Here is a 56,365-nt window from a genome sequence, read left to right as displayed (position 1 = left end):
TCTCCTTCAGGACGTATCCCCGGGCTCCGGCGAGTACGGCACCGCGCAGGGCCTGCTCATCGTCGAAGCTCGTCAGTATCAGGCAGTTGAGGTTCGGATCCACGGACCGGACGTCCCGGCAGACTTCGATGCCCGTTCCATCCGGAAGGCGGGCATCGAGCACGCTGACGTCGGGATGCAGGGCAGGAATGCGACGGGTTGCCTCGACAGCGGAACCTGAGCTGCCCACGACCTGGAAACCCTCGCCTTCCAGAAGCTCCTGGAGCCCCCGCCTGACAAGTTCGTGATCGTCGAGGATGAACACACGGATGAGGCCGCTGTTCATGTCCGGCGCGGAGGGACCTAGGTCTGCCCGAGGAATCATGGTCCTCCTGTCCGGCGGCCGGAGCTGCCATAATCGGTCCGCAACCGGCTTGCCGGAGCGGTGCAGATCCCATTATCTCTGTCCGGACCCGGTTTCCGGCATCCGGCTCTGCAATTCTCGTTGACGGTGCTAAGTGCAGCAAGGGTCCTTGGACCCACAGCGGCCATGACTTTAGGCCCTAGCGACGGCGGGTTCCGGCACACATCCTTGAATGACACCTGCCTGTCCGCCGGGGCCCTCCCGCGATATCCGCCCTCGAAAGGGGAAGACATGAATGAGGCCAAGGACGTCCGGACGATCATTGTTGGAGTCGATGGCTCAGAGGCCTCAGTGGAGGCCCTGAAACAGGGACACGGGCTTGCGGACAAGCTTGGAGCACAGCTCGTCGCGATGGCATGCTGGGATTACCCGCCCGTGTACGACGGCTACGTGGCCATGGGAATCAACGACTTCGACGTGCGTGCCGGGGAGATCCTTCAGGAAACAGTGGCCAAGGCGTTCGGGACGGAAACACCGCCGAACGTCGAAACCAAGCTGGTGCAGGGACGCCCAAGGAATACCCTCATTGACGCGAGCCGGGATGCCGACATGCTCATAGTCGGAAGGCGGGGCCATGGCGGCTTCGGCGGCCTGCTGCTGGGCTCGGTGAGTTCTGCCTGTGTGGCCCACGCGCATTGCCCGGTACTGGTTGTGCACACCCCAGAGAAGCGCTGAGGTTCTTTAGCGAAGCGGGCTACTCGAACGCGGCGCGACGGGGATCGGACAGCCGCGTGTTCCACATGTCCGGCTTCTTGACCTTGAACCGTCGGCCGGTGAGTGCCTTGGGCGCCAGCCGTACGTAGTAGTCCTTGTCGCCCGGCTGCCATGGCTCCAGGAACAGGGCGTCCACTTCGTCTTTTTCGTCCTGGGTTTCGATTAGCTCGGCTTCGCCGCGGGCAACCACGCTCCAGGCCATCTCTTCATGAGCGTCGTAGCCGTCAATCTCAAAAGCCACGGGCTTGGCCGTCATGGCTGCCCACAGCTTGGTCCCGCCGGCCGTCCGGAAGACGACAGTGCGGCGCTGGAGCACGAAATTAACCGGGAAGATTTCCGGGTGGCCGTCGACAATGAGCGCGATCCTCCCGACCACCTCGGTGTCGAGCATTACCCAGCACTGGTCAATGGACAACTGGCCCTCGGGCGGCGTCATGATGTTCATGTAAACCCACGTTACGGTCCCTCCGGCACGCCCATTAGGGCCATAGGGCCCCTAGCGGCACCCCGGCAGCCTCTGCTAGCGGCCGGGAAGCGCCGACTACCAGGGGCTGGGCTTGTAGTCCTTGAGGAAGACGCCGTACTGGTCTTCACCGTTTTCGCCCATGACGATCGGATCGTAGACCCGCGCTGCACCGTCCACGAGGTCCAGCGGAGCATGGAAGCCTTCCTCCATGAGCCTGACCTTGGTATAGTGCGGACGCTCATCAGTGATCCATCCGGTATCCACGGCGGTCATCAGGATGCCGTCGGAATCGAGCATTTCCTGCGCGCTGGTGCGGGTCATCATGTTCAGCGCCGCTTTGGCCATGTTGGTGTGGGGGTGGCCCGGACCCTTGTAAGCGCGTGAGAACTGCCCTTCCATGGCAGAAACGTTCACGATGTACTTCCGATGCGAGGTGGAACGCTTCATTGCGGCACGCAGACGGCTCACCAGCAGGAAGGGCGCTGTCACGTTGCAGAGCTGCACTTCAAGCATTTCCAGCGGATCCACTTCATCCACCACCTGGGTCCAGCTGTTGATGGCGGCCAGGTCAGGAACCAGTCCGCCGGCGTCGATGGCCGTACCGGTGGCTATCCGTTCCAGCGAAGCCGAACCCGTAGAAAGTGCCAGGGATGTGATGGCGTCGCCGGCCAGGACCGGGTGTTCCATGACGCTGCTGGCAAGGGCCAGCGGGTGCTTGTCATGGGCGTGGCCGAAGGTCACCAGTTCCGGTCCGCCGTTGGCAACGTCGAGGGCGGCGGGAAGGGGCTCGTCCTCTGCATCGACCAGCGGCTTGTAAGCGTTGCCCGAGCGGCGGACAGTCTGGGCCGCGTTGTTGATGATGATGTCCAGCGGGCCCGCGGCGTCGAGGGAATCGGTCAGGGCCATCACTTGGGAGGGATCACGTAGGTCGATGCCCACGATCCTGAGCCGGTGGAGCCACTCACCGCTGTCTTCCATCGCGGCGAAGCGGCGTGCCGCATCTTTCGGGAACCGCGTGGTGATGGTGGTGTGGGCACCGTCCCGGAGCAGCCGCAAGGCGATGTACATGCCGATTTTGGCGCGTCCTCCCGTGAGGAGCGCACGGCGGCCGGTGAGGTCCGTGCGGGCGTCGCGCTTGCTGTGGCTGAACGCAGCACACTCAGGGCACAACTGGTGATAGAAAGCATCCACCTGGGTGTAGTGATTCTTGCAGATGTAGCACGGGCGGGACCTGATGAGGTGTCCGGCCACCTTGCCGGTCGCAGAAGGTTCCAGCTTGTTCCCGCGGGTTTCATCATCGATCCGGTCGGGAGCTGCCGTGGCCGTCTGCGCGATTACTGCGCGATCGGACTCGGCGATCAGGTCGCGCTTGGTGACCCGGCGGTGGCGTTTGACAGCCTTGAACATCTTGCCGGTGGCGCGCCGAACCGAGACATAGTCCGGGTGCTCCTCGTCATAGGCGTGGATGGTGTTAAGAACCTTGAGGCAGGCCTGGATGTCCTCAGGCGTCAAATCGGAGGAGTTCATTGGTCCAATTTTACAGCCTGGGAATCCCTCGGCCTGCCGTCAAGGTTCAGCGGTAGCGGCGTGGGCGCCTAGTCGGCGGTGGATACTCCCACGGCCGCAGCGTGGGCTTCCCCTACTTTGGCCGCCGAGTCCCGGGCAGACGGGTAGTTCTCCGTTGCCGCCTTGATCGCGTTGGGCACCAGGTGGAGGTTGGCGGCTGACAGCGCGCGTTCGGCCTCGTCCGGTTCCGGAACTGCCTGCCCCTTGGACAGCACCGTGATGCCCGAGTCCGTGACCTTGAAACCGCGGGCGCGGTCGCGCTCCGGATCCAGGCCGATCGCTGCGCCGGCGGGCACCTTGACGTTCTTGTCAATGATGGCGCGGTTGACCACGGCACCCTCGCCGATCTGGACCTTGTCCATCAGGACTGAATCCACCACGCGGCTCGCCGTGCCCACATAAACGTCATTGGACAGGACCGACCCTTCCACGATGCCGCCGGAAATCACCACACCGCTGGCCACGATCGAGTCCAGGGCCGTACCCACGGTGTTGCCCTGGCCGCGCACAAACTTTGCCGGCGGGGAGATGCTCTGCCGCGTGTAGATGGGCCATTCCGAGTTATACAGGTTGAAAACCGGCATGGGGGAAATAAGGTCCATGTGGGCGTCGTAGAAGGAATCTATGGTGCCGACATCGCGCCAATAAGTACGGTCCCGTTCGGTGGAGCCGGGAATGTCATTCAGCGTGAAGTCATAAACGCCCGCTTCGCCCTTATTGACGAAGTAAGGGATGATGTCGCCGCCCATATCGTGCTTGGTGTCAAGGCGCTCGGCATCCACGTGCAGGGCGTCCACCAGGGCATCGGCATCGAAAACGTAATTTCCCATGGATGCCAGGAACTGGGTGGGATCTGCTGCCAGCCCGGGGGTTGAGGATGGCTTTTCCACGAAGGCGGCAATCTTCTGGGGATTCTCCTGGTCCACCTCGATGACGCCGAACTGGTCGGCCATGTTCAGCGGCTGGCGGACTGCGGCCACTGTGGCCTTGGCGCCGCTGGCGACATGCTGCTCAACCATCTGCGCGAAGTCCATGCGGTAGACGTGATCGGCGCCCACCACAACCACGATGTCGGGGTTGGCGTCATGGATCAGGTTCAGGGACTGGTAGATCGCGTTGGCACTGCCGAGGAACCAGCTCTTGCCCACGCGCTGCTGCGCCGGGACGGAGGCAATGTAGTTTCCCAGCTGCGTGGACATTCTCCATGTTTCGGAAATATGCCGGTCCAGGCTGTGGGATTTGTATTGCGTGAGCACCACAATCTGCAGATAGCGGGAGTTCACGAGGTTGGACAGCGCGAAGTCGATGAGCCGGTAGCTGCCGGCAAAGGGCACGCCGGGTTTGGCCCTGTCAGCCGTCAGCGGCATGAGCCGGTTGCCCTCGCCGCCTGCGAGGACAATAGCCAGGACTTTCTTATTCAACGGCATGGTGGTCGCTCCTGTACGCCTTCGTAACTTCCCCAAAAAGTCCGGCACGCCCGGACTCCTTCACACTAGAACAGATACGCCGTAAGGACTACCTTGGGTATCGTGCGAATAGACATTGTGACTAAAGAGTTCCCGCCCGAGATTTACGGTGGCGCCGGGGTCCATGTGGCTGAATTAAGCCGCGTGCTGGCCAAGCATGTGGATTTGCAGGTGCGGGCCTTCGGGGCGCCCCGGGATCCCGACTACCACGGGGCGAAGGTGACGTCCTATTCGGTCCCGGAGGATCTGGGCGCCGCCAACGCCGCCGTGCAGACGCTCGGGGTGGATCTGCGCATCGTGCCGGATATTGCGGGAGCTGACCTTGTGCATTCGCACACCTGGTATGCCAATATGGCGGGCCACCTGGCATCGCTGCTTCACGGCATCCCGCACGTGCTGAGCGCCCACAGCCTCGAGCCGCTGCGGCCCTGGAAGGCTGAACAGCTCGGCGGCGGCTACGCCTTGTCCTCCTGGGTGGAAAAGACCGCCTACGAGGCCGCGGCCGCCATCATCGCCGTGTCCGAAGGGATGCGTCAGGACATCCTCCGCAGCTACCCGGACGTCGATCCGGCCAAGGTCCGCGTGGTCCACAACGGCATCGACGTCGAACTCTGGAACCGTGATGAGGGCGAGGACGCCGTCCGCGCCCTCGGCATCGACCCTGAACTGCCCAGCGTGGTTTTCGTCGGTCGCAACACCCGCCAGAAAGGCGTTCCGTACCTGCTCCGTGCCGCGGCCAAGCTGCCCGCGGATGTCCAGCTTGTGCTGTGCCTTGGCGCGGCGGACACCCCGGAACTCGCAGCGGAAACCGCCCGCCTGATCGAGGAGCTGCAGAGCCAGCGCAGCGGAGTCGTCCTCATTGAGCGCATGCTTCCCCGCCACGAGCTGATCCAGGTGCTCAGCCACGCAACCGCTTTTGCCTGCCCGTCCATCTACGAACCGCTGGGGATCGTCAACCTCGAAGCCATGGCATGCGGTGCAGCAGTCGTGGCCAGCGCCACCGGCGGCATCCCGGAGGTTGTTCAGCACGGCGAAACCGGCCTGTTGGTGGAGCTGGAACAGGTCACTGACGGCACCGGGACCCCGCTGGACCCGGAGAAGTTCGTCAACGAATTCGCAGCTGCCCTCACCGAGGTTGTGTCCGACCCGGTGCGTGCCCGCGCCATGGGACAGGCCGGCCGCCGCCGCGCGGAGGAGCACTTCTCCTGGGACTCCATTACGCAAACCACCCTTGAGGTTTACCGCTCGGTCCTTGCCTAAACAGGAATCGACGACGGCGCCGCTCCCTCCCAGGGTGCGGCGCCGTCGTTGTTTTCGTTATGCCCGGGCGGTACGCCGGGGCTAGCGGCGGGGAGCCTTCGTATCCCGGGCCTGGCGGGCGAGGAGGACCTTTTCGTCCACCGGGGCTTTACCGTCGGCGCGCTGGTTCCGGAAGAACGCACGGGCTTCGTCCTGGCGGGTCTTTTCTGCGCCGGTGGCAATTGCCGCGCGGAGATGCTCCGGGCCGTAGCCGAAGGCGTCCACTAGGTCCAGGGCGTGCGGGCGGATCTTGACCAGCAGGCGGTTGATGTAGTCGCCCACAGTGCGGGCGCGCTGCATCGACAGGCGGCCGTTCATGAGGTACCAGGACAGGTTCTTCTCGATGAGCGAGAGTCCGAACAGATCCCGGAGCCAGGTCAGCACCCGCTTGGTGCCCGGGTCCTTCACATCGGCAAGGGCTTCCGTGAAGGCTTCCCACTGCAGCAGCTCCGCGTGGGCCTGCGCCGCCTCAATCAATTCGTGCTGGTGCTGGTTGAAAGCCGCAGCGGCCTTCTGCTGCGGCAGCTTGTTGGTTCCCTTGAGTGCTGCTCCGGCCTCGGCAACCATGGTCTGTACCCTGTCCGTCAGCAGCAGCCGCTGGGTGTCCTCATCGCGGAGGGCAATGGCGGCCTTCTGCACCGAGCCCGTGTCGGCCATGAACTGGGCAACCTGGCGAAGTCCGGTCCGGTGTACCGCGGCGCCGGCGGCCTGGCTCACCACGTAGCGTGCCAGCACGCCGACGTCGACGTTGCGGAATTCCTTGGCGTAGTCCGCGAGGAGCCGCTTGGCCACCAGCTGGAGGAGCACGGTGTTGTCGCCTTCAAACGTGACGTAGACGTCCAGGTCCGCACGGAGGGAGGCGAAACGGTTCTCAATCAGGAAGCCTGCGCCGCCGCAGGCTTCGCGGCACTCCTGCAAAGTGTCCAGGGCGTGCCATGTGCTGAGCGGCTTGAGTGCGGCGGCCAGTGTCTCAAGGTCCTGGCGGTCCTCGTCGGTGTCATGTGCACCCGAGAAAACGTCGTCGAATTTCTGCAGCAGCTGTTCATGGGCGAAGCCTGCGGCATAGGTGGTGGCGAGCCGGGTAAACAGCCGCCGCTGATGGCGCTGGTAGTCGAGCAGCACTTCTTCGTCAGTGTGCGAGGAGGCGTTGAACTGGCGGCGCTCAGTGGCGTACTGGATGGCGGTCTTGAGGGCCAGCTTGCTGGCTGCCACCGCGGCACCGTCCAGGGAGACGCGGCCCTGGACGAGGGTGCCCAGCATGGTGAAGAAGCGTCGGCCCGGGCTGGCAATGGGAGAGGTGTATGCCCCGTCCGCGTCAACGTTGCCGTACCGGTTGAGCAGGTTGGCCCGCGGGACACGGACGTTGCTGAAGTGCAGCCGGCCGTTGTCGATGCCGTTCAGCCCGCCCTTGACGCCGTCGTCTTCACCGCCGATGCCCGGCAGGAACTCCTTGGTGTTCGGATCCCGCAAGTCCACGTAGAACGCGTGGACCCCGTGGTTTACGCCGCGGGTCACCAGCTGGGCGAACACCACGGCGCCGAGACCGTCGATGGCGGCATTGCCTATGTAGTCCTTCCAGGCGGCACGGAAGGGCGTGTTGATGACGAATTCCTGCGTGGCCGGGTCAAAGGTCGCCGTGGTGGCAATGCTGGCGACGTCGGAGCCGTGCCCGGTTTCCGTCATCGCGAAACAGCCGGGAATGTCCATGTTCATAATGCCGGGCAGCCACTTGGCGTGGTGCTCCTCGGTGCCGAGGTGCATCACAGCCGAACCGAACAGCCCCCACTGGACGCCAGCCTTGATCTGCAGCGACGGATCGGCTGTGACGAGTTCCTCGAACCCTGCGATGTTCCCGCCGTGATCGTCCGAACCACCCAGTGATGCGGGAAAAGCGCGATGAACGGCACCGTTCTCCACCAGGTACTGGAGCTGGCCGAACGTGCGCTTCCGGTGCTCGGTGTGCGTGAGGCCCTCGGTCTTGTGCAGTTCGGGACGGCCTGAAAGCTCGCGCGAATGCCGGCGAATGTGGGCCCACTTGCCCAGGAGCTGCTCGCCCAGCGCAGCGACGTCGACGGCGGGCGCCGCGTCGGCCTGGTGGTGTGCGCTTCCGGCGGGGCGGCGCGCCTGGCCGGCGGCGCGGTCAACTACGTCAGTCATGTCGATTCCTTCTTTGGTTCTGACAATTCACTAAGGGTTTGGATTGTGAGGGTCCAGGTTCTCCAGCTCCGGGGCAATCCCGACGCACAGCCAGGCGGTGATCTGGCGTGCCATGGTTTCCTGGTCCGGTTTGCCGGGCGACTCCGGCGTGGCTAGCCACTGTTCACCGGCGTTCCTTACGAGCCCGATCGCCGCGGTGGGCCAGTAGCCGATCACGGCTTCCTTGCCGGTGCCCAGGTGTGCGCGCATGGGCCGGGCGATCATGTCACGGACCTCTTCGAAGAAATGGCCGAGCGCGCCCGTCGCCGCCATGCCCCCGGTGGTTGTTGCGGGTTCTCCTGCCGAGTACGCGGTGACGAATGTGTAGACGTTGGGGCTGGTCTCCGCCATTTGAAGGTAGGCGGACACCATGGCCAGAAGCCCCTCCCGTGGCGTCTGGGCGCCCTGGGCGGCCTCCTGGATGCGGCGTTGCATCTGGCTTATGACCACCTCGCCGACAGCCTGCTGCAGCCCGGCCTTGTCGCCGAAGTAGCGGTAGAACACGGACTTGGACGTGCCGGCGGCGGCAGCGATGTCCTCCATGGAAGCGTCGCTGCCCAGTGCATGGACCGCCTTCCGCGCGGACTTGATGAGTTCGCGACGGCGTTCTTCCCTGTGCGACTGCCAGCGGGCGGCGCGCCCGTCGATGGCGGAGCCGCTTGCGGCGGAAGTGTCCGGAATGCCGCGGCCAGGGGAGTTGCCGCCGCTGGAAACGTCAGGGTCAGCAGGAAGGATGTTCACGATACCCAGCGTATCAGGTACGCTGGGTATCGGTAATCAGCGTTGAGCAAAAGGAGACAGCACATGTCCTTTGACGGACAGTCCGCCACCGGACCAGAGGAATCATCCACAGACCCGGTAGCCACACCCGGCGTAGGCTCGCTGCGCAAGGCCGTGGTGGTGGGCGGAAACCGGATTCCGTTTGCGCGGACCGGCGGCGCGTATACCAAGTCCTCCAACCAGGACATGCTGACCGCTGCGTTGGACGGCCTGATTGCGCGTTTCGGCCTGGCGGATGAACGGATCGGCGAGGTTGCCGCCGGCGCCGTCCTTAAACACTCGCGTGACTTCAACCTCACCCGCGAGGCAGTGCTGGGCTCGGCCCTATCCGCGGAAACCCCCGCCTACGACCTCCAGCAGGCGTGTGCCACGGGACTGGAGACGGTCCTTGGCCTTGCCAACAAGATCAAGCTGGGACAGATTGACTCGGCCATTGCCGGTGGAGTCGACTCCGCGTCCGATGCGCCCATCGCTGTGAGTGAGGGCCTGCGCGAGGTCCTGCTGGACCTCAACCGCGCCAAGACCCTGCCCCAGCGCCTTAAGGTCCTGGGCCGCCTTCGCCCCAAGGACCTCGCACCCGACGCACCCAATACGGGCGAGCCCCGGACGGGCCTTTCCATGGGTGAACACCAGGCCCTCACCACGGCGCAGTGGAAGATTACCCGTGAGGCCCAGGATGAGTTGGCCTACAACAGCCACCGCAACCTCGCGGCCGCTTATGATGCCGGCTTCTTCGACGACCTGCTCACGCCGTACCGCGGACTGAACCGGGACTCGAATCTGCGCGCCGACACAACACTTGAAAAACTGTCCACGCTCAAGCCCGTCTTCGGAAAGAACCTGGGCGCCGAGGCAACCATGACAGCCGGCAACTCCACCCCGCTCACTGACGGCGCGTCCACCGTGCTGCTCGCGTCGGAGGAGTGGGCGGACGCCCACGAACTTCCCAAGCTCGCGACGGTCGTGGACGGCGAGGCGGCCGCCGTCGACTTCGTCCACGGGAAGGACGGACTGCTGATGGCGCCGGCTTTCGCAGTGCCCCGCCTGCTGGCCCGCAACGGACTGACCCTGGATGACATCGACTTCTTCGAGATCCATGAAGCATTTGCCGGCACAGTCCTCAGCACCCTGGCCGCCTGGGAAGACGAAGAATTCGGCCGGACACGCCTTGGCCTGGACGGCGCGCTGGGCAGCATCGACCGGTCCAAGCTGAACGTGAACGGTTCCTCGCTGGCAGCGGGGCACCCCTTTGCCGCGACCGGAGGGAGGATCGTGGCCACACTGGCCAAGATGCTTCACGACAAGGGCCCGGTGGACGGCCGACCGGCCCGCGGCCTGATTTCCATTTGCGCTGCCGGCGGCCAAGGGGTCGTCGCCATTCTTGAAGCATCCTAGGGAGGCCGGAGTGACGGACAAGTACACACAACTCGTATCCCGTGGCATCGGTAAGGACCTTGCCAGGAAGCTTGGCTTGCCGCAGCCGGTGGTGCTCAGGCGCTACCAGCCGGGGCAGCCCCTTGTTACGGGGCCGATCCTGGTCCAGGGCTCCAGCGACGGCGCTGACGAACTCGCGGCCGCCCTCCTTTCCTGGGACCTCGACGTCCGGAGGCATGCGGTGCCCCGGGAAAAGCTGGGTGCCATCATCCTGGTGCTGGATGAGCTGGCCCACCCTGAAGAACTTGAAAGGCCGGTCCTCTCGGCGGCAGCGTCCGTCCGGGATCTGGCACCAAATGCCCGCGTCGTAACGGTGTCACGCACACCGGGGAGTGCGCCGGGGCCCGCTTCCGCAGCAGCGCGCCAGGGAGTTGACGGCCTGCTGCGATCCCTGGCCAAGGAACTGCGTGCCGGCGCCACCGCCAACGGCATCGTTCTGGCAGACGGGGTGGCCACCACGAGTCCCAGCTCCCTCGGAGCCCTGCGCTTCTTCCTGTCCGGCCGGTCAGCCTTTGTCGACGGCCAGTCCCTCACCGTCACCTCCGGGGAAGGGCAGCTTCCCGCCGACCCCGAAAAGCCGCTTGCCGGTAAGGTGGCCGTCGTGACCGGGGCCGCACGCGGCATCGGGGCGGCCATCGCCCGCACGCTCCACCGTGACGGTGCCACCCTGGTGGTCGTCGACATCCCCGCAGCCGGAGACCACCTCGCCGCCGTAGCAAACGCGGTCCGCGGGACGGCGCTGCAGCTGGACATCAGCCGGGAGGACGCCGGGCAGCGGATCATCGAGCATGCGATGGGCAGGCACGGGCGCCTGGACATCGTGATCCATAACGCGGGAATCACCCGGGACAAGCTCCTCGCCAACATGGACCAGGGCCGCTGGAGTTCGGTCCTTGCGGTGAACATCGCAGCCCAGTTGCGCATCAATGAGGCACTGCTGGCGTCCGAGCACTTCCGCGACTCCCCGCGGATCGTGTCAGTCGCCTCCACCAGCGGTATTGCCGGCAACCGCGGCCAAACGAATTATGCGGCGTCCAAGGGCGGCGTCATTGGAATGGTGCGCGCCACGGCACCCCTCCTCGCGGAACACCATGGATCCATCAACGCCGTGGCGCCTGGCTTCATTGAAACCGAGATGACGGCCCGGATCCCCTTCGCAACGCGGGAGGTAGCCCGGCGCTTGAACTCCCTTCAGCAGGGAGGGCAACCCGGCGATGTTGCAGAAGCCATCGCCTTCCTTGCCAGCGACGCCGCGGGCGGCATCACCGGCGAGGTGCTGCGGGTGTGCGGCCAGAACCTGGTGGGCGCATGACCGGTGCCCAGCCCGTAATACTCGGGGACATGCCGTCGCTGTCCAAGCTCTACGTCAACGCCGCGGCCACCGCAGCCAGGCGCCGGGTGCTCGGTACCGACACGGGTATCTCGCTTCCGCCCTGCGGTCACGAGGTCAGGGGAGTGGTGGCCGAGGTGGACAACCTCACCGCTTTCCAGCACCTGGTGGGTGAGACTGCCAGCGATACCCTGCCTGCCGGCTTCATTCACGCTCTGGCCTTTCCGGTATCGATGAGTGTGATGAACCGTGACGATTTCCCACTGCCGCTGCTGGGAATGGTGCACCTGAAAAACAAGGTGGAACAGCACGGAACCATCCTGTTCACTGAGGCGCTGGACATCACCTCCTGGGCCGAGAACCTGCGCGGCCACCGCGCCGGCACGCAGGTTGACATCGTCGCGGAGGTCCGGCGGACCGGGAACTCCAGGGTCATCTGGAAGGGAACGTCCACGTATCTGGCCAAAGGTGTCTTCCTGCCGGGCATCGACAAGCCTTCGGCCCCGGCCCCGCCGGCAACGTTCTCGGCGCCAGACCCTACGGCACTGTGGCAGCTGGGTGTTGACACTGGCAGGGCTTATGCAGCCGTATCCGGCGACTTCAACCCGATTCACCTCAGCGTCCTCTCGGCGAAAGCCTTGGGCATGCGGCGTTCCATAGCGCACGGCATGTACCTCGCCTCGCGGGCGCTGGCGGATGTGGGCGCTGTGAAGGGGGATGCCTTCAGCTGGGAGGTTGCCTTCGAAGCGCCGGTGTTCCTGCCGGCGCGCGTGGCGCTGGACATCAGTTCGGTCCATTCCCCTTCGGGGACCTGGCAGCACTCCGACTACGCCGCGTGGAATCCGCGGTCCGGCCGGAGGCACTTCAGCGGGAGCGTAACGGCGCTCTAGCCGCGCCAAGCAAAGTAACGGAAATCACGACGCCGGAGGTTACCTCCCGGGGTGCTCCGGCGTCGTGGCTTCTTCCGGTCCGGGTCGGGCTCGGGTCAGGACTGACCGGCCGTGACCACCCTGAGAATGCGGTGCAGGTTCAGCACGATTGATTCAGCGGCGCTCGGAGCATCCGGGTTGACGTCATCGGACGCCATCCGGTCAGCCAAGGCGTCCACGGCAGCAGTTGCGGCCGCGATCAGTTCGTTTTGCCGGTCAGGGTGCTCGTCTTCCATGGACCTGAGGACCTCGCTGACCGCGGCCAACGCATCAGCCAGCGGCTCGCTGTAGGGAAGCGGAATGACGAAGGGAACGTCCTTGTCCCAAATGACATCTGCCAGCACTTCTGTCATGTCCTGGATATGGAAAGTCACCCTCTCGAGGCCCCTGAGGTCCTTGAAGTCCCGGTCCAGATCGTGCGGGTGGAGCCGGCGCCGCGGATTGACCTGCCTGCTCGCGTCGGCTTTCTGGACGGCGGCCCGGACGGCACGGGCCGATTTCGCGAGCTCTTCCGATCGCACGGCCCAGTCCTCGTGCTCGGGCGGCCAGGTTTCCCTCATCGCCTCGCCCATGTCCGAGAGTTGCTTGGCGAGCGCCCACCGGAGTTCGGCGAGGCTGAGGGCGGCGGCCTTGAAATGCAGGGGCGGGAAAACCAGCATGTTGACGGTGATTCCCACCACGACTCCTACGCCCATCTGCAGGAGGTAGCCGAAGGAGAAGTCGTCCGGGTTGTTGCCACCCACCAGGAGGACCAGGAGCGCCGCCGTCGGAATCCAGTCACGCCCGGCTCCAAGCCGCGGCAGCCCTGCGAGCAGGACACCCAACCCCATGACGATCGCCACCGTCACCGGCGAAGGGTCGGTGACGCTCACCAGCAGGAAGGCCAGGCCAATGCCGATCCCGAGCCCCACAAGCGTCTGCACGCCTTGCTTCATGGAGCCCGACACGTTCTCGTACATCGCCACGAGGGCACCGAGCGGGGCGTAGTAGGGATACTGGGCTGCGACACCCGGCATCAGGGGTGCAATAAGAAAGGCCAGGCCTGCGGCGAGTCCTGCCTTGGCGGCCAACTGCAGGCGGGGACCCGCAACTGCTACGGCCACGCTGTCCGTCACGGACTGCCGTATCTTTCCTACCCGCGACGGGGCGGCCTCGTCCTGCTGTTTTGTATTTGCCATTTGGCCCCACCATAAAGGTGCATGCCACATGCTACAAATGGACAAACCTACTCACGGGTAACGCCGGCCGGCAATGCCTGCGCGCTGGAAGCTGCAGCCTGCCGAGCCGCGTGTGCCAGCCGGTGGGCGCGGCCGGGGGTTCTGCCTTCCTCCTGCGTCCCCGGAATGTAGCCGAAAGCGAGGTCGTAGCCGGGGTCCGCGAAGCCCAACGCGGCATTGGCACCCTCGTGGCCGAACGCCCGATGGCTGCCAAAGTTCCGGCTGGGGTGCGGCTTCATGAAGACCACCGCGAAGGCGTTGTCGAGTCCGGAGGTGCGGTCCAGTCCCCATACCTGCTCTTCGGACATGGTCCGGATGGTTTCCGGTGACAGGAACGCCGGACCGCCGTCAACGCCAGTAGTGGCTGCGGCATACAGCCGGGCGAGGCCTTCTGCTGATCCCACACCTCCGGCGCTGCTCATGCCGTGCTTGCGAATGACACGGTGGTTGGGAAGTTCCATGACTGTGCTCACCGCAGCGTTACCGTTGAGCCCCTCGAGTCCCAGCGGGTCCAGCCACGGCTGGCCGGCATCGACGGCGTACAGCACGTCCCGGTAGCGGGACTCCTGGTCCTCGGGCAGCCCCAGGAAGAAATCGATGCCGAACGGCCGCCGGATGCGGGAACCGTACAAGTCCTGCAGGGCGTTACCGGAGACGCGGCGGCAGAGTTCCTCCATGATGATGCCGATGGTGAGGGCGTGGTACCCGAACGTGGCTCCGGGCCGCCACAGCGGTGCCGTGGCGGCGAGCTTCCGCGCTGCGTCCGCCGTCGTAAATTCACTGAGTGCCAGGCCGCCTTCCACACCCAGCAGCCCTGCGCGGTGGGAGAGCGCCTGCCGTACGGTGATCTCCCCTTTTCCGTTGGCGGCGAACTCCGGCCAGTAGTGAGCCACGGTACGGTCAAGGTTCAGCAATCCGTCCTGGACCAGGAGGGCGATGACGAAGGCAGCCACGCCTTTGGAGCAGGAGTAGGCGCCCGTGATCGAATCCTTTGCCAAGTGCGGGCCTCCGCTAAGGTCCACCACCTTCGTGCCCGAACGGTAGACGGAGACCTGGGCGCTGTACTGCGCGTCGTTCCTGAGGAACGAATCAAACAGGTCCCTGACCGCTTGGAATTCGGGCACGGTAAAACCGGACGAAAGTGGCATGGGACAAGACTAACGGCGTGCGGTTGACGGCGGCGATCAGCCTGCGCCGTGTCCCGCGGTAACTTCCTCGCCGCTGCGGACGGGACCGGGTGCGGTGCCGTCTCCGAAGGGGCGGCCCCCCAGTGACTCACGGCCGTGCGCGGTCAGCCAACCGGAGAGGTCCGGCCCCTGCGGAACGATCCCGGTGGGGTTGATGTCCTCGTGGACGATGTAGTAGTGCTGCTTGATCTGCACGAAATCGATGGTGTCGCCGAAGCCGGGCGTCTGGAAAAGATCCCGGGCATAGGCCCACAGCGCGGGCATCTCGCTCAATTTTTGCCGGTTGCACTTGAAATGGCCGTGGTAGACGGCGTCGAACCGGACCAGCGTGGTGAACAGCCGCACGTCGGCTTCCGTAATGGTGTCTCCCACGAGGTACCGCTGGCCGGTGAGGCGCTCCTCAAGCCAGTCCAGGGCGGTCCAGAGGCGGGTGTACGCAGCGTTGTAGGCGTCCTGTGAACCGGCGAAACCGCAGCGGTAGACACCGTTGTTCACTTCGGTAAACACCCTTTTGTTTACTTCGTTGATCTCCTCCCGGAGGTGGGCAGGATAGAGCTCAGGAGCACCGGGCCGGTGGAACGCCGTCCACTCCGTCGAGAAGTCCAGCGTGATCTGCGGGAAATTGTTGGTGACCACGCCGCCTGACCGTATGTCGACGATCAAAGGTACGGTGATTCCCCGGGGATAGCCGGGGAACCTCCGGAAATATGCGTCCCGGATCCGTTCGATGCCGAGGACCGGGTCAACACCGCCCGGGTCCAGGTCGAAGGTCCAGGACCGGGCGTCATGGGTGGGCCCGGGCTGCCCAAGGGATATGGCATCCTCAAGACCCAGCAGTCTGCGGACGATGACAGTCCTGTTGGCCCAGGGGCAGGCGCGGGCGGCGATGAGGCGGTAACGTCCCGCCTCCGCCGGCCAGCCGGGTTCCCCATTGCGGCCCGGCTCGCCGTCTCTCGTGATCCGGTCCTCGATGTAGTTGGTGTCCCGGGTGAATTCCTCACCTCCGGTCACGTAGGACCCCCTGGTGCTGAACCCTGGATCGGAGGAATGGTCGGCGGCGGGGCGGGAATCGGAAGTCATGGATACACCCTATTGGCTGCCGCCCGGTGCCAGCACGTGTGCCATGGGCTGCCAGGCCACCCACCAGGAACCGCAAACGACGGCCGCGAAGAGGAGGATCCAGATGACGGCGGGCACCGAGGTGGCCCGGTAGAGGAGATGTGCGTCCGATGTGGACAGCCTGTCCCGACGCCGCAAGTGGACATTCGAGAGCTTCGCCAGATCACGTACGGCAGCGACCAGCAGCGCGAGGCCCAGTGCAATGACCACGTGGCCGGTGAACCGGGGCGGGACGAAGAGAACAAGGAGTGAGCAGCCCAGGACCGCTGCAAAGGTGATGAGCAACCCCATGGCGTTGCGGATGAAGAGGAACGAGCCCAGCAGGATCAGCGTGCCGACGGACATGGCAGCCGGTCCCCAGCCGGTGAATCCGGACCACACCATGGCGGCTCCTACAACGCCCGGCACGGGGTAGCCCCAGAACGTGGACCAGACTGCCGGGAAGCGGCCCCTGCTGTACGTGGTGGTGGTCCCGGAATGGTCCAGGCTCAGCCTGATGCCGCCAAGGCGCTGTCCGGTCATGAGGGCAGCAAATGCATGCCCCAGCTCGTGGGTGACGGTGGCCAGCAGCCCGAAATAGCGCCAGGAAGCCCGGGGGAGGGACAGTGCTGTTGCGAGCACGATGACTATCAGCAGTTCGGTCGCCGTCACCTCAGGGGCCGGCGACTGCGAGAATCCCGAAACAATCCTTTGCCACAGCGAGCCTGCAACATCTGTCATGGCTTTGTCCCGGTCTTGCCACGTGCGTGATTGATGCAATACGGCGTCCAGGGGCGGGCTTCCAGCCTGCCTTCGGCAATGGGCTCGCGGCAGATTTCACAGTATCCGTAACTGCCGTCCGCGATCCGGGCCAGAGCCGCCTCGACCTGCACCAGGGTGGCACTGCTCTGCTGCAGCAACGCGGCAGCCTGTGAGAGCTCAAAAGCGATAGTCGAACCTTCGGGATCATGTTCATCGTCAACATTAGAGTTTTGGCGAGCGGCGTTCGCGGAGGTGATGTCCTCGCGAAGGGCCGGCAGCAATAGCGCTTTCCGGGCGCGCTCCGATTCCAGCAGGATCCTGAACCTCTCGACGTCGACCATAGTTTCCAAGGCTAGCCCGCCACAGGAGCCGAGCCTAAAGAGTGGCAGGGCCCAAAGACCCGTTGCCGCCGGCCCGGGCGGCCGTAGAGTGAAAGTGCGTTTAGCCAGTCCATGCCCGGTGTGGGGCCGCCCGCCGGACAGCGGGCGCGCAAAGAGCAAGGGAGGCACCATGAACCATGTGTCGAAGAAGAACCCCGCCGCGGAGGCCGAAGCCATGGAAGCGGTGGAACGTCATCACGCGAACATGCTCAGACGCCTCACGGCGCTCGCAGATGCGGTGACGGGTTCCGTGGAGAAGCATGACGCCTCCGCGGAGCATGACGCACACGAAGTGCTGCTGGAATGGTGCGAGAACGAACTGGTGCCCCATGCGCTCGCCGAAGAAGGCCCCTTGTACAGCGGGCCGCGGAATTCAGCCGAGGGTAGGCTCCTGGTTGAGGGCATGCTGGCAGAGCACCAGGTGATCGTCGCCCTGGTGGAGGAGCTTCGTGGCGCGCGGGGCGTGGCCGCCGCTGTAGCCGCCGGCGCCATTCAACGCATCTTTGCCCTGCAGCTGGACAAAGAGAACCGGCTTCTCATGCCGTTTGTGGCGGCGTCGCCCGGGCTGTCGCTGGCCGAAGCCGTGTCCGGGCTGCACGAACTGGTGGGCGACGGGCACACACATCCGGGGGGAAGCGCACATGGCCACCACGCCTGACGAGGGTTGGGAAGAAAACGGGTGCGGCTGCTGCCGGTGCCGTAGCCCGGTGACCCCATAGAGTAGGGCCATGGCGGATGGAACGGAACAGGACCACACAGGAACAACAGACGAGCTGCTCCGCAAGCTGGCGGCAGTCCGCGGCGTAAGCACGTCTTTCCGCGGCTGGGACGGCATGGAACATCCCGTCGCGGCCGGCACGCTGCACAGCGTGCTGGCCGCGCTGGGGGACCGGACCGGGACACCGGAGGAGCTCCAAAACGCCCTTCGCGATGCGGAACTGGCGCCGTGGCGGAGGCTGCTGCCGCCGTCGGTCGTTTCCAGGGAGGGCCGGGAAATCCACGTTGCCGTCCATGTCCCGCACGGGACGCCGGTCAGTGTGTGGGCAGTGACGGAGGACGGCAACCGCGTGGACGCCGAGCAGCGCGACAACTGGGAAGATCCGCAGGAGGTGAACGGAGTCCTCACAGGCCGGGCGGCTTTCGCCCTTGGCGGCGATTTGCCCCTGGGCTGGCATACGCTCTACGCCGACGCTGCCGGGGAAGTAGGGGAATGTGCGCTGATCGTTACACCGGAGCGTCTGGGGACCAGCCGACGTCTGGAGTCCGAGCGCCACTGGGGCCTCACGGCCCAGCTGTATTCAGTCCGCTCGTCCCGTTCATGGGGCATCGGGGATTTCTCCGACCTCGTAGACCTGGCCGCGATTGCAGGAAAGGACGGTGCGGGTTTCGTCCTCGTGAACCCCCTGCACGCCGGGGAGCCCCGTCCACCCATCGAAGATTCACCGTATCTGCCCACCACCCGCCGTTTCTTCAACCCGCTCTACATCCGCGTTGAGGACGTGCCCGAGTATGCATATCTGGACCCGGCGTCCAGGGCCGGCATCGAAGACAACGCGGACCTGCTGCACGCCGCCAACACGGCGGACGGCCTCCTGGACAGAAACGCCAGCTATCAAGCCAAACTCCGGGCGCTTGAGCTCATCTTCAAAGTGCGTCGCAGCCCCGGCAGGGTCCGCATGTTCGACAACTTCTGCGAGGCGGAAGGCGAGGGACTGGACGACTTCGCCCTCTGGTGCACGCTCGCGGAGCGGCTTCCACCGACGGCGCCCGAATGGTCCGGCGAGGCTTCGTCACCGGACACCCCGTACTGCGACACCATAAGGGAAGCGCATGCGGAGCGGCTGGAGTTCTACCGCTGGATGCAGTGGATCTGCGATGAGCAGCTGGCCACCGCCCAGCGAACAGCTAAGGAATGCGGAATGGCCATCGGTATCGTCCATGATCTGGCAGTGGGCGTTAAGACAGCCGGGGCCGATGCCTGGATGCTTCGCGGCGTACTCGCCCAGGGCGTCACTGTCGGCGCCCCGCCGGACGTCTTCAACCAGCAGGGACAGAACTGGACCCAGCCGCCATGGCACCCCGGACAGTTGGCGGCGGCAGGCTACAAGCCGTACCGGGACATGCTCAGGACAGTACTCCGACACGCGGGCGGCATCCGCGTTGACCACATACTGGGCCTTTTCCGCCTGTGGTGGATTCCGGAGGGCGCCGGCCCGGACCAGGGCACATACGTGTACTACGACCATGAGGCCCTCATCGGCATCCTGGCCCTTGAGGCCCAGCGGGCCGGTGCGACTGTCGTCGGCGAGGACCTTGGCGTGTTCGAACCCTGGGTCCGTGACTACCTCACGGAGCGGGGCATCCTCGGCACATCCATCCTGTGGTTCGAACACAATGAAGCGGGCCCGCTGCCGCCCGAAGAATATCGCCAGCAGTGTCTGACCAGCGTCAACACTCATGACCTGCCCCCGACGGCTGGTTATCTCGCGGGGGAGCATGTCACGCTTCGCGAATCGCTGGGCCTGCTCCTGCGCCCGGTCGAAGAGGAACGGGCGGAGGCGGCAGCGGAGCAGGAGGCCGTGCTGGCCCTGGTCCGCGAACGGGGGCTGCTAGAGGATTCGTCGGCGGACGTTCAGCGCACGGTCGAGGCACTGTACGCCTTCACCGCCCTGACGCCGTCCGCCCTGTTGGGTGTTGCCCTCGTGGACGCCGTCGGGGAGACGCGCACGCAGAACCAGCCCGGAACGGACGCGGAGCACCCGAATTGGCGAATTCCGCTCGCGGGGCCCGAGGGGCCGGTACTGATTGACGACCTGCCGGATAACGCCCGGTTCAATTCGTTGGTCGGGGTGGTCCGGGATGCGTTGAAGCCGTCCGGTTAAGTGCTTCTCCCGCGGATTTCCACGTCCGGCCAGGCGGGTGTTGGTCATCGGGCCCGGGGTTATGACCCGGTATCCGGCCCGGGACGAGTTTCCGCGGGACCGAGGATCCGCAGTGCCTCCTGGTGCGACTCAAGTTCCCCAGGGCTCACCGGCCGACCCTGCATAAAGCCTGCGCCGGCCAGCATCCGGCGCAGTTCCGGGAGCGTTCGCGGGGTAGTCACGCCGAGGTGCGCCATGGCGTGACAGTTTGGACACAGGGGCACCAGATCCGTCACCGCATCCAGCCGGTAGCTGCTGTCCAGGAGCGAAACCGGCGCGGTGTGGTGCACGTCGATAAAGTCGATGCCGGCGTCTCCATAGGCGATTTCGAAGGAAAAGCCGCAGGCCGCACAACTCGTTCCGTACTGCGCGATGCAGGCACGTCTGGCCTCCGGATTTCGTTCGTACCGGTTCACCTCGACCTTGCTGACGGCCCACGCGGGGTAGGTCCCCGGCACCGGTAACGTGGACCCGGGGAGTGGCGGCGGTCCTTCCAGGCGCCAGAGGTCACGGATGCGGGCCTGCGCGGACGGCTCAAGGGCCTGCCCGTTGCGCACCCTGTTCCAGCGCAGCTCCGGAAGGGCGCCACTCAGAATTTCCTGCCCGATCTGGTCGCCCAGGGGCAGGAGCGAGTCGAATGTGACCATCACGGAAGGGGAGGGCGTCCCTCCGGCGGCTGCGGCAGACGACGCAGCCCAGGACTGCGCGCGGATCACCACGCCGTGCCCGAGCAGGCCGGGCCCGTGCTTTCCCTTAAGCAGCAGCCACGCGTCCCCGTTGGCGGGAACGCCGGCCGAGCGGCTAAATTGCCACTCGCCGTGAGCTTGGCCCGCGTCACTGACCTGCTCGACGACGGACGCGTAGTTCCAGTCGTTCCAGCGGTCCGGGTTCCACACCAGGAAGATGGCTGTCATGCGCCCATTCTCTCAGGGCAATGGCAGGACAGACCCGCCGGTTCTCTGACGGGACAGGTCATCCGTTGATGGTTTGAAGCCACTTCAGTGCTTCGTCCTCGTCCGTGAAGTATTCACTCGGGCAGGCCGGCAACGGCAGCCCGAGTAGTCCATGGGCGATGACGCGGTCCACTGGGGTACTGCCCAGGATGGCGAAGGCACTGACAGTGGCTGCAGCGCTGTAGACACTGATCGCTTCCCGGCTGACTGAGCCCACACCTGTGATGTCCAGCAGCACCCCGCCGCGGGCGCCCCCGGTCAAGGCCAGCAGCTGTTCCCGGGTGCGGATTCCGTCCTCTTCCGTGACCCGGGCGCCGGGCCGCAGCGTGATGCGCGATACTCCCTCGCGAAGGTGGCCCACGCAGACGTTGGCCTCGGTGTTGTTTGTCATTGGTTCCCCCGGGCGGGGCAGTACTCAACGCAGCCGGACGGCTGCAATTTTCCCCGGCACCTCAGGGCCGGGAAACCTGCCCCGGCGTCAATCTAACGGGACCCGGCGTCATTGTCCATCAACCACGCAGGTCCCTTCAGGACGTCATCTGCGGGGGAAGACATGATGCTCCAGCACATGGTCCGCGATCGCCATCGCGGAGGTCGCTGCCGGGGAGGGTGCGTTCCGCAGGAGGGTCACCGGTCCCATCTCCTCGATCGCGAAGTCGTCGAGGAGGCTCCCGTCCAGTGACCATGCTTGCGCGCGGACGCCGGCGGCAGTCTTCGCCGTCAGGTCGTCCATGTGAAGTTCGGGGATGAACCTGCGTGCCTGCCGGAAATACAGCGGCTTGATCAGGGAGGCGGCGATCTCCTGCGCGCCCATCCGCCAGTGTTTCCGCGCCAGCGCCAGGGCGCCGGGCCACATGATCGACGCAGCAGTGTCCTTGAAGGACACATTGCTCCAGCGATAGCCCTCCCGGGCCAGGGCAGGCACGGCGTTTGGGCCCACATTGATGGTGTCGTAGACGCCGCGGGTGAAGTGGACGCCCAGGAAGGGGAAGCGGGGATCAGGCACCGGGTAAATCATGCCCCTGACCAAGTGTTGTTTCGCGGCTGACAGGTCCCAGTACTCTCCGCGGAAGGGCAGGATTTTGGGCGCAGGCGATCAGTCGATCGAAGGTGAATTCGGCGTGGCTGGTGGTGACACGCACCTTGCCGCGTTCGGTCGTGACCGAGACGGCTTCGTGGCCCAGCATGATCCGCCCGCCGGCAGAACGGATATCCTCGGCCATGGACTCCGTGATGGCAGCAAAGTCGACGACGGCGGTATGCGGCGAGTGGAGTGCTGCTACGCCGGCGACGTGGGGTTCGACGTCGCGCATCGCATCGGCACCGAGGCGGCGCAGCCCGGGCACGCTGTTTGCGAGCGAACGGCTTTCGATGTCTGCAAGGGCCGGAAGCTCATCCTCCGTAACGGCAACGACGAGCTTGCCCAGTTCCCGGTACGGCAGGTTCCTCTCCCGGCAGTAGTCCCGGGTAAGCACCCGGCCGCGTTGGCACAGCATGGCTTTTAGTGATCCCGGGGCGTAGTAGAGGCCTGCGTGCACCACGCCGGAGTTATGCCCCGTTTGGTGCGCGGCAACCCGCTGCTCCTTTTCCAGGACTGTGACGTCCGCCAGCCCGCGGCTGCTGAGGGCGCGTGCAATCGCGATTCCGACGATGCCGCCCCCAATAATGCCTATCTGTTCAGTCATTGGTCAGGCACTTCCGGCGGTCCGTCTTCAGCAGAGGCAGGATCATCACATCCATGCGTTCCGCCGCAGCGGGGGCTCGGTCCCGCCAGGACGCTGTACGAGCACTTGGTTGACGCCGGTCAAGCCGTTCTCGAAGCCCAGCGCACTGGCGGCCATGTAAAGCCTCCACACACGTGCCCGCCCGGGGCTGCTGGCGCGCACGGCCTCATCCCAGTGCTCCTCCAGGTTACGCACCCAGGCGCGGAGGGTCAGGGCGTAGTGTCGCCGCAACGCCTCGACGTCGAGCACTTCGAATCCGCCGGACTCAAGCGCACCGATCATGTCCGCGAGGCTGAGCATTTCGCCGTCGGGGAAGACGTAACGGGGTATGAACGAATCCGGGTCCGGGCTCGTTGGGCCCGCGTTCCACGAGATGGCGTGGTTAAGCAGCCTGCCGCCGGGCCGCAGAAGGTCGTGGAGCCGGGAGACGTAACTGGAGATCTGCTCGCGGCCGACGTGTTCGGACATGCCGATCGAGCTGATCGCATCGAACGGCCCGTCGTCCACGTCGCGGTAGTCCTGGACCCGGATGTCCACGCGATCCGTCAGGCCGGCGTCGGCCACGCGCTTGCAGGCCAGCCCTGCCTGCTCGTTGGAAAGCGTTACGCCGACGACGTCGACGCCGAAGCGCTGGGCAGCGTGCAGCGCGAAGCTGCCCCAGCCGCAGCCGACGTCCAGTACACGCATGCCGGGCTGCAACCCCAGTTTGCGGCAGACCAGGTCGATTTTGGTTTCCTGGGCGGCTTCGAGGCTGTGGGCCTGGTCAGCATCTTTGTCAGTTTTGTCGTTCCACACAGCGCATGAGTAGACCATCGACGGGCCAAGAACCAGGGCGTAGAAATCGTTGCCCACGTCGTAGTGGTGCGAGATGGCTGCCGCGTCGCGGCTCTTCGAATGGCGCCGGCCCTGTCGATGCACCTTGGATTCTTCCGGCGGCGGAGCAGGATTCGGGCCGATCGCGCCGACCCGGATCGCGGTGCTGGTCAGGGTCCACATTTCCTTTGCGGTCAAAGGGGGAAAGGGCCCGGGCTCAGCGAACTTTCCCGCCGAGCTCAGCGCGGCGAAGCTGGCGAAAATGTCGCCCGGCGCGTCAATGTCCCCGGCGACATAGGCCCGGCTGAGGCCGAGCTGCCCGGGCGACCAAAGCATGCGGCGCAAGGCCCGCCGGGAACGGAATTCCATCACGGGGGCGTCGTCCGGGCCGGCCTCCGAGCCATCCCAGGCGCGCAACCTTAGCGGGATCCCTTCCGTACCGAGGACGATGGCCAGCGCTTCGGCCAGCCGTGCTGCCACACCCGTTGTCTTCGCCATGTACGTTGCCTCTCATCCGAACTGGAAGTGCTGCCTGCCCTTTCCTCATCCCACGGTTGCGTGAGGGTCTCTGCCCGCCCTCAAGCGCACGTGTAGTTGTTCAATCTATGATGCAACCCCCGCCGATGTCTTGGGCCGAACGACACCTCTCACTTTCCAGCACAAAAATGATCGACCTGCGGGCAAATTGAGAGGAGGATTAAAGGGCATTCACTATGAGGAGGTCAGTGATGTGCTATCCGTATAACAAGGAATTCCGGAGGGATATTCGGAAAGACGAGTTGCGGGAACCGGAAAAACAGCCCGAACCGCGGGTGGAGGCCAAGGACTTCAAGTTCTGGGCTTTCCCGCGCCGGGAACGGAAGTTCACAGGCTCAGAACCGGTGGTTGACCGCACTCCCGAGAAGGTCTAGGCGAACCTGGGCCAAGGTAGGCAAAGGCCCCGCATGTGCGGGGCCTTTGCCTTGCCTGTGGTTTGCCGTTCCCCGGGTTTCCGGGCTTTAGCCTAGAGGTCTTCTTTGGAGAGTGCCTTGGTCTCAGCCGGAGTGGGGCGGCCCAATCGTTCGTCGAGCGCCACACGGAGCTTTGCTGCGGCAACCTGGACCCTGTGCTCGGAAGGGGTCAGCTGCCGGCCGCGGGACGTGGAGACGTGGCGGGGTGTCCGGGATTTCTTCTGCTCCGGCGTGCTGGTGCTCATGGCCTTCCCTCCTCCATTCGGTCGGTGCTCGTGGTTCCATTGTCGCCGATTGGTTCCCCGGAGTCCACGGCTTCGACGCCCTCGTCCCACGTTCCCTCGCCGCCGTTGGCCTCTGTCACCGATTGCCACGCGATGTCCAGGAGCTCAAGTTCCTCTTCACGGGCAAGGTCGCTCCGGGCCAGGACCGCAAGGGACGCCAGGCCGAGGGCTTTTGCATCCTCATCTGCCTCCAAGGCCTTGTCCAACGCCCACTGTGTGCGCTTCCACCACTCGGCGCGGTCGTCAGCCCGGGTTCTTTGCCTCAGGGCCTGAGCATCCGCGACGGCTTTTTGCCGCAGTGTCCGCCAGCCAATGAACGCGGCCAGGACGGCACCGGCCAGGACTGCCAGGGGGCCAAGCGCGGCAACGATCTGCCACCATTCGGCAGGGGCCGAAACTGCGGCTTCAAGCGGGACCCGGGACAACTTCACATAGTCAGCCTAGGCCTTGGCCTAGAGTGTGGCCGGCATTTGAACGGCCGCAGCAGCGAGTCTCCTGAGCCGGTGCACCGTTGACCGGTACCGTTGTTTCGGGGGGGCATGACATGGAGAGCAGCGTTACGGACCGGCTGTGGGACAAGGACGTGCAGGAGTTCATTTCTGCCTGCCGGCAGGAGAAACTAAGCGACATTGCGTTGGACCACAGAGCCGGGGCCGACGGGCGGGCGCTGCTAACCGTCTCGGCCACTTACCGGTCCCGGAAAGGGCGCATCGTGCCCGTCGGTTACCGGTGGGCGGATTCACGGTCAGGCCTGGCCGCCGAGGTTTACGCCGGAAAGGCAAAAGCACCGGCGGGCGTGGCGCTTGACGGACTGTTCCGGGTCGCACTGAGGGCGGGCCTGTGGGCTGAGCGGCGACACGTTGCCTTCGCGCTTCTGGCGGTCACTGACGTTCAGTCAAAGGCCGACGGCGTCAGCAGCCGTTTGCAGCTTGAGTACCTGAAGGTGCTTGGCGGCAAGGAACCGGATTTCGCAATGACGTCGTGGTCGGGCCGGGATGACTCGCCCGAGGTTCCGGATCGAAAGACACTTCTTGCCCGAGCGCGCGAGCTGACGATGCAGACCCTCAACGACCTCGCCTACTTGTACGGCACCCGCACGGGGCAGGACGCGCCGTAGGCTCATGCCGGGGTGGGCACAGCGCGGCGGTGTCGCCGGGTCCCTGGACAGCTGTGACCGGCACCATCGCTTGGCCTGCAGCGCCGGCGCATGCCACGACGGTAGCCTGAGCTGCAACTTCCGCATCAATGAAGGACAAGACGATTCCACGCCGCAGTTCCAAAGCACTGACCCTTGTGACCGCTGTACTTCTGTTGGGGGGTGTTGCCGGTTGCGGGGCCGTGGAGTCGGCCGGGACTGCCGTCGCTGAAGCCGTCCGCAGAGCTGTCCCGTCCGTTGGCTCAGACAAGCCGGCCGGGAACCCGGCGGACATTTCAGCTGCCATAGCCCGGCTTGCCGCCATTCCTGTTAAGGGGCGCGCGCCGAAAACCGGCTACAACCGTGAGCAGTTCGGCCCTGCCTGGGCTGACGTGGACAACAATGGCTGCGACACACGGAACGACATCCTTGCCCGCGACCTGACCGGAGAGACGTTTAAACCCGGCACGCACGACTGCGTTGTCGCCACCGGGACGCTGGCTGATAAGTACACGGGCAAGACGATCCGGTTCGTTCGCGGCGCCGACACCAGCTCGGCGGTCCAGATAGACCACATCATTCCGCTGTCGCTGGCTTGGCAGACCGGCGCCCAGCAGATCAGTGAAGAACAGCGAAAGCAGCTTGCCAACGATCCGTTGAACCTCATGGCGGCCGACGGTCCGGCAAACTCAGCCAAAGGTGACAAGGACGCGGCCACTTGGCTCCCGCCTAACAAGGCTTTCCGGTGCGAATACACGGCCCGGATGACCGCAGTGAAGGCCAAGTACAAGCTGTGGGTCACGCGGCCCGAACACGACGCGATCCAAGGCATCCTGGCCGCCTGCGCGTGATCCCGGGGATGCGCCGCCCGGTACTTTCGACTCTGGGGCGCAGCGCCCTCATGGCACCACACTGATGCCATGAGTGGTTGCCCCGGCGGCGGGCGGGCTCGGAAAGGAACCCCATGCCTGGTCCCCGCTCCCGGCCTACGCGAAGCGGCGTAACGCTCGTGGCCATGCTGGCCCTGTTCCTCTCCGCGTGCGGTCAGCCCGGGGCCCGGAGCGGGCCGTCGTCGGGCCCACTGTCCGGCTCGCGCAGCCCGGCGTGCGAACTCATTACCCCGGAGATTGCTGCGAAGGCAATACCCGGGCTTGTGCCGGTTGGCCAAAACACCCCCGACAGGCCGATGGGAAGCAAGGCCTACCTGTGCACTTATTCGAGCAAGTCCGCCACGGGTATGACGGCCTTGTCGGTGGCCCTCATATCTCCCGCATCAGCCGCCGACATCTCCAAGGCCAGGTCGACGTCGGACTGCTCACCTGTCACAGGCATCGGCGACTTTGCATGCCTGCAGTGGACGGGCTATTTCCGCGGGGAGGCCGGAGGCGCGTCCGCGAACGTTGTCCTGACGGCAGTACGGGGTAACGAGACCCTCGAGATGCCCTACGTGACCGGACCCCCCACGGCCGGGGGCGACGTCCCCGACGGCGATGCAATGGCCCGTGCGCTCTCGCAGGCGGCAGTGGACGCCGGCTGGGGCAACGGCACCGCACTTAGCGTCCCTGCGGCTCCGCCCGTGGGTCCGCCGGCCACGACGAACAACGCGGTCTGTGCCCTGATCAGTCCCGATCAGGTCAAGGAGGCATTCGGGGCGAAGACCCGGCCGCAGGTCCTCCCTCGCGAGGTCAGTTGCCGGTACACGTTCGGCGACCTGGGCACCCCTGGCCCGGACTCGCTCATCTTCTCGATCGAAGTCCTGAAGGGCGCGGCTTCGGCCCTGGCCGGGCCCGGCATTCACGGCGAGCCGCTCGACGGCATCGGGGATAGGGCGTCCTTCGCCATGAGCACCGAACCCGCCGGCCCGAAGTCCCTCCGTCCCGCCGGTGACGTGCCGATCACAAACCTGTCCGTCATGGTGGTCAGGGGCCAGAACCTCGCGACATTCAACGCGCAGGTCCTGATCTCCCCGACGGGGCCTTCGGCCGGGCAGACGAAGACCCAACTCATTAACCTCGTGCGCGGCGTCGAGTTCTAACCCGCTCCGTGGCGAAAGTGGCCGCACACGGAAGATTATCGATTATCGTTATTAACGGCAGCCGATAAGCCATTGGGGGAATAATGCAGGCAACGCAAGATCAAAGCCGGCCGCGGCACGGATGGAAGACCATAGTCTCCAAGAAGGAGGCAGTCTTCGTGATGATCGCGTCGGCCGCCGGCGCGGTCGTCACGACCGTCCTGTCCGTAGCCGGCATCATCGGGTATTTCACCGGGCCGGTCACACTGGAGTTGCCGGTGGCTGCAAGGGACCAGGCGGTCTCCGGGCTGGAACTGGAATCCACTGGGCGGTACACGTCGCTGGAAGCCACCGTTCCCCAGCTCCCGGTCGGGCCCGCCGAGCTCCTGGCCTGGGGAAGCGCGCTGACCCAGATTGGCGTCCTGGCCATCCTGGCCTTGGTGTTCGTGCTGGCCCACCGGCTTCGCAGCGCGACCCTCTTCACTGCAAAATCCGTAGGGGTGGTGGGCGCATGCGGGGCAGTCATCGCCGTGGCGGGCACTCTTGGGCAGATCCTCGACGGCTGGGCATTGAACCGGGTGGCGGAGATGATCGCTGCAAACGGGCGCACCCCGGGGGCGTCCTACGTTTTCTCAGCTGAGATCAACCTTGCCCCCTTGACGCTTGGCCTGGTTATGGTGCTCGTTGCCGGGGTCTTTCAGTACGGCCGCCGCCTCCAGCTGGAGACCGAGGGACTGGTCTGATGCCGGCAGATGACGAGGCTTCGGATATTCACTGCCGCCTCGATGAGCTGCTCGAGGAGCGGGGGATGACCCTGACGGAGCTGAGTAAACAGGTCGGCGTGTCCTTGGTTAACCTGTCGGTGCTCAAGAACGACCGGGCGCGGGCAATCCGGTTTTCCACCCTGACGGCGATCTGCGACGCGCTGGATTGCCAGGTGGGGCACCTGCTGGTGACGAGCCGGGTATCCTCCGGCTAAGAGGGAGGCCGGGCCTCACGATTCCTGGGGGAAAAATGTCACGTGTATTGAAACTGGCTGTTGCCATGGCGCTGGTGCTGCTGATCGCCTCGTGCGCCAGGCCGTCCATCGAGGAGATGGGGAGGAGTGCCATCCGTGAAAAGGCCGCCGAGGGCAGAGACTGGTTTGTGAAGTTTACGGCAGCCACGGACGTCGGGAACAGGGCGCTGGTCGCCTCAAAGCTGGAAGGCGTGGGCGATCCTTACGCCTTCGGCTGGGACCCCGAGGGAGACTTCTTTACCGACCATTATTATCGCGAACACCTGACAACCAGCGGCGGCTGGTGGGGAGAGCAGCGCACCGTCAGCGCCTGCGTCCGGTTCGAGATGAATTTAGGATCGGTGATTTCGACATCCATCGACTGCCCTGATGAGCCGCGGTTCTCCGAGTACACGGATGAGTGGGTTGTCGTGGCGTGACAGCAGCTGGCTGTAAGCCACAGCTGCACCATGCGTTGATTCCCCTTCGCGTGTAAGGAGAAAGAAAAAAACCCCAGGAATCCGTGGATTCCTGGGGTTTTCCCTTGTGCGCGGAGGGGGACTTGAACCCCCACCCCCTTTCGAGGACTAGCACCTCAAGCTAGCGCGTCTGCCATTCCGCCACCCGCGCAGGTGGTAATTCGGAGATCGTTTCCGCCTTTCAGCGTTTTGGATTTCTCCGAAGCAGCGAGAAAGACTCTAGCACGACTTTTCGGGAAACAAATAATCGAGGCTCGGAGGGGGCTTGTGGGTAGGCTGAAACCAACAATCACGCGGCCCCCACGAGGAGTGAAACATGACTGAAATACGCCCCGAGGACGAAGTTGTCAGGATCTGCCAGGAACTGATCCGGATCGACACTTCGAACTACGGCGACGGAACAGGTCCCGGGGAGCGCGCGGCTGCGGAATACACCGCCGGCCTCATCACCGAAGTGGGGCTGGACGCGGAGATTTTTGAATCGGCGCCGGGCCGGGCCAACGTCGTCACGCGAATTACGGGGGAGGACCCCTCCGCGAGCGCCCTGGTGGTCCACGGGCACCTGGACGTCGTGCCCGCCCTCCGGGATCAGTGGTCAGTCGACCCTTTCGGAGCCGAACTCAAGGACGGCCTGATCTGGGGACGCGGTGCCGTGGACATGAAGGACATGGACGCCATGATCCTCGCTGTCATGCGGAACTTTGCCCGGACCGGACGCAAGCCCAAGCGGGACCTGATCTTTGCGTTCTTCGCCGACGAGGAGGCCGGCGGCACCTACGGCGCCCGTTACGCCGTCGAAAACCGGCGTGAACTCTTCGACGGCGCCACCGAGGCCATCTCGGAAGTCGGCGGCTTCTCCGCCACCATTGGCGGACAACGGACCTACCTCCTGCAGACCGCGGAAAAGGGGCTGTCGTGGCTGCGCCTGGTGGCCCACGGCCGCGCGGGCCACGGCTCGCAGATCAACACCGACAATGCCGTAACGCGCCTCGCCAGCGCCGTGTCCCGCATTGGCGAGTACCAGTGGCCGGTGGAACTGACGCCCACCACCAGGCAGTTCCTCGACGGCGTGACGGAACTCACGGGCGTGGAATTCGATCCTGACGATCCGGAGAAGCTCCTCAAAGAGCTCGGAACCGTTGCGCGGTTCGTGGGAGCCACACTTCAGAACACCACCAACCCCACCCTCCTCAAAGGCGGCTACAAGCACAACGTCATTCCCGAGTCGGCGGAGGCCCTGGTGGATTGCCGGACACTTCCGGGCCAGGAGCAGCAGGTACTGGAGATCGTCAAGGAGCTCGCAGGTACCGGCGTCGACGTTTCGTACGTCCACAACGATGTGTCGCTTGAGGTGCCGTTTGCCGGGAACCTGGTGGACTCCATGATCGATGCCCTGCACTCCGAGGATCCAGGCGCCAAGGTCCTTCCCTACACCCTGTCCGGCGGCACGGACAACAAGTCCCTGAGCCGGCTGGGCATCACCGGGTACGGCTTCGCCCCGCTGCAACTCCCGGATGAGCTCGATTTCACCGGCATGTTCCACGGCGTGGACGAGCGGGTGCCCGCGGATTCCCTCAAGTTCGGCGCCAGGGTTCTGGACAGGCTCCTGACCAACTACTGAATCACTCCGCAGCCGACAGCCACAGCAGCCCCCGAAAGCCAGGCCATGACACCGGAACAGATCCTCACCGAACCCCTGCTGGACCGTATCCGCGGCCGTGCCGCCCGCTATGACCGGGAGAACCGGTTCTTCACTGAGGACCTGGAGGAACTCGCTGCTGCCGGCTATCTCAAGATCTTTGTGCCGGCGGCCGACGGCGGCCTGGGCCTTGGTCTCGCCGCGGCAGCCCAGCTGCAAAGGAGGCTGGCGACGGCGGCCCCGGCCACCGCGCTGGCGATCAACATGCATTTGGTGTGGACCGGCGTCGCACATGTCCTCGCCGCCCGCGGCGATTCCTCCCTGGACTTTGTCCTCCGGGAGGCATCGCAGGGGGAGATCTTCGCCTTCGGGAACTCTGAAGCCGGCAACGACTCAGTGCTGTTCGATTCCCGGACCCGCGCAACCCCGCACCCGGACGGGAGCTACAGCTTCACCGGGCGGAAGATCTTCACCAGCCTGTCCCCGGTGTGGACAAGGCTCGGCATCTTCGGCAAGGACGGTTCAGCCAGGGACGGCGAGGGGGAACTGGTGCACGGCTTCCTTAGCAGGGAGTCCGACGGCTACGACATCCTGGAAGACTGGGACACCCTGGGAATGCGTGCGAGCCAGTCAAACACCACGGTCTTGGACGGTGCTTTGGTGCCCGCGGACCGGATCTTCCGAAAACTGCCGGTGGGGCCAAACGCGGACCCTTTGATCTTCGCGATCTTCGCATGTTTTGAGACCTTGTTGGCTGCCGTCTACACCGGTCTCGGTGAGCGTGCGCTGGCCCTGGGCGTTGAGGCCGTCAAACGCCGGACGTCCTTCAAGAACGATGGACGCACTTACGCTCAGGATCCCGATATCCGTTGGAAAGTTGCGGAAGCCGCCATGGCAATGGATGCCTTGTATCCCCAGCTTGCAGAGCTCTCGCGGGACGTTGATGGCCTGGTGGATCACGGCAGCCAGTGGTTCCCGCGGCTGGTGGGCCTCAAGGTCCGGGCCACGGAAACGGCGCGCACGGTTGTGGACCTCGCAATCCGGGTCTCGGGGGGATCCAGCTACTTCCGGGGGTCCGAACTGGAACGGTTGTACCGTGACGTGCTGGCCGGGATGTTCCACCCCTCGGATGACGAGTCCGCACACAACACCGTGGCCAACGCGTGGCTGGGCCCGCTGGCCACTCCGTAGCGCGTTAAACCGTGCGTTGCACCTGGATGACTTTGCGGCGCAACCAGAAGCGCCTGCCGCCGCCTACGTAAAGCCGGCTGCGCTCCAGCTCCCACTTGCCGTATTCGGAATGCTCAACAAGGCGCCGACGCGCTTCCGGAAGGGAATCCTCAGGGCCGACCGTCAGTACCAGGTACTCGTACTGCCTCGCGTAGTCCCGCTCCCGCTGGACTGAACTGCTCAGAAAATGTTCTTTCATTGCTCTCCATTTTCGTCCTTTTCCGGCTAACGTGAAGTCATGAGCATCGATCCGCGTGTCGCGCTTCAGTCCCTGACCACAGCCCTGGAAGAACACCTGATCGCAGCCTCCGCACGGCGGGGCGAGGGAGACCCAACCGTCGAAGCGGCGTTCTTTGCCGTTGCCGATGCTTTCGAAGTCTACGACGATTCCCTTTATGAGGCTTACGGCGAGGTTACCCCGCTAGAGGTCATCGAGGACGTGGACGACGAAGACGAAGAAGAGGAAGCCGAGGACGACGAAGATCTGGAGATCGTCGAGGATTAGTCGGGTTCCGGGCGCCACGATTCAGACGCCGGACAGCCTGCTCCCTCCGGAGCTTTAATCCACCGCGGAAACGTCTTCCAGCGCCCGCGCGATTTCCGCAGGCACGTGTGTCAGTTGCGAATCAAGGATCTCCTTGAGCTGCACGGGAGACCTGGCCCCCACGATCGCGGTCGCCACTCCGTGCTGTGAGAGCAGCCAGCTCAGGGCAACATCGATTGACGACCGACCCAGTCCCCGGGCGGCCATCGCAACCGCTTCCACGATCCGGGACGCAGGCTCCTCAAGATAGGGCTCAACGTAGCCGGCCAGCCTCTTCTGTGCCGCCCGGGAATCCGCCGGTATGTGCCCGCGGTACTTCCCGGTAAGCACCCCGCGGCCAAGGGGCGCCCAGGCAAACAGTCCCAGGCCGGCGTCCTCGATGGCGGGGATGAGCTCTGATTCAGGCTTCCGCTGCAGCAATGAGTATTCCGTCTGGCTCGCCACGATCGGGAAGCCGGCCACGGCCGCGGCCTTGGCCGTCTGCCACCCGCTGAAGTTCGACACTCCCGCATAGCGGGCGCGGCCCGTGCGTAGTGCGAACTCGAGGGCTGAGAGAGTCTCTTCCAAGGGGACATTCGCGTCCCAAGCCTGCGCAAACCAGACGTCGACATAGTCTGTGCCGAGCCGGGCAAGGCTGGCATCCAGCCCGGAGAGCATGCCGTTACGTGAGGTGTCGACGCTGCGCCGGCCGTCCGACGTCGAAATTCCTGCCTTGGTGGAAATCACCACTTCCGAGCGGGAGACGACGTCACCCAGCATGGAACCCAGGAGGGCCTCCGCCTGGCCATCGGAGTAGGAGGCGGCGGTATCGATCAAGGTCCCGCCGGCGTCAACGAACGACCGCAGCAGTTCGGAGGCATCCTGCTCATCCGTCTCCCGTGCCCACGACATCGTTCCTAGGGAGAGTGAGGACACGCGCAACCCACTGTTGCCGACATAACGCTGCTGCATAGCAGTTAGCTTACGGGGATTCACCATGCTTCATGACGTAGGGTCTATAAACGTGAACTGGTTTGAAGCGGCCCTGCTGGGTCTTGTCCAAGGGCTGACCGAATTCCTCCCGATTTCCTCAAGCGCCCACTTGCGCATCGTCGGATCGTTCCTGCCGAATGCGGCGGACCCCGGGGCGGCGTTTACCGCAATCACCCAGCTCGGAACCGAGACTGCGGTGATCATCTACTTCTGGCGGGATATCGTCCGGATCGTCAAGGCCTGGTTCGGGTCGTTGACGCGGCGCGTTCCGTCGAACGACCCGGATGCCCGCATGGGCTGGCTGGTGATCATCGGCAGCCTGCCCATCATCGTCCTGGGCCTAATCTTCCAGGACCAGATTGAATCCGTCCTCCGCAGCCTCTGGATCGTGGCCACCATGCTGATCGTCTTCGGCCTGATCCTCGCCGTCGCCGACGCAGTGGGCCGCCAGGAGCGCGACCTGACAAAGCTGACATATAAGCACGGCATCCTTTACGGGTTCGCTCAGGCGCTGGCACTCATCCCCGGCGTGTCCCGGTCCGGTGGAACCATTACCGCCGGACTGCTGATGGGGTACACCCGCGAGGCCGCAGCCCGGTATTCGTTCCTCCTCGCCATTCCGGCCGTGTTCGGCAGCGGGCTGTACCAGCTGTACAAAGTGGTGTCCAAGGACGGCATCACCGGGCCCTACGGTCTGCCGGAAACAGCTCTGGCCACCGTGATCGCCCTCGTTGTCGGGTACGTCATCATCGGCTGGTTCCTGAAGTTCGTCTCCACCCGGAGCTACCGGCTCTTCGTCTGGTACCGGATTTTCCTCGGCATGGCGCTGTACCTGCTGCTCGGTTTCAATGTCATCAGCGCCTAGCACTAGGCTTGGCCTGTGAAATCCTGGATCTCCCGCCCTGTCCCTCAGCTTCCGGGCCGCATGCCCGCCGTTCGGATTTTCGACACCGCCGAGGGCGCCTACAGCACCCTTGAAGCCACTGGCGAGCAGTCACTGTATGTCTGCGGCATCACCCCGTATGACGCAACCCATATGGGGCACGCGGCCAGCTATGTCGCTTTCGACCTGCTGAACCGTGCATGGCGCGACGGCGGCCAACGCGTCGCCTACGTCCAGAACGTGACCGACGTCGACGATCCCCTCCTTGAGCGGGCCACAGCAACGGGTGTTGACTGGCGAGACCTTGCCGCGAGCCAGATCGAGCTGTTCCAGACCGACATGGCTGCCCTCAACGTCCTGGCGCCGGACCACTACGTCGGGGCGGTCGAATCCATCCCGGAAATCGTTCCCGCCATTGAACGCCTCCTGCACCTAGGCCTGGCATACCGCGTTACCGGCACCCCCGGTGAGCCGGACGGCGACGTCTACTATGACGTCGAGGCCGCCAGCAAACACTCCGCGGAGGCCAAGGACGCATGGACCCTGGGATCGGTGTCCGGGCTCTCCGAGACTGAAATGCTGGAACTCTTCGCCGAACGCGGCGGCGACCCGGGCCGACGCGGCAAGCGGCAGGCCCTGGATCCGCTGCTTTGGCGGGTGGCCCGCGACGGCGAACCCAGCTGGGCCGGCGGCGAACTGGGGGCGGGCCGGCCAGGCTGGCACATTGAGTGCACGGTCATTGCGCAGAAGTACCTCCCGGCACCCTTCACCGTTCAAGGCGGAGGATCCGACCTCATCTTCCCGCACCACGAGATGGGCGCCGGACACGCCTATTCGCTGGCCGGCGTTCCCCTGGCACGGCATTTCGCCCACGCCGGGATGGTGGGCCTCGACGGCGAAAAGATGAGCAAATCCAAGGGAAACCTGGTTCTCGTATCCAAACTCCGGGCTGCCGGCGAGGAACCCGCAGCCATCCGCCTGGCAATCCTCGCCCACCATTACCGCGCGGACTGGTCCTGGACGGAGGCAGGCTTCGCAGAAGCAAAATCCAGGCTTGCCGAGTGGCGGGACGCCCTGACCATGGCCCCGCAGGGTTCCGCCGCCACGCTTATCGCGGAGATGCGGGGCGAGCTGGCCAACGACCTGAACGCCCCCGGCGCCCTCGCGGCCGTGGACCGCTGGGCCGGCGACGCCAAGCAGCACGCAGGGGCCGGCTCGCCGATGGACCAGGCGCTGGTCAGTGACGCCGTCAACGCCCTGCTCGGCGTCGAACTCTAAATCTCTCTCAACAAAACGCGGTCCCGGGCGAACTTCGCCGGGGACCGCGTCCGGTTTAACGCTGCGCCCTACTGCTTGTCCTTGCCGCGGCGTTTGAGGTAGCGCTCGAATTCGCGCGCTATGGACTCGCCACTGGCCTCCGGAAGGTCAGCGGTGTCCTTGGCTTCCTCCAGCTGCCGCACGTACGCTGCAATCTCCGGGTCCTCGGTGGCGAGCTCATCCACACCGCGCTCCCATGCGTCTGCTTCCTCAGCCAGTTCGTGGGTGTCAAGCGGCACCTGGAGCAACTCCTCAATCTTATGAAGAAGGGCGAGCTGCGCCTTGGGGGAGGGGGCTTGCGCGACATAGTGCGGAACGGCCGCCCAGAGGGACACTGTAGGCAAGCCGGCCAGCAGTGCCACTTCCGAAAGTACGCCGACAATCCCCACCGGGCCTTCGTACTGCGAGGCTTCAAGGTTCATGCGTTCCCGGAGGGCGCTGTCATCAGTGGACGTGCTCACCGGGATGGGTCGGCTGTGCGGCACATCAGCGAGCAGGGCGCCCACCAGGATGACGTAGTCCACGTGCAGGGCCTCGGCATGGACCAGCAGCTCAGCGGTATAGGCCCGCCACTTATAGGACGGCTCCGTGCCTTGGACAAAGATCACATCGACATTCGCGTCCGGGGCACTGGCTTTGTAGATCCGCGTGGACGGCCATTTGATTTTGCGTTCCCCGGATGACGTCCGGCGGATGGTTGGCCGTGTGAACTGGAAGTCGTAGTACTCGTCTGCATCAATCGATGCCACCTTTTTGCCGCCCCACAGTTTGTTCAGGTAACGCAAGGCGTCGCTCGCTGCTTCGCCGGCATCATTCCAGCCTTCAAAGGCGGCGAGCATCACAGTGATGCGCTGGCCGTCTGGCACGGGCTGTAGCAGCCGCTCCGGCTCGGGCGTGGCACCCGGTTCGCTGGTGTCTCCGTCGAAGCTATTCATTTCTTCACCCTACGTCCAAGACACCGCCGGGTGCATGGAATGAAGCGCCACAAATCTTCCGCGGGGCGCAGCCGCACCGCATCAGTCCGCACGATATTCGCCGAGGGCGTAGCGCACGCCGCCTCCCGAGGGCCGCACCGTAGACTTGGAGCTATGCGATCCTCAGCCTCCCAGCCACTTCTCAAAGCCGCTTTATGGGACATGGATGGCACCATCGTCGACACTGAACCGTACTGGATCGAGGCTGAGCACGCGCTCGTGGCCGCCCACGGCGGACAGTGGTCCCACGCGCAGGCCATGCAGCTGGTGGGACAGTCCCTGGTCTTCTCGGCCGGGGTTCTCCAGAAAGCCGGAGTCAAGCTCGAGGCCCGGGAAATCATCGACTCGCTGACGGCCCAGGTCGTCAGCAAAGTCCGCAAGTCCGTTCCCTGGCGGCCGGGGGCGCGCGAACTGCTGGACCAGCTCCATGAGGCAGGCATCCGATGCGCCCTGGTGACGATGTCCGAGGGGCCGCTTGCACGCGAGGTTGTCGCAGCGCTGCCGAAGCCATACTTCGAATTCCTGGTCACCGGCGACACCGTCACCAACGGCAAGCCCCACCCGGAGGCCTACCTCAAAGCAGTCGAACTGCTCCAGCAAGGGGACACCGCACTGACCATCGCCGATTGCGTTGCGCTCGAAGATTCGGCGCCCGGCGTGGCTGCCGCTATGGCCTCGGGAGTGGCGACTGTGGCGATCCCGCACATCGTGCCGCTTCCGGACGATCCGGCCCGGGCCACGTGGCATTCCCTCGAGGGCCGTACCGTGGCCGACCTCGAGCAACTGGTGGCCCGGCGCAACGAATTTGCGGCAGCGGACATCGGCCTGGAGAACGCAGCGTTCCGGAGCCACGGCCTTGACTGACCCGGCAGGCGGCAGCGACCCGAAGGTTGCCAACGGCCGCAGGGAAGGCATATCGCTGGGACGCATCGCGGGTATCAGGGTAGTCCTGGCGTATTCGTGGTTCATCATTGCTGCGTTCACCGTAATTGTGTACGGACCGGTGCTCGAGGGCCAGTACCCGGACATGGGAATTACCGCCTACTACGTGGCCTTCGCCTATGCCCTGCTCCTGCTCCTCTCAGTACTTGTCCACGAACTCGCGCACGCCCTGACGGCCAAGATCTTCCACTGGCCCACGGAGAAAATCGTGCTTAACCTCTGGGGCGGCCACACCCAGTTCGAGGGCTTCACCGCGACGCCGGGCCGCTCGGTGCTGGTGGCCATGGCCGGCCCTGCTGCGAACATCGTCCTGGCGGGGGCCGGCTGGCTGTTCATCCTTGCCACGGATCCCTCCGGCGTGGCGGGGATCCTGTCCAACATCTTTGTGTGGGCGAACCTGCTCATTGGCATCTTCAACGTCCTACCCGGGCTGCCGCTCGACGGCGGCCGCCTCGTTGAGTCCGCTGTCTGGAAAGCCACCGGCAGCCAGGAAAAGGGCACCGTGGCCGCTGGCTGGGCGGGTCGGATCATCGTCATCGCCCTGGCGGTCTGGTTCGTCCTGCTTCCGCTGGTGCGCGGCGAGCGCCCCGACGTTTCACTGATGCTCATCACCGTGCTGGTGGGCAGTTTCCTCTGGATGGGGGCGTCGGCGTCCATCCAGCACGGGAGGCTTCGGAGCCGGCTGCACCTTGTCAACGCAGCCGCCCTCGCAGAACCAGCGGTCGGAATACCCGAATCCTCCACCGTGGCCGATGTCCTCCGGCTTGCTCCGCAAGGCACCCCCGCCATCGTTCTCTGCGGATCGGACGGTCGTCCTGCCGGAATCGTCTCCGATGTCGCCGCCGCCTCCGTTCCCGCGGGCGCCGCAGCAACAACCCCCGCCACCGCAGTGGCGCACGCCCTCAGCGCCGGTGCATACGTGCCCGAATGGTCCCAGGGCCAGGAGCTGGTGCAGTACCTTGCACAGCTTGAGGGCCACGAGTACGCAGTGGTGGACCACCACGGAAAAGTGACCGGACTGCTACGCCAGCAGGCCGTGGTGACCGCCATTACAGGCAAAGAAACGCGCCGCACCGGGCGCGCCAAGGCGCAGAACCGGTAGAGTTACCTGCCGGTCGTGAATACCGCCGCCGGGCCGGCAACCGGAGCCCGGCCGTATTAAGGCATGGCCACCTAGGTTTACAAAAGCGAGGAATATTCCATGAGCAGCGAAACTGCCGCCAACAACATCACGCGGGGCGACACCGCAGACGCCGCCGGCACCACCGGGGTAGTACCCGTGGGTGCTGCCCGCCGCCGGGGTCCGTTCCGCGAAGGCGAGCGTGTGCAGCTGACTGACGAGCGCGGCCGGATGAACACCATCACCCTGGAAGCCGGGGGAGCGTTCCACACCCACCGGGGCTTCCTGAACCATGATGAAATCATCGGCCAGGCCGACGGATCCGTCGTGACCAACAACGTGGGGCAGCAGTATCAGACGCTCCGTCCGCTGCTCTCCGACTTCGTACTCTCCATGCCCCGCGGGGCTGCCGTGGTCTACCCCAAAGACGCCGGCCAGATCGTCACCATGGCGGACATCTTCCCCGGCGCCCGTGTAGTGGAAGCCGGGGTGGGGTCGGGTGCGCTGTCGATTTCGCTGCTGCGGGCAGTCGGCGACAACGGCTACCTGCACTCCTTTGAACGGCGCGAGGAATTTGCGGACATTGCCCGCGGCAACGTGGAAACAATCTTCGGCGGACCGCACCCCGCCTGGAAGATTTCCCTCGGCGACTTCCAGGAGGAAGTGGTCCGCAGCGAAGCCCCCGGGTCCGTCGACCGCGTGGTGCTGGACATGCTGGCACCCTGGGAATGCCTTGACGCCGTCGCCACTGTCCTCGCCCCGGGCGGCGTCTGGATCAACTACGTTGCCACCGTGACCCAGCTGTCCAGGACGGCGGAAGCGATCCGGGCCGATGGCCGCTTCACCGAGCCCGACGCCTGGGAATCCATGGTCCGCGGCTGGCACCTGGAGGGTCTTGCCGTGCGGCCGGACCACCGCATGGTGGCCCACACAGGATTCCTGCTGGTCACCCGCAGGCTCGCGGACGGCGTCACCGGTATCTCGGTAAAGCGCCGGCCGTCCAAGACGGACTTCAACGAGGACGACGTCAACGCCTGGACTCCCGGCGCTGTGGGTGAGCGGCTCGTCTCCGACAAGAAGCTCCGCCGCGCTGCCCGCGACGCCATCGCCGGAACCAACGTCAAGGACGACCCGGAGGTCACGAACTAGTCCGTATTTCGGATGTCTCCAGCAGTACCCGGCTTCTTGGGGCTAAGGTCTTAATAGAAGCGCAGGAAGGGGCTGATGCATGATGGAGACTCCGAACAACGACTCCTCACGGACACCGGACGAGGCCGCAGGGGCAGTGGACCCTGAGAACGCCCGCTACGTGGCCAACGAACTCTCAGTTGCGGACCGTCAGGTGAACATCCTCCGGGACAAACTGCGGCACATAGACCGCCAGCTTGCCGCCGCGACACAGAACAACTCAAAACTGGTGGGCATGCTGGAAACCGCGAAAGCGGAAATCCTGCGCCTCAAGAACGCCCTGGACCAGGAAGGTCAGCCGCCCTACAGCTTTGGGACCATTCTGCAGCTGAACCCCAAACGGCAGCCCACGGCGGGCAACAGCGGCCAGGCAGCCACGGAAGAATCAGTGGACATCTTCAACGCCGGCCGCAAAATGCGCGTCGGGGTGAGCCCGCTGGTGAACATGAACCAGCTCGCCGTGGGGCAGGAAGTCCTCCTCAACGAAGCACTGCTGGTGGTGGCCGGACTCGGCTATGAACGCGCCGGGGAACTGGTCACGCTCAAGGAGATGCTGGGGACCGACCGTGCCCTTGTTGTGGGACGCGCTGACGAGGAACGGGTCATCCGCCTTTCCGGGGCGCTGATGTCGGAAAAGCTCCGCGTGGGCGACGCCCTCTCCATCGACTCGCGGACGGGGTATGCCCTCGAGAAGGTTCCGCGCTCGGAGGTGGAAAACCTTGTGCTCGAAGAGGTTCCGGACATCACGTACGAGGACATCGGCGGCCTGGGCCCGCAGATCGAACAGATCCGGGATGCCGTCGAGCTGCCGTTCCTGCACCCGGACCTGTACCGCGAGCACGGTCTGAAGGCTCCCAAGGGAATCCTCCTCTACGGCCCGCCGGGATGCGGCAAGACGCTGATCGCCAAGGCCGTGGCCAATTCGCTTGCCGCCCGGGCGGCCGAACGCACCGGGAACGTGGACCTGAAGAGCTACTTCCTTAACATCAAGGGCCCGGAGCTCCTGGACAAGTACGTCGGCGAAACCGAGCGCCACATCCGCCTGATTTTCTCGCGTGCCCGTGAGAAGGCCTCGGACGGCAGCCCCGTTGTTGTGTTCTTCGATGAGATGGATTCGTTGTTCCGTACCCGCGGCACCGGCATCTCCTCGGACGTGGAAACGACCATCGTGCCCCAGCTACTGAGCGAGATCGACGGCGTCGAACGCCTGGACAACGTGATTGTCATCGGCGCGTCCAACCGCGAGGACATGATCGACCCGGCCATCCTGCGCCCGGGCCGGCTGGACGTCAAGGTCAAGATCCAGCGGCCGGATGCGGAAGCCGCCGCCGATATCTTCTACAAGTACATCACCACGGACCTTCCGTTCCATGAGTCCGACCTCGCCGAACACGGTGGCGACGTCCAGGCGACCGTCGACGCCATGATCCAGCGCACCGTTGAAGCAATGTACTCCACCGAGAAATCCAACGAGTACCTTGAGGTGACATACGCCAACGGCGATACCGAGATGCTGTACTTCAAGGACTTCAACTCCGGCGCCGTGGTGCAGAACGTGGTTGACCGTGCCAAGAAGTACGCCATCAAGGACCTGCTGACCTCCCAACAAAAGGGCATTCGCATCGACCACCTGCTGCGCGCCGTGGTCGACGAATTCCGCGAGCACGAGGATATGCCCAACACCACCAACCCGGATGACTGGGCGCGGATCTCCGGTAAGAAGGGTGAACGCATCACCTATATCCGCACGATCGTCCAGGGCAAGGCAGGACAGGAACCCGGGAAATCCATCGAGACAATGCCCAACACGGGCCAGTACCTGTGACGCCGCGCAGCGCCGGGGTTCCCGGCGCCCCGCTCCCGGCCGGCGGGGCCATGCGGGTGATGGGATCAGAAACCGAATACGGCATCCACGCTCCGTCGGCGCCGGGCGCCAACGCCACGATGATGTCCGCCCGCGTCATCCAGGCCTACGCCCAGCTGACCCGCCAGCGCGCCGCCGGCGGGGCGGAAACACGGTGGGACTACACGGACGAGGAACCGCTGCATGACGCCCGGGGGTGGACGCTGGAACGCAACCAGGCCGACCCCAGCCAACTGACGGACCAGCCCCCGGTCCTCGATGCCGAAGCTGTGGCGCTGGCCTACGGACGCGAGGAACTGGAGCAGGACGGCGAAGACGAAACCGGCTCGCTCCTGATGAACATGGTGTTGGGCAACGGTGCGCGCCTGTACGTGGACCATGCTCATCCGGAATATTCGAGCCCGGAGGTGACGAATCCGCTGGACGCGGTCGCCTGGGACGCCGCGGGAGACATGGTGGCGCTTTCGGCGGTGCGCCGAATGGCCGCCGATCCGCAGCTTCCGCCGGTGAACCTGTACAAGAACAACACGGACAACAAGTCGGTGTCCTACGGCTCCCACGAGAACTACCTCATGCCGCGGGCGGTGCCCTTTGGCGACATCGTCCGGGGGCTGACACCGTTCTTCATCACGCGTCAGATCATGTGCGGTGCCGGCCGCGTGGGCCTCGGACAGGACAGCTCCCGGCCGGGCTACCAGATCAGCCAGCGGGCGGATTTCTTCGAGGCTGAGGTTGGTCTGGAGACCACCATCCGCCGGCCGATCATCAACACACGGGACGAGCCGCACGCCACGGCGGACAAATACCGCCGGCTGCATGTGATCATCGGCGACGCGAACCTCAGCCAGGCCGCCAACTACCTCAAGTTCGGCACCACGGCCATGGTGCTCAGCCTGATCGAGGCCGGCCTTGCTCCCCGCATTGAGGTCCACGAGCCGGTGGCGGCCCTCCAGGCCGTCAGCCACGACACCTCTCTGACCGCAACCCTCAGGCTTCTGGATGGCCGCCGCGTCACAGCTTTGGACCTGCAGTGGATGTACCACGAAGCCGCAGCCAAGCTCGCCCAGGACACCGGGGTGGGTGACGCCGTGGACGGCGACGGACATACCTACGCCCTCCTGGAACGCTGGGCCGCGACGCTGACGGATCTCGACAGTGACCGGACTGCTGCTGCCTCGTCCGTGGAGTGGCTGGCCAAGCTGTCCCTGCTGGAGGGCTACCGTCAGCGGGACGGACTGGAGTGGAACGACGCCCGGCTGGGCCTAGTGGACCTTCAGTGGGCAGACGTCAGGCCCGAAAAGGGGCTTTACCACCGGATGCTTGCACGGGGCCGGATGGACCGGATCGTCGACGACGAAACCATCGCCCGAGCGGTGACGGAACCGCCGTCGGACACGCGCGCCTACTTCCGCGGCCGTTGCGTCAGCAGCTTCAGCAAGGACGTGGTTGGCGCCAGTTGGGACTCAGTCATCTTCGATGTTCCGGGCCACGGACGGCTCCAACGAGTGCCCACCCGCGAGCCTTTGCGGGGAACGGAAGCCCTCACCGGAGGCCTGTTTGCGAGGCACAAGGACACCGGATCTTTCCTGGCCGAACTGCTCGGACAAACTCCGCCTCCGCCACCGGCATAAAGCACCCCACCATGGCTTAAGGCGTGGCAATATGGGCTTACAGGATGTCCCCTCTCATCGGGGACGGATAGAAGGAGAAGGAAATGGCAGGCCAGGAGCAGCAGCAGCCGCAGTCACGGGAAAACGAATTCGACGACGACGCCCCCGCAACGCCGCCCGCATCCGGAGAAGCCCAGGCATCGGCAGCCACCCAGGGCGTGGACGACCTCCTGGACGAAATCGACGGCGTCCTCGAATCGAACGCCGAAGAATTCGTCCGTGCCTTCGTTCAAAAGGGCGGCCAATAGGGGCCCAGGCTGCCATCGCCTGAACGGAGGGACGGCAGGCCGGACGCCCGAAGAGACGTTGATCCACCACGTTGAAGGAGTGCATCAGTGCAGGACACCACAGCCAACCAGGTAGCTGCCAACGCCACGTCATCATTCACTGAACACCTCCAACGCAACAGGCCCGGCCTGCTTCCCTACAATCAGCCCTTCCCGGCAGCGCTGACCGGCGCCGGATCACAGCCGCTGCAGGTGCCGCATGCCACCACCATCGTTTCGCTGACCTATGGCGGGGGAGTCCTGATGGCTGGAGACCGCCGCGCCACGATGGGGAACGTCATCGCCAGCAGGCACATCGAAAAAGTGTTTCCTGCCGACAGCTATTCGGTGCTGGGAATTGCCGGCACTGCGGGCATCGCAATAGATCTCACGCGGCTGTTCCAGGTGGAACTGGAACACTACGAAAAAATCGAGGGAACCCTGCTGAGCCTGGAGGGCAAAGCCAACCGGCTCGGTGCCATGATCCGCGGAAACCTGCCCATGGCCATGCAGGGGCTGGCCGTAGTGCCGTTGTTCGCCGGGTTCGACCTGCCCGTCGGCATCGGCCGCCTGTTTTCTTACGACGTCACCGGCGGACGGTACGAGGAGAAGGAACACCATGCCGTGGGTTCCGGTTCCGTGTTTGCCCGCGGTGCGCTCAAGAAACTCTGGCGGCCGGGGCTGACGGCCGAAGAGGCCGTGGCCGTGGCCGTTGAATCCCTTTACGACGCGGCGGACGACGACTCGGCAACCGGCGGACCGGACCCCGTCCGGCAGTTGTGGCCGGTTGTCTACACCGTTGAACGTTCGGGTGCCAGGCGCATACCCGACCACGACCTCGCATCCGTAGCCGGCGCCATCATCGAGGCCCGGACCACAGCACGGCGGGAGGCCTGAGATGACTCAACAGTTTTATGTGTCACCCGAACAGCTGATGAAGGACCGTGCGGACTTCGCACGGAAGGGTATCGCCCGCGGCCGCTCAGTCGTGGTCATCAGCTGCGAGGAGGGGATTGCACTCGTCGCGGAAAATCCCTCCCCGTCCCTGCACAAAATCGGTGAGATCTACGACAAGATCGCCTTCGCCGCCGTCGGAAAATACAACGAGTTTGAAAGCCTCCGCCAGGCGGGAGTGCGGTACGCGGACGTCCGCGGCTATTCCTATGACCGGGAGGACGTCACAGCCAGGGGCCTGGCCAGCGTCTATGCGCAAAGCCTGGGTGCGGTGTTCACGGCCGAGCAGAAACCGTTTGAAGTTGAGCTTGCAGTAGCGGAGGTCGGAGGGAACCAGTCGGACGACCATCTGTACAGGCTGACGTTCGACGGTTCGATCGCTGATGAGAAGCGCTTCATCGTGATGGGCGGCCAGGCCGACAAAGTGGCCGAAACGGTGGAGAGCGGTTGGCAGCAGGAGCTGAACTTCGCCGGTGCCATCAGGCTCGCAATGAAAGGGCTCGTCACCGACAAGGAAGCCGGCGAACTACCGGCGTCAGCCCTGGAAGTTGCAGTACTGGACCGCGCTTCGGAGAGCACCCGGGGATCCCGGCGGGCCTTCCGGCGCCTCGGCGACGACGAAATCGCCGCCCTGCTGTCTAAGGAGAACTGAAATGGACAAGCGCATTTTCGGCATTGAGACCGAATTCGGCATCTCGTACTCGAGCCCGGACTCGCGTCCGCTCGCACCGGAGGAAGTGGCACGCTACCTCTTCCGCAAAGTGGTCAGCTGGGGCCGTTCCTCCAATGTGTTCCTGACGAACGGCTCACGCCTGTACCTGGACGTGGGCTCCCACCCCGAGTACGCAACCGCCGAATGCGACGACCTGGGACAGCTGATCGCCCATGACCGTGCGGGAGAACTGATCCTGGACGACCTCGTGGACGAGGCCCAGGAGAGGCTGGCCGCCGAGGGATTCAACGGCACCGTCTACCTTTTTAAGAACAACACCGACTCCGCGGGCAATTCCTACGGCAGCCACGAAAATTACCTCATTCCACGCCGCGGTGAATTCTCGAGGCTCGCCGAGATCCTCATTCCCTTCCTGGTAACACGCCAGCTCATCGCCGGTGCCGGCAAGATCCTGAAGACCCCGCACGGCGCCACTTTCGCCTTTTCCCAGCGCGCGGACCACATATGGGAAGGCGTGTCCTCCGCCACCACCCGGTCCCGTCCCATCATCAACACCCGGGACGAGCCCCACGCCGACGCGGAGTTCTACCGCCGCCTCCACGTCATCGTGGGCGACTCCAACATGTCCGAAACCACGGCCCTGATGAAGGTCGGCACCGTGGACCTGATCCTCCGGATGATCGAGGCCGGAGTGATCATGCGGGACATGCGGATGGAGAATCCGATCCGCAGCATCCGTGAGATCTCCCACGACCTCAGTGGAAGGGCGCTCATCCGCCTTGCGAACGGCCGTCAGCTGACCGCCCTGGAGATCCAGCGCGAGTACCTGAACAAAGTTACGTCCTTTGTCGCCGAAAACGGTGCCCACAACCAGCATGTGCCCCTCATCCTGGACCTCTGGGAACGGACGCTGACAGCCATTGAAAGCGGAGACACCAGCACGATTGACACTGAGATCGACTGGGCCATCAAGAAGAAGCTGATGGACAGCTACCGGAAACGGCACGGACTCGGGCTGGACGCGCCCAGGATCGCCCAGCTGGACCTCACCTACCACGACATTTCGCGGACCCGCGGGCTCTATTACCTGCTGCAGTCCCGCGGTGCTGTCCGCCGTGTGGTGGACGACACTGCAGTCAAGGACGCTGTTGATGCGCCGCCGCAGACAACCCGGGCAAAGCTCCGCGGCGACTTTGTCCGCCGCGCCCAGGAACTGGGCCGCGACTATACGGTTGACTGGGTACACCTGAAGCTCAACGACCGGGCCCACCAGACGATCCTGTGCAAGGATCCGTTCCGCAACGTGGACGAGCGCGTGGATGCCCTCTTGGACTCTATGGGCTGACACCCAGCTTCAGGGGCTATTCTGGATGGGGCCGTTTAACCGGCCCCGACTGCGTTGCCGCGGGCTCCACTTGCGGCAACGCATCCATCTTGCCCCGACGAAAGTTCTTACGTGCGCCGACTACTAGCAATTCTCATTCCCGGACTGCTGCTGATAACCGCCTGCGGCGGAACGCCCGCAGCCCCGGAACCCACCAGCCAGTCTGCTGGCGAGACCGCCAAGCTCGACTCCCTGAAGCTTACGGACAACGGGGACAAGAAGGCACCCGGAGTCGCATTCGACAAGCCCCTGGACGTGAAGGAACCCACCGTCAAGGTGGTCACCGAGGGCGACGGAGAACGCCTCAAAGCCAACCAGATCGCCGACATCTCGATCCTCGCCGTCAGCGGCAAGGACGGCTCCACCCTTGAAGACACCTTTGCCAAGGACCCGGAGCCCCTCGAATTGAACGATGCCCTCAAGACCGGTAACGCCGTGATCTACAACGCGTTTGTGGGCGCCAAGATTGGCTCTCAGCTGGCCCTCGCCGTCCCGGGCCAGGCCGCCAAGGAGGGTGCCGAGGCCGGCCCCACGCAATTGCTGGTGGTCAAGGTCCTCTCCGCCAAGGACGCCCCGAAGGTGCTCGACAAGCCTGAGGGTGAGACGGTCACGCCTCCCGCCGGGCTTCCCACCGTCAAGGAAAACGACAAGGGCATCCCGGAGATCTCTGTTGAGGGCGTCAAGGCGCCTGCGGCGCTCGTCTCCCAGGACCTGATCAAGGGCACTGGCCCCGCGGTCAAGGAAACCGACACCCTGACAGTGAACTATGTCGGAGTCACCCTGAACGGCGGAACGAAGTTCGATTCCAGCTTCGACCGCGGCGAAAAGGCCAGCTTCCCGCTCACCGGCGTCATCAAAGGCTGGACGCAGGGCCTTGCCGGCAAGACCGTGGGCTCGCGCGTCCTTTTGGTTATCCCGAAGGATCTTGCCTACGGTGATGCGGGACAAGGTGAGGCCAAGGGCGACCTGGTGTTCGTCGTCGATATCCTCGGCGTCAAGTAAGCCAACCCAACCAACAAAGGAGCAAACATGTCATTTGGACAGCGCAATTTCGACCGCCAGAAGCCGGAAATTGACTTCCCCGAGGGCGATGTACCCACCGAACTGGTCATCACTGACCTCATCGAGGGTGACGGAGCCGAGGCCAAGCCGGGCGACACTGTGTCCACCCACTATGTCGGAGTCGCCTGGTCCACAGGCGAAGAATTTGACGCCTCCTGGGGCCGCGGTGCTCCGCTGGACTTCCGCGTTGGCGTCGGCCAGGTCATCCAGGGCTGGGACCAGGGCCTGCTGGGCATGAAGGTCGGCGGCCGCCGCCGCCTGGAGATCCCCTCCGAACTCGCGTACGGTTCCCGCGGTGCCGGCGGAGCGATCGCCCCCAACGAAGCACTCATCTTCGTTGTGGACCTCGTCGGAGTCCGCTAAGCGGATCCCAACCCGGCGCCGGCCGGACACGCTGCAGGGAGCGCGGTAACAATCGGAAGGAAATTTCCGCTTGTTGCCGCGCTTCCGGCGTTAAGCCGCGACGGCTTTAGTAACGTAGCCAAGGTGTCCGCCTTACGTACAGAACGCCTCCTGAACCTGCTCATCGCGCTGCTCAACACCCGCTACGGCCTGCGGCGCAGCGAATTGCGCGAAAAGGTCTACCGTGACACCACCAGCAGCGAGGTGGCCTTCGGCCGGATGTTCGAGCGGGACAAGAGCGACCTCCGCCAGTTCGGCTTCGACGTCGAAACGGTCATGGACCAGGGCTGGGGTTCGGACGATCCTGCCACCACGCGCTACCGCATCGGCAAGGAGTCCAACCGGCTCCCTGACGTCAACCTCACCTCCGCCGAATGCACCGTGCTCATCCTCGCAGCGCAGTTATGGGAGCAAGCCGCATTGGGGTCGGCAGCACAGAATGCCATGCGCAAACTGCAGGCAGCAGGCGGCCTCGCTGAAGCCGAACTGCCGGCAGGCGTTCAGCCGCGGATCAGGCCCGCGGGCCAGGCCTTCGAGGACCTGGTCACAGCCATGCATGCCCAGCATCCCGTGACGTTCCGGTACCTGGCCGGCAGCACCGGCCGCGAAGAACTCAGGACCGTTGAGCCCTGGGGCCTGGGCAGCCGCTTTGGCCAGTGGTACCTGGTCGGCCTGGACCGGGGCCGCGCGGCGAAGCGTTTCTTCCGCCTGTCCCGCTTCACATCTGCGGTGACCGTCCAAGAAAAGGAACGCTATTCACCCCCGCCCGGCTTCAACGTCCGGAAGGAACTTGATTCACTGCCCGAACTGCCGGTGCAGTCCGCCATCGTGGACGTGGCGTCCGGCAAGGTGCTCGGCCTGCGCAAGCGCGCGACAGGAGCCCCCGCCGCCGGGATACCGGTCGAGGCGTCCGACGGCGGTTGGGACCGTCTCAGCGTCCCCTTCCGGGACGCTGAGGTGCTGGGTGAAGAACTCGCATCCTACGGGCCGAACGTCACGGTGGTTGCGCCCCCCGAGCTGGTAACGGCGGTCCGGAGGAGGCTGAAGGCCGCTGCAGACTTCGCGGCATCTCCTGCACCCGCGATCGTCTTTCCGGACAACCCTCCGGCGAAGCGCCCGCGGAAACGGACGTCCGAGGACCAACTCCAGCGGATGCTTCAGCTCGTGCCGTTCCTGGTACACAACCAGGGCCTGCATATCAGCGAGGTTGCTTCCAGTTTTGGAGTTACCCGGAAGGAGCTTGAAGACGATCTGCGCATCCTGATCTGTTCCGGCCTTCCCGAGGGATACCCGGACGATCTCCTGGACATCCAATGGGAGGATGACCATGTTTACATCACGCAGGACCTTGACCTCAACCGTCCGGTCCGCTTTACCGTGGACGAGGCCTGCGCCCTGCTGACCGGCCTGGAGGCCCTCAACGGCCTGCCTGAGCTCGCCGAAGGAAGCGCGCTGGAGTCTGTCACGGTGAAACTGATGGCGGCAGCAGGGGAGGAGGGCCTGAAGGCGGCGTCCATCGCCGGCCCGGAGGTGGGCCCGGGGAATTCCGCGCATCTTGCGACGATCCGGCAGGCCATCACGGACGGCCTTCAGCTGCATCTCAAGTACTTTTCCGCGCAGCGCGACTCCATGTCGGAGCGGGACGTCGACCCGTTGCGGCTCTACTCGCTGGACAATACGTGGTACTTCGAGGCGTATTGCCACAGCGCACGGGGCCTGCGTAATTTCCGGCTGGACCGCATCGAGGCCCTGGAGCCAAACGGCCGGCGGGCCACCGATGCGGCACAACCCGCCGGCGGCTTCCCGGTGAAGCTGTTCACCCCGAACGACGACGACGCTCTGGTCATCGTCGAACTGGCACCGCAGGGCATCGGACTGGCCGACGACTACTATGCCGAACGGACTGCCCCGCTCCCTAATGGCGGGCTCATTGCCGAAATCAGGTTCGGCAGCACCGGGTGGCTGCCCATGTTCGTAGCCCAGCATGGCGGCGCCGTCCGCATTCTGGCACCGCAGGACCTGGCCGATGCTGCCGGGGAATGGATCGACGCCGCCCTGGCCCGCTACGGCGGCTAGACTACACAGCATGCCTTGGTGGTCTTGGATCCTGATCTGGATAGCGCTCGTAGCCGTTTCCCTGCTCTTCTATGTGCTCTTGGGAATCAGGCTCTTCAGGCAGTTCATGGCGACGGTCAAGGACCTTGGCGCTGCCGGCGAGCGGTTCGGGGCGCCCTTGGCCAACCTCGGCGAGCCGTCCCGGCAGCCCGGACCGGAAGGAGAACCCGGACAGGGGCCGCAGGCCAGCCCGGGTTCGGCGGTTTTTGCCTCGCCGATGCAGATGAGACATGATTACCTCACGTCCAAATCCTCCCGCAGGGAAGAGCGCCGTCAACGGCGCGTTCAGCGCAAAGCGGACCGAGGCCAACCCCAGGCGCTGCGCGACATCGAATTCGGTTAGACGTAGGATGTATTTCGAGGAAAGGACTTCCAGTGGGACGACTCTTTGATGGCCCTTGGCCCATCGTCATTATTATCATCGTGGCTCTGTTGCTGTTTGCCGCGCCAAAACTTCCGGCCATGGCCCGTAGCCTCGGCCAGTCAATGCGGATTATCAAATCCGAGGTCAAGGAAATGAAGAACGACGGCAAGCCCGAAGCCAAGGATGGCACGGACCCGGTCGAAGGCAAGATCGTCAACCATCCGCAGTCCCGCCCGCAAAACGGTGACTCCAGCAGCGGCACCGGCAGCGCAGACGGCAACGACGTTCCGCCGTCGAACCGCGTTTGACCTGAAGTGGCACTGACGAAGGGCCGTAAATCCAACCCCGAGGGTCGGATGGCCCTGATGGATCACCTTAAGGAGCTCAAGAACCGGCTCATTAAGTCGGCCATTGGCCTGGTCATCGGCGGCATCGGCGGCTGGATCCTCTACGACCCGGTATTGAGCGCCCTCAAGGAACCGGTGGATCGGATTGCCGAAACCACCGGCGGCACTTCTTCGGTGAATTTCTCCAGCATCGCGTCGCCGTTCGACTTCAAACTGCAGCTTTCACTGTTGATCGGCGCCGTCATCTCCAGCCCCGTCTGGATCTACCAGCTGTGGGCCTTCATCACCCCCGGCCTCACCAAGAAGGAGCGGCACTACACGCTCGGCTACATGGCCGCAGCCGTGCCACTGTTCCTTGCCGGCGTGTGGGTTGGATGGATGGTGACACCGCAGGTGGTGCGCGCACTGACCCAGTTCACGCCGTCCGGGTTCTCCAACCTCATCGATGCCCGCGACTACGTCGATTTCGTCACGCGCATGGTCTTGTTCCTTGGCCTCGCGTTCCTTGTCCCCGTGGTCCTGGTGGGTATCAACATGGCCGGCATCATCAGGGGTGAAACCATCCTGAAGGCCTGGCGCATCACGGTGTTCCTCGTCTTTGTGCTGGCCGCCGTTGCTGCTCCGGGCGCAGATGCCCTGTCCATGTTCCTGCTCGCGGGCCCCCTGCTGGCACTGTTTTTCGCCGCCATCGGCCTGTGTATCTTCAATGACCGGCGCCGGGACCGGAAGGCCGCGAAGATCGCCGCCGAAACTGAAGCGACGGCCGACGTCGCAACGCCCGGTACCGAACTGGGGAAACTGTAGTCCCGCGCCCACTAGGCTGGAAGTATGTCCTCCACATCCGGGCCACAGTCGCCGTCTGAACTCTATCGGGCCAGTGCCGAACGGACCGCAGAAGCTAAAACGTACCTCGGCGCCTTCGTCCGGACGCTGGATTTCGAACTCGACGATTTCCAGCGCCAAGCGTGCCTGTCCCTGCAGCAGGGAAGGGGAGTCCTGGTTGCGGCCCCCACCGGGGCCGGAAAGACCATAGTGGGGGAGTTCGCCATCTATCTGGCACTCCAGCGGGGGTTGAAAGCCTTCTACACCACCCCGATCAAGGCACTGAGCAACCAGAAGTACTCGGAGCTGGCCGCGAAGTACGGCCCGGAGAACGTGGGGCTCCTCACCGGCGACACCAGCATCAACGGCGACGCCCCGGTTGTCGTCATGACAACCGAAGTCCTGCGGAACATGCTCTACGCGGATTCGGACACCCTGGACGACCTCGGCTTTGTGGTCATGGACGAGGTTCACTACCTCGCCGACCGGTTCCGGGGCGCCGTGTGGGAGGAAGTCATCATCCACCTTCCCAGCGAAGTCCAAGTGGCCTCGCTGAGCGCAACAGTCTCCAATGCCGAGGAATTCGGTGCGTGGCTGGACACTGTGCGCGGACACACCGACGTCATTGTTTCCGAGCACCGGCCGGTGCCGCTCTGGCAGCACGTCATGGTGGGGCGTGAAATCGTGGACCTCTTCGCCGGAGAAACGACGTTTGATGAGATTGCCCCCGAAGGCGAATCGGATCCCGCCGCGACGGCGATGACGGCCAACGCCGCCCTCGAGCGGGGCTTCGAAGTGAACCCGGACCTGCTGGCGATGGCGCGCACCGAGAGCCAGATGAATTCACGGGCCCGTTTCGGGCATGGCGGACGCAGCCAGCGCCGCCAGCAACACCAGCGCGGCGATAACCGCCACGGCCAGGGCGGCCAGCAGAGCCCTGTCCGCAAGGCCAGCCGGCCCCAGGTTATCGCCAGCCTGGACCGGCAGGACCTGCTGCCCTCCATCACGTTCATCTTCTCCCGCGCCGGCTGCGACGCCGCAGTGGCACAGTGCGTCTCAGCCGGACTGTGGCTGACCACCGAGCGCGAACAACAGGTCATCGCCAGCCGTGTTGATGAAGCCGCGCAGGACATCCCGTCGGATGATCTAGATGTGCTCGGGTTCTGGAGCTGGCGCGACGGCCTCCTGCGCGGGCTCGCAGCCCACCACGCAGGGATGCTTCCCACGTTCAAGGAAGTCGTGGAGAAGCTGTTCGTCGAGGGCCTGGTTAAGGCGGTGTTCGCCACGGAAACCCTGGCCCTGGGCGTCAATATGCCGGCACGGTCGGTGGTGTTGGAAAAACTGGACAAATTCAACGGTGAAGCCCACGTGGGAATCACCGCCGGCGAATACACCCAGCTGACCGGCCGGGCCGGACGCCGCGGAATTGACGTCGAAGGCCACGCCGTGGTGCTTTGGCAGCCGGGCACCGACCCGACAGCTGTTGCAGGCCTCGCGTCCCGCCGCACCTACCCGCTGAACTCCAGCTTCCGGCCCACGTACAACATGAGCATCAACCTCCTGGCGCAGTTCGGCAGGCCGCGGGCCCGGGAAATCCTGGAATCCTCTTTCGCCCAGTTCCAGGCGGACCGTTCAGTAGTGGGCCTGGCCAGGCAGGTGCGGAGCAGGGAAGAATCCCTGGCCGGCTTCCAGAAGTCCATGACCTGCCACCTGGGTGACTTCACCGAATACTCCCGGCTGCGGCGTGAGCTTTCGGACGCGGAAAATATCGCCTCCCGCAGCACGTCGCGGGCCCGCAAGTCCATTGCTGAGGACTCGCTGAGCAGGCTTCTGCCCGGCGATGTTGTGGATGTGCCGACAGGCAGGGCGCCCGGCTACGCCGTTGTGCTCGGCTCCGACCACAACTCCCGCGAGCCGCGGCCCGCGGTGTTGACGTTGGACAACCAGTTGCGGAGGATAGGCCTCCAGGACCTTGAAGGGCCCATCACGCCGGTCACCCGGGTCCGGATACCAAAGTCGTTCAACGCGAAGGTTCCCAAGTCCCGCAAGGACCTCGCATCGTCGGTCCGCAATGCGATCCGGGAAAACCGTCCGCCTGCGCCCGGAAACGCCCGCAATACTGATTTCGGCCGTGCCTCGGCCCTGCCTGACGTGGAGAAGCGGATCAGCGATCTGCGCCTGGCATTGCGTTCCCATCCCTGCCACGGCTGCAGTGAACGCGAGGATCACGCACGGTGGTCGGAACGGTGGTGGAAACTCCGCCGCGAAACGGACGGACTGGTCCGGGAAATCCAGGGCCGCACCAACACCATCGCCAAGACATTCGACCGGGTCTGCGACCTTCTCTCCAGCTACGGCTACCTCGAAACTTCCGACTCCGGAAAAGTAACCATCAATGCCGACGGCCAAAAACTGCGCCGGATTTACGGTGAGAAGGACCTCCTCATATCCCAGTCGCTGCGGCAAGGCGCATTCAGCGACCTCGATGCCACGGAAGTTGCTGCCCTCGCAAGCGTGCTGGTTTACCAGGCGAAGCGGGAGGAACGCGGACTCAGGCCCCGGATGCCCAGCGTGTCGCTGGAGACCGCCGTCGACATCGTCGTCCGGGAATGGTCCGTACTGGAAGACGCCGAGGAAGAAAACAAGCTTCCGTTGACCGGGGAGCCGGAACTGGGGCTCGTCTGGCCGATCTTTAAGTGGGCCAAGGGCAAGCATCTCCAGGAAGTCCTCAACGGAACCGACCTGGCCGCGGGGGACTTTGTCCGGTGGGTCAAACAGGTTATTGACCTGCTGGACCAGCTGGCGAAGATCCCGGGCCTGGATCCGCGGCTTTCACGCCTCTGCTCGGAGGCGATCATCCTGGTTCGCCGCGGCGTGGTCGCCTATTCCACCGTGGTGTGACGCCACCTGCACCGCACCCACCACATCCACAACTTCCAAGGCTGCTTAGGAGCACCACACAACATGACTGACGCACGGGCGGACCAGCCGGCCGAACAACGCAAAGTGACGCTGTACCGCAACGGTTCCGTCTACACCGCCGCCGACCCCTTTGCCACCGCCATGCTGGTGGACGGTGACACGGTGGCCTGGGTCGGATCAGAACAGGCGGCGACGTCGATCGCCGATGCGTCCATGGACATCATCGACCTCCAGGGAGCTCTGCTGGCCCCCGGCTTTGTTGATTCACATGTGCACCTGACCGAAACGGGCATTGCCCTGGACTCCCTTCAGCTCGGAGGCATGCGTTCAGCGGCCGAAATCCTGGATGCCGTAGCTTCCGCCGTCGCAGCCAGGTCAGTCGACGCCGGTGCCACAGTCCTCGGCCATGGCTGGGACGAAAGCGGCTGGGCCGATCAGGCGCTGCCCAGCCGTGAGGAACTGGAGCGAGCGGCGGGAGGCCGGCGCGTGTATCTCTCGCGGGTTGACGCCCATTCCGCCCTGGTCTCATCCTCCCTGGCCGAGGCGGCTGGCCTGGCCGACCTGGACGGCTTCACCGCCGGCAGCCAGGTCAAACGCCAGGCCCACACATCCGCCAGGCGTGCAGCACGCCAGTTGCCGGACGACCGCCTGCAAGGCTTTCAGTCACGGGCACTGGCCGAAGCCGCCGCAAACGGGTACGTGGCCGTGGCCGAAATGGCGGCACCGCATATCGGCAGCGCAGCGGACCTGCGGATTGCGGCCGGATGGAACAGCCCGGACGGTCCGCGGAAGGCGGTGCCTGAAGTACTGCCGTACTGGGGCCAGCTGGCGGCCTCCGAGGAGGAAGCCCGCGGCATCATCGAAGGCCTTGGTGCCAGTGTGCGCGGCCTCGCGGGGGACCTGAACATTGACGGGTCCCTGGGGTCCCGCACAGCTGCCCTGAGGGACGACTACAGCGATGCTCCGGGGGAGCGCGGCAGCCTTTACCTGTCCGTTGACGAAGCTGCAGCCCATCTGGCCGCATGCTCGCTGCTGGGCGTTCAGGCCGGGTTCCACGTCATTGGCGACGCCGGCCTGGACGCGGCACTGGACGCCCTGGACCGGGCGGCAGCCGACGTGGGTGAGCAGCGGGTCAGGGCGGCAGGCCACCGGTTCGAGCATGTGGAAATGGCCGATGCCGCGGCAATCGGCCGGCTCGCAAAGTACTCGGTGAC

57 protein-coding genes and 1 tRNA gene (2 of these 58 cut by a window edge) are annotated in these 56,365 nt (G+C 64.8%); 36 read left to right on the top strand and 22 right to left on the bottom strand.

Going from position 1 to position 56,365, the window contains the following annotated elements; genetic code table 11:
• A protein-coding gene (locus JOE31_RS12145; RefSeq protein ID WP_209744728.1) for a response regulator transcription factor crosses the window boundary here: on the bottom strand, positions 1-364 show its 5' end (the start). Its footprint begins 401 nt before the window's first position; the window shows 364 of its 765 coding nt (coding positions 1-364); the start codon lies at positions 362-364; its stop codon lies off the left edge, out of view.
• A gap of 270 nt (positions 365-634) precedes the next feature.
• Between JOE31_RS12145 and JOE31_RS12140 the strand changes: the two genes are divergently transcribed.
• Positions 635-1,078 (top strand): universal stress protein, encoded by a 444-nt coding sequence (locus JOE31_RS12140; RefSeq protein ID WP_209744726.1) that lies wholly within the window; start codon positions 635-637, stop codon positions 1,076-1,078.
• 19 nt (positions 1,079-1,097) lie between these two features.
• On the opposite strand, the gene JOE31_RS12135 is transcribed toward JOE31_RS12140, so the two are convergent.
• The 3 genes from JOE31_RS12135 to glgC all read right to left on the bottom strand — a co-directional run bounded on the left by JOE31_RS12135 (position 1,098) and on the right by glgC (position 4,576).
• Entirely contained in the window at positions 1,098-1,562 is a 465-nt protein-coding gene (locus JOE31_RS12135) for a pyridoxamine 5'-phosphate oxidase family protein (RefSeq protein ID WP_209744724.1), read from the bottom strand.
• Positions 1,563-1,658: 96 nt separating this feature from the next.
• Positions 1,659-3,110, bottom strand: a complete 1,452-nt coding sequence (locus JOE31_RS12130) for an SDR family NAD(P)-dependent oxidoreductase (RefSeq protein ID WP_209744722.1) — start codon at positions 3,108-3,110, stop codon at positions 1,659-1,661.
• Positions 3,111-3,178: 68 nt separating this feature from the next.
• Positions 3,179-4,576: a glucose-1-phosphate adenylyltransferase gene (gene glgC / locus JOE31_RS12125; RefSeq protein ID WP_209744720.1), complete on the bottom strand. Its 1,398-nt coding sequence runs from the start codon at positions 4,574-4,576 to the stop codon at positions 3,179-3,181.
• A gap of 102 nt (positions 4,577-4,678) precedes the next feature.
• On the opposite strand from glgC, the gene glgA reads away from it, so the two are divergent.
• Complete coding sequence (gene glgA / locus JOE31_RS12120) at positions 4,679-5,875, top strand: glycogen synthase (RefSeq protein WP_209744718.1); 1,197 nt, start codon at positions 4,679-4,681, stop codon at positions 5,873-5,875.
• A gap of 81 nt (positions 5,876-5,956) precedes the next feature.
• Here glgA and JOE31_RS12115 read toward each other — a convergent pair whose 3' ends face one another.
• Both JOE31_RS12115 and JOE31_RS12110 read right to left on the bottom strand, forming a co-directional pair.
• Entirely contained in the window at positions 5,957-8,071 is a 2,115-nt protein-coding gene (locus JOE31_RS12115) for an acyl-CoA dehydrogenase (RefSeq protein WP_209744715.1), read from the bottom strand.
• 30 nt (positions 8,072-8,101) lie between these two features.
• On the bottom strand, positions 8,102-8,791 hold the full coding sequence (locus JOE31_RS12110) for a TetR/AcrR family transcriptional regulator (RefSeq protein WP_209748381.1): 690 nt from the start codon (positions 8,789-8,791) through the stop codon (positions 8,102-8,104).
• Between the two features lie 123 nt (positions 8,792-8,914).
• On the opposite strand from JOE31_RS12110, the gene JOE31_RS12105 reads away from it, so the two are divergent.
• Genes JOE31_RS12105 through JOE31_RS12095 form a run of 3 tightly spaced genes read left to right on the top strand, consistent with a single transcriptional unit; the run spans position 8,915 to position 12,544 of the window.
• Entirely contained in the window at positions 8,915-10,285 is a 1,371-nt protein-coding gene (locus JOE31_RS12105; protein WP_209744712.1) for an acetyl-CoA C-acetyltransferase, read from the top strand.
• A 10-nt stretch (positions 10,286-10,295) separates the two neighbouring features.
• Positions 10,296-11,636, top strand: a complete 1,341-nt coding sequence (locus JOE31_RS12100; protein WP_209744710.1) for a 3-oxoacyl-ACP reductase — start codon at positions 10,296-10,298, stop codon at positions 11,634-11,636.
• Entirely contained in the window at positions 11,633-12,544 is a 912-nt protein-coding gene (locus tag JOE31_RS12095; protein WP_209744707.1) for a MaoC/PaaZ C-terminal domain-containing protein, read from the top strand. Before JOE31_RS12100 ends, JOE31_RS12095 begins: the two co-directional genes overlap by 4 nt.
• Before the next feature lie 95 nt (positions 12,545-12,639).
• On the opposite strand, the gene JOE31_RS12090 is transcribed toward JOE31_RS12095, so the two are convergent.
• The 5 genes from JOE31_RS12090 to JOE31_RS12070 are packed head-to-tail and all read right to left on the bottom strand — an operon-like array spanning position 12,640 to position 17,188.
• Entirely contained in the window at positions 12,640-13,761 is a 1,122-nt protein-coding gene (locus JOE31_RS12090) for an FUSC family protein (protein WP_245199153.1), read from the bottom strand.
• 47 nt (positions 13,762-13,808) lie between these two features.
• Positions 13,809-14,948: a serine hydrolase domain-containing protein gene (locus JOE31_RS12085; protein ID WP_209744704.1), complete on the bottom strand. Its 1,140-nt coding sequence runs from the start codon at positions 14,946-14,948 to the stop codon at positions 13,809-13,811.
• Between the two features lie 36 nt (positions 14,949-14,984).
• Positions 14,985-16,067 carry a glutathione S-transferase family protein gene (locus JOE31_RS12080; RefSeq protein ID WP_209744701.1) on the bottom strand — a complete coding sequence of 361 codons (1,083 nt, stop codon included), beginning with the start codon at positions 16,065-16,067 and terminating at the stop codon, positions 14,985-14,987.
• A 9-nt stretch (positions 16,068-16,076) separates the two neighbouring features.
• The gene (locus JOE31_RS12075; protein ID WP_209744698.1) at positions 16,077-16,826 is read right to left on the bottom strand and encodes a M50 family metallopeptidase; all 750 of its coding nucleotides are present in this window, start codon (positions 16,824-16,826) and stop codon (positions 16,077-16,079) included.
• The gene (locus tag JOE31_RS12070; RefSeq protein ID WP_209744696.1) at positions 16,823-17,188 is read right to left on the bottom strand and encodes a TraR/DksA family transcriptional regulator; all 366 of its coding nucleotides are present in this window, start codon (positions 17,186-17,188) and stop codon (positions 16,823-16,825) included. Before JOE31_RS12070 ends, JOE31_RS12075 begins: the two co-directional genes overlap by 4 nt.
• Positions 17,189-17,357: 169 nt before the next feature.
• Between JOE31_RS12070 and JOE31_RS12065 the strand changes: the two genes are divergently transcribed.
• Complete coding sequence (locus JOE31_RS12065; RefSeq protein WP_209744693.1) at positions 17,358-17,885, top strand: hemerythrin domain-containing protein; 528 nt, start codon at positions 17,358-17,360, stop codon at positions 17,883-17,885.
• Between the two features lie 70 nt (positions 17,886-17,955).
• The gene (malQ, locus tag JOE31_RS12060; RefSeq protein WP_209744690.1) at positions 17,956-20,109 is read left to right on the top strand and encodes a 4-alpha-glucanotransferase; all 2,154 of its coding nucleotides are present in this window, start codon (positions 17,956-17,958) and stop codon (positions 20,107-20,109) included.
• 59 nt (positions 20,110-20,168) lie between these two features.
• Here the strand turns inward: malQ and JOE31_RS12055 are convergent, their stop codons facing one another.
• From JOE31_RS12055 to JOE31_RS12040, 5 genes are all read right to left on the bottom strand, one after another.
• Entirely contained in the window at positions 20,169-21,062 is an 894-nt protein-coding gene (locus JOE31_RS12055) for an HNH endonuclease (protein ID WP_209744688.1), read from the bottom strand.
• A 58-nt stretch (positions 21,063-21,120) separates the two neighbouring features.
• Entirely contained in the window at positions 21,121-21,492 is a 372-nt protein-coding gene (locus tag JOE31_RS12050; protein ID WP_209744684.1) for an STAS/SEC14 domain-containing protein, read from the bottom strand.
• Between the two features lie 144 nt (positions 21,493-21,636).
• Positions 21,637-22,107, bottom strand: a complete 471-nt coding sequence (locus tag JOE31_RS21935; protein WP_354298636.1) for a hypothetical protein — start codon at positions 22,105-22,107, stop codon at positions 21,637-21,639.
• Positions 22,100-22,786, bottom strand: coding sequence for an FAD-dependent oxidoreductase (locus JOE31_RS21930; RefSeq protein ID WP_354298637.1), 687 nt, complete (start codon positions 22,784-22,786; stop codon positions 22,100-22,102). Before JOE31_RS21930 ends, JOE31_RS21935 begins: the two co-directional genes overlap by 8 nt.
• A gap of 45 nt (positions 22,787-22,831) precedes the next feature.
• Positions 22,832-24,136 (bottom strand): cyclopropane-fatty-acyl-phospholipid synthase family protein, encoded by a 1,305-nt coding sequence (locus JOE31_RS12040; RefSeq protein ID WP_209744682.1) that lies wholly within the window; start codon positions 24,134-24,136, stop codon positions 22,832-22,834.
• A gap of 230 nt (positions 24,137-24,366) precedes the next feature.
• On the opposite strand from JOE31_RS12040, the gene JOE31_RS12035 reads away from it, so the two are divergent.
• On the top strand, positions 24,367-24,549 hold the full coding sequence (locus JOE31_RS12035) for a hypothetical protein (RefSeq protein WP_209744679.1): 183 nt from the start codon (positions 24,367-24,369) through the stop codon (positions 24,547-24,549).
• A gap of 92 nt (positions 24,550-24,641) precedes the next feature.
• Here the strand turns inward: JOE31_RS12035 and JOE31_RS12030 are convergent, their stop codons facing one another.
• Positions 24,642-24,833 (bottom strand): hypothetical protein, encoded by a 192-nt coding sequence (locus tag JOE31_RS12030; protein ID WP_209744677.1) that lies wholly within the window; start codon positions 24,831-24,833, stop codon positions 24,642-24,644.
• Positions 24,830-25,303, bottom strand: a complete 474-nt coding sequence (locus JOE31_RS12025) for a hypothetical protein (RefSeq protein WP_209744674.1) — start codon at positions 25,301-25,303, stop codon at positions 24,830-24,832. The genes JOE31_RS12030 and JOE31_RS12025 overlap by 4 nt, the downstream gene beginning before the upstream one ends.
• A gap of 113 nt (positions 25,304-25,416) precedes the next feature.
• Between JOE31_RS12025 and JOE31_RS12020 the strand changes: the two genes are divergently transcribed.
• The 6 genes from JOE31_RS12020 to JOE31_RS11995 all read left to right on the top strand — a co-directional run bounded on the left by JOE31_RS12020 (position 25,417) and on the right by JOE31_RS11995 (position 29,458).
• On the top strand, positions 25,417-25,989 hold the full coding sequence (locus JOE31_RS12020) for a hypothetical protein (protein ID WP_209744672.1): 573 nt from the start codon (positions 25,417-25,419) through the stop codon (positions 25,987-25,989).
• A gap of 128 nt (positions 25,990-26,117) precedes the next feature.
• Entirely contained in the window at positions 26,118-26,858 is a 741-nt protein-coding gene (locus JOE31_RS12015) for an HNH endonuclease family protein (protein ID WP_209744669.1), read from the top strand.
• 113 nt (positions 26,859-26,971) lie between these two features.
• A complete protein-coding gene (locus tag JOE31_RS12010; protein WP_209744666.1) occupies positions 26,972-28,042 on the top strand; it encodes a hypothetical protein in 1,071 nt (356 codons plus the stop codon).
• Between the two features lie 161 nt (positions 28,043-28,203).
• Positions 28,204-28,764 (top strand): DUF2975 domain-containing protein, encoded by a 561-nt coding sequence (locus JOE31_RS12005; RefSeq protein ID WP_245199639.1) that lies wholly within the window; start codon positions 28,204-28,206, stop codon positions 28,762-28,764.
• Positions 28,764-29,000, top strand: coding sequence for a helix-turn-helix domain-containing protein (locus tag JOE31_RS12000; RefSeq protein ID WP_374100838.1), 237 nt, complete (start codon positions 28,764-28,766; stop codon positions 28,998-29,000). The genes JOE31_RS12005 and JOE31_RS12000 overlap by 1 nt, the downstream gene beginning before the upstream one ends.
• Before the next feature lie 35 nt (positions 29,001-29,035).
• Positions 29,036-29,458, top strand: coding sequence for a hypothetical protein (locus JOE31_RS11995; RefSeq protein ID WP_209744659.1), 423 nt, complete (start codon positions 29,036-29,038; stop codon positions 29,456-29,458).
• 107 nt (positions 29,459-29,565) lie between these two features.
• Here JOE31_RS11995 and JOE31_RS11990 read toward each other — a convergent pair.
• Positions 29,566-29,648 (bottom strand) — tRNA-Leu (locus JOE31_RS11990).
• A gap of 165 nt (positions 29,649-29,813) precedes the next feature.
• Here JOE31_RS11990 and JOE31_RS11985 point away from each other — a divergent pair.
• Both JOE31_RS11985 and JOE31_RS11980 read left to right on the top strand, forming a co-directional pair.
• Entirely contained in the window at positions 29,814-31,118 is a 1,305-nt protein-coding gene (locus JOE31_RS11985; RefSeq protein ID WP_209744656.1) for a M20/M25/M40 family metallo-hydrolase, read from the top strand.
• A 45-nt stretch (positions 31,119-31,163) separates the two neighbouring features.
• Complete coding sequence (locus tag JOE31_RS11980; RefSeq protein ID WP_209744653.1) at positions 31,164-32,327, top strand: acyl-CoA dehydrogenase family protein; 1,164 nt, start codon at positions 31,164-31,166, stop codon at positions 32,325-32,327.
• Between the two features lie 4 nt (positions 32,328-32,331).
• Here the strand turns inward: JOE31_RS11980 and JOE31_RS11975 are convergent, their stop codons facing one another.
• Positions 32,332-32,565, bottom strand: a complete 234-nt coding sequence (locus JOE31_RS11975) for a DUF5703 family protein (protein WP_011692010.1) — start codon at positions 32,563-32,565, stop codon at positions 32,332-32,334.
• Between the two features lie 39 nt (positions 32,566-32,604).
• On the opposite strand from JOE31_RS11975, the gene JOE31_RS11970 reads away from it, so the two are divergent.
• Positions 32,605-32,871: a hypothetical protein gene (locus JOE31_RS11970; protein ID WP_209744650.1), complete on the top strand. Its 267-nt coding sequence runs from the start codon at positions 32,605-32,607 to the stop codon at positions 32,869-32,871.
• A 54-nt stretch (positions 32,872-32,925) separates the two neighbouring features.
• On the opposite strand, the gene JOE31_RS11965 is transcribed toward JOE31_RS11970, so the two are convergent.
• Positions 32,926-33,861: an aldo/keto reductase gene (locus JOE31_RS11965; protein WP_209744647.1), complete on the bottom strand. Its 936-nt coding sequence runs from the start codon at positions 33,859-33,861 to the stop codon at positions 32,926-32,928.
• 52 nt (positions 33,862-33,913) lie between these two features.
• Here JOE31_RS11965 and JOE31_RS11960 point away from each other — a divergent pair, with 52 nt between their 5' ends.
• Positions 33,914-34,747, top strand: a complete 834-nt coding sequence (locus tag JOE31_RS11960; RefSeq protein ID WP_209744644.1) for an undecaprenyl-diphosphate phosphatase — start codon at positions 33,914-33,916, stop codon at positions 34,745-34,747.
• Positions 34,748-34,762: 15 nt separating this feature from the next.
• Positions 34,763-36,043: a cysteine--1-D-myo-inosityl 2-amino-2-deoxy-alpha-D-glucopyranoside ligase gene (mshC, locus tag JOE31_RS11955; protein ID WP_209744641.1), complete on the top strand. Its 1,281-nt coding sequence runs from the start codon at positions 34,763-34,765 to the stop codon at positions 36,041-36,043.
• A gap of 68 nt (positions 36,044-36,111) precedes the next feature.
• Here the strand turns inward: mshC and JOE31_RS11950 are convergent, their stop codons facing one another.
• Positions 36,112-37,017: a PAC2 family protein gene (locus JOE31_RS11950; RefSeq protein WP_209744638.1), complete on the bottom strand. Its 906-nt coding sequence runs from the start codon at positions 37,015-37,017 to the stop codon at positions 36,112-36,114.
• 153 nt (positions 37,018-37,170) lie between these two features.
• Here JOE31_RS11950 and JOE31_RS11945 point away from each other — a divergent pair, with 153 nt between their 5' ends.
• The 17 genes from JOE31_RS11945 to JOE31_RS11865 form a co-directional block, all read left to right on the top strand.
• Positions 37,171-37,920: an HAD family phosphatase gene (locus tag JOE31_RS11945; protein WP_209744635.1), complete on the top strand. Its 750-nt coding sequence runs from the start codon at positions 37,171-37,173 to the stop codon at positions 37,918-37,920.
• Entirely contained in the window at positions 37,913-39,100 is a 1,188-nt protein-coding gene (locus JOE31_RS11940; protein ID WP_209744633.1) for a site-2 protease family protein, read from the top strand. Before JOE31_RS11945 ends, JOE31_RS11940 begins: the two co-directional genes overlap by 8 nt.
• Positions 39,101-39,199: 99 nt before the next feature.
• Entirely contained in the window at positions 39,200-40,267 is a 1,068-nt protein-coding gene (locus JOE31_RS11935; RefSeq protein WP_245199147.1) for a tRNA (adenine-N1)-methyltransferase, read from the top strand.
• A gap of 82 nt (positions 40,268-40,349) precedes the next feature.
• Positions 40,350-42,131 (top strand): proteasome ATPase, encoded by a 1,782-nt coding sequence (gene arc / locus JOE31_RS11930; protein ID WP_209748373.1) that lies wholly within the window; start codon positions 40,350-40,352, stop codon positions 42,129-42,131.
• Positions 42,132-42,181: 50 nt separating this feature from the next.
• Complete coding sequence (gene dop / locus JOE31_RS11925; protein ID WP_209748371.1) at positions 42,182-43,801, top strand: depupylase/deamidase Dop; 1,620 nt, start codon at positions 42,182-42,184, stop codon at positions 43,799-43,801.
• An 83-nt stretch (positions 43,802-43,884) separates the two neighbouring features.
• Positions 43,885-44,088 carry a ubiquitin-like protein Pup gene (locus JOE31_RS11920; protein WP_209744630.1) on the top strand — a complete coding sequence of 68 codons (204 nt, stop codon included), beginning with the start codon at positions 43,885-43,887 and terminating at the stop codon, positions 44,086-44,088.
• 87 nt (positions 44,089-44,175) lie between these two features.
• The gene (gene prcB, locus JOE31_RS11915) at positions 44,176-45,003 is read left to right on the top strand and encodes a proteasome subunit beta (protein ID WP_011692022.1); all 828 of its coding nucleotides are present in this window, start codon (positions 44,176-44,178) and stop codon (positions 45,001-45,003) included.
• 1 nt (position 45,004) lies between these two features.
• A complete protein-coding gene (gene prcA, locus JOE31_RS11910; protein ID WP_209744627.1) occupies positions 45,005-45,712 on the top strand; it encodes a proteasome subunit alpha in 708 nt (235 codons plus the stop codon).
• A 1-nt stretch (position 45,713) separates the two neighbouring features.
• Positions 45,714-47,078 (top strand): Pup--protein ligase, encoded by a 1,365-nt coding sequence (gene pafA, locus JOE31_RS11905; RefSeq protein WP_011692024.1) that lies wholly within the window; start codon positions 45,714-45,716, stop codon positions 47,076-47,078.
• 111 nt (positions 47,079-47,189) lie between these two features.
• Positions 47,190-48,119: an FKBP-type peptidyl-prolyl cis-trans isomerase gene (locus JOE31_RS11900; protein ID WP_209744622.1), complete on the top strand. Its 930-nt coding sequence runs from the start codon at positions 47,190-47,192 to the stop codon at positions 48,117-48,119.
• A 27-nt stretch (positions 48,120-48,146) separates the two neighbouring features.
• Positions 48,147-48,542, top strand: coding sequence for an FKBP-type peptidyl-prolyl cis-trans isomerase (locus tag JOE31_RS11895; RefSeq protein WP_011692026.1), 396 nt, complete (start codon positions 48,147-48,149; stop codon positions 48,540-48,542).
• Positions 48,543-48,665: 123 nt separating this feature from the next.
• The gene (locus tag JOE31_RS11890) at positions 48,666-50,657 is read left to right on the top strand and encodes a YafY family protein (protein ID WP_209744619.1); all 1,992 of its coding nucleotides are present in this window, start codon (positions 48,666-48,668) and stop codon (positions 50,655-50,657) included.
• Between the two features lie 10 nt (positions 50,658-50,667).
• Complete coding sequence (locus tag JOE31_RS11885) at positions 50,668-51,039, top strand: hypothetical protein (RefSeq protein WP_209744616.1); 372 nt, start codon at positions 50,668-50,670, stop codon at positions 51,037-51,039.
• Between the two features lie 32 nt (positions 51,040-51,071).
• Positions 51,072-51,368, top strand: coding sequence for a Sec-independent protein translocase subunit TatA (gene tatA / locus JOE31_RS11880; protein ID WP_209744613.1), 297 nt, complete (start codon positions 51,072-51,074; stop codon positions 51,366-51,368).
• A 48-nt stretch (positions 51,369-51,416) separates the two neighbouring features.
• Positions 51,417-52,211 carry a twin-arginine translocase subunit TatC gene (tatC, locus tag JOE31_RS11875; protein ID WP_209748369.1) on the top strand — a complete coding sequence of 265 codons (795 nt, stop codon included), beginning with the start codon at positions 51,417-51,419 and terminating at the stop codon, positions 52,209-52,211.
• A 24-nt stretch (positions 52,212-52,235) separates the two neighbouring features.
• A complete protein-coding gene (locus JOE31_RS11870) occupies positions 52,236-55,130 on the top strand; it encodes an RNA helicase (RefSeq protein WP_209744611.1) in 2,895 nt (964 codons plus the stop codon).
• A 63-nt stretch (positions 55,131-55,193) separates the two neighbouring features.
• On the top strand, positions 55,194-56,365 hold the 5' portion of the coding sequence (locus JOE31_RS11865; protein ID WP_209744608.1) for an amidohydrolase. Its footprint extends 505 nt past the window's final position; only the first 1,172 of its 1,677 coding nucleotides appear in the window; the start codon lies at positions 55,194-55,196; its stop codon lies off the right edge, out of view.

The organism is Arthrobacter sp. PvP023, from assembly GCF_017832975.1.
GTDB lineage: Bacteria > Actinomycetota > Actinomycetes > Actinomycetales > Micrococcaceae > Arthrobacter.
Note: the sequence above shows the minus strand (reverse complement) of the source record. Positions and strands in the feature narration are given on the sequence as shown.

Coding starts and splice junctions, on each gene's coding strand:
- JOE31_RS12135 (WP_209744724.1), bottom strand. CDS start 1,562: ATGAACATCATGACGCCGCCCGAGGGCCAGTTGTCCATTGACCAGTGC.
- malQ (WP_209744690.1), top strand. CDS start 17,956: ATGGCGGATGGAACGGAACAGGACCACACAGGAACAACAGACGAGCTG.
- JOE31_RS11920 (WP_209744630.1), top strand. CDS start 43,885: ATGGCAGGCCAGGAGCAGCAGCAGCCGCAGTCACGGGAAAACGAATTC.
- JOE31_RS12000 (WP_374100838.1), top strand. CDS start 28,764: ATGCCGGCAGATGACGAGGCTTCGGATATTCACTGCCGCCTCGATGAG.
- JOE31_RS11950 (WP_209744638.1), bottom strand. CDS start 37,017: ATGAATAGCTTCGACGGAGACACCAGCGAACCGGGTGCCACGCCCGAG.
- JOE31_RS11975 (WP_011692010.1), bottom strand. CDS start 32,565: ATGAAAGAACATTTTCTGAGCAGTTCAGTCCAGCGGGAGCGGGACTAC.
- JOE31_RS12005 (WP_245199639.1), top strand. CDS start 28,204: ATGATCGCGTCGGCCGCCGGCGCGGTCGTCACGACCGTCCTGTCCGTA.
- JOE31_RS11995 (WP_209744659.1), top strand. CDS start 29,036: ATGTCACGTGTATTGAAACTGGCTGTTGCCATGGCGCTGGTGCTGCTG.
- JOE31_RS21930 (WP_354298637.1), bottom strand. CDS start 22,786: ATGACTGAACAGATAGGCATTATTGGGGGCGGCATCGTCGGAATCGCG.
- JOE31_RS11945 (WP_209744635.1), top strand. CDS start 37,171: ATGCGATCCTCAGCCTCCCAGCCACTTCTCAAAGCCGCTTTATGGGAC.
- JOE31_RS11985 (WP_209744656.1), top strand. CDS start 29,814: ATGACTGAAATACGCCCCGAGGACGAAGTTGTCAGGATCTGCCAGGAA.
- JOE31_RS12085 (WP_209744704.1), bottom strand. CDS start 14,948: ATGCCACTTTCGTCCGGTTTTACCGTGCCCGAATTCCAAGCGGTCAGG.
- glgC (WP_209744720.1), bottom strand. CDS start 4,576: ATGCCGTTGAATAAGAAAGTCCTGGCTATTGTCCTCGCAGGCGGCGAG.
- JOE31_RS11895 (WP_011692026.1), top strand. CDS start 48,147: ATGTCATTTGGACAGCGCAATTTCGACCGCCAGAAGCCGGAAATTGAC.
- JOE31_RS11965 (WP_209744647.1), bottom strand. CDS start 33,861: ATGCAGCAGCGTTATGTCGGCAACAGTGGGTTGCGCGTGTCCTCACTC.
- JOE31_RS11870 (WP_209744611.1), top strand. CDS start 52,236: ATGTCCTCCACATCCGGGCCACAGTCGCCGTCTGAACTCTATCGGGCC.
- tatC (WP_209748369.1), top strand. CDS start 51,417: ATGGCCCTGATGGATCACCTTAAGGAGCTCAAGAACCGGCTCATTAAG.
- JOE31_RS12040 (WP_209744682.1), bottom strand. CDS start 24,136: ATGGCGAAGACAACGGGTGTGGCAGCACGGCTGGCCGAAGCGCTGGCC.
- JOE31_RS12105 (WP_209744712.1), top strand. CDS start 8,915: ATGTCCTTTGACGGACAGTCCGCCACCGGACCAGAGGAATCATCCACA.
- JOE31_RS12030 (WP_209744677.1), bottom strand. CDS start 24,833: ATGAGCACCAGCACGCCGGAGCAGAAGAAATCCCGGACACCCCGCCAC.
- prcA (WP_209744627.1), top strand. CDS start 45,005: ATGACTCAACAGTTTTATGTGTCACCCGAACAGCTGATGAAGGACCGT.
- JOE31_RS11885 (WP_209744616.1), top strand. CDS start 50,668: ATGCCTTGGTGGTCTTGGATCCTGATCTGGATAGCGCTCGTAGCCGTT.
- JOE31_RS12095 (WP_209744707.1), top strand. CDS start 11,633: ATGACCGGTGCCCAGCCCGTAATACTCGGGGACATGCCGTCGCTGTCC.
- JOE31_RS12035 (WP_209744679.1), top strand. CDS start 24,367: ATGTGCTATCCGTATAACAAGGAATTCCGGAGGGATATTCGGAAAGAC.
- JOE31_RS12065 (WP_209744693.1), top strand. CDS start 17,358: ATGAACCATGTGTCGAAGAAGAACCCCGCCGCGGAGGCCGAAGCCATG.
- JOE31_RS12140 (WP_209744726.1), top strand. CDS start 635: ATGAATGAGGCCAAGGACGTCCGGACGATCATTGTTGGAGTCGATGGC.
- JOE31_RS12020 (WP_209744672.1), top strand. CDS start 25,417: ATGGAGAGCAGCGTTACGGACCGGCTGTGGGACAAGGACGTGCAGGAG.
- dop (WP_209748371.1), top strand. CDS start 42,182: ATGCGGGTGATGGGATCAGAAACCGAATACGGCATCCACGCTCCGTCG.
- JOE31_RS11980 (WP_209744653.1), top strand. CDS start 31,164: ATGACACCGGAACAGATCCTCACCGAACCCCTGCTGGACCGTATCCGC.
- JOE31_RS12090 (WP_245199153.1), bottom strand. CDS start 13,761: ATGGCAAATACAAAACAGCAGGACGAGGCCGCCCCGTCGCGGGTAGGA.
- JOE31_RS12075 (WP_209744698.1), bottom strand. CDS start 16,826: ATGACAGATGTTGCAGGCTCGCTGTGGCAAAGGATTGTTTCGGGATTC.
- JOE31_RS12115 (WP_209744715.1), bottom strand. CDS start 8,071: ATGACTGACGTAGTTGACCGCGCCGCCGGCCAGGCGCGCCGCCCCGCC.
- JOE31_RS12055 (WP_209744688.1), bottom strand. CDS start 21,062: ATGACAGCCATCTTCCTGGTGTGGAACCCGGACCGCTGGAACGACTGG.
- JOE31_RS12070 (WP_209744696.1), bottom strand. CDS start 17,188: ATGGTCGACGTCGAGAGGTTCAGGATCCTGCTGGAATCGGAGCGCGCC.
- JOE31_RS12050 (WP_209744684.1), bottom strand. CDS start 21,492: ATGACAAACAACACCGAGGCCAACGTCTGCGTGGGCCACCTTCGCGAG.
- JOE31_RS12015 (WP_209744669.1), top strand. CDS start 26,118: ATGAAGGACAAGACGATTCCACGCCGCAGTTCCAAAGCACTGACCCTT.
- JOE31_RS11935 (WP_245199147.1), top strand. CDS start 39,200: ATGAGCAGCGAAACTGCCGCCAACAACATCACGCGGGGCGACACCGCA.
- JOE31_RS12080 (WP_209744701.1), bottom strand. CDS start 16,067: ATGACTTCCGATTCCCGCCCCGCCGCCGACCATTCCTCCGATCCAGGG.
- JOE31_RS12010 (WP_209744666.1), top strand. CDS start 26,972: ATGCCTGGTCCCCGCTCCCGGCCTACGCGAAGCGGCGTAACGCTCGTG.
- JOE31_RS12130 (WP_209744722.1), bottom strand. CDS start 3,110: ATGAACTCCTCCGATTTGACGCCTGAGGACATCCAGGCCTGCCTCAAG.
- pafA (WP_011692024.1), top strand. CDS start 45,714: ATGGACAAGCGCATTTTCGGCATTGAGACCGAATTCGGCATCTCGTAC.
- arc (WP_209748373.1), top strand. CDS start 40,350: ATGGAGACTCCGAACAACGACTCCTCACGGACACCGGACGAGGCCGCA.
- JOE31_RS11970 (WP_209744650.1), top strand. CDS start 32,605: ATGAGCATCGATCCGCGTGTCGCGCTTCAGTCCCTGACCACAGCCCTG.